Genomic DNA, 52,296 nt, shown 5'->3' on the forward strand with positions numbered 1-52,296 from the left:
CATAAAAACCCTATTATCGTGTGCATGAATCATCTCCTCTCTCTTTGTTTGGTCAAGAGCATACTCAATTAATAACTGTGCTATCTCTTTATTACCACTAGCACATGCACCCATAAAAACCCTATTATCGTGTGCATGAATCATCTCCTCTCTCTTTGTTTGGTCAGGAGTAAGATCCAACAACAGTTGCACTATTTCTTTATTACCACCAACACATGCCGCTATAAAAGCAAAATTTCCATGAGAGTAAATCATTTCTTCCTGAAATTCTTTGCTGGTTAAAGATAATAAATGGTTAACTACTTCGATGTTACCATCATTACAAGCGGATATAAAAGTTTTACTAAATAGTGTCTTGTCATAACCTTCTTTCACATTAAACTCTGAGTAATGATGTTTGATTGCTTCAATTCTTTGGTTATTACTTAAATTTGTTAGACCTTGCTTCATAATAATACTTTATAACTATTAACTAATAACAAATTTGTAATAAATCTATTGTTAGTTGTATAGTAAAATCAAGTTAATTGTATTAAGTCGCAATTACAAAAGCCTAAATACTAAATTTGTTTTATTAGTAGGATTATATAAAAAATCTCCTAAGAAATAATGCCTTAGGAGATTTAAATATTTAGTAATAACCTTTAAAGAGTATAAACTTATTTTCCGGCCTTTTGTGGTTGGCAAACTAAACACATTTCATTTACTGCATCAGATGCTCTTTTATTTAAAATATCAAAAACTTCAAGAGAAGCTTTTGAAGACATCTCCATCATTTCACGCATGTTGCTGCTGAAGTTATGTATCACATCATTCATACAATTTGAATGAGCTTGTTGCATTTCCTGCATATTTGGATTTACAGAGCAGTCTTTTAAGCATTCAAAGCTTTTTTGTGCAGAATTTTGAGCTATTTCCGCATTTCTTCTGGATGCAGCTTGCATTCCTTCCATCCACACTTGGTTAGCGGCAGTTAAAGCTTCCACATTTTTACTTATTGTTCCCTTGAATATGTTTAAATCCATCGGTTGGAAATTACCCATAAAATTTGTAAAATAGTTTTTAAAGTTATTAGCTACCATGATATACCCATTATTAATATTTATTTTATATTTTTATTATAACATGCTTTTTGTGCAATGCAACATGTGAGCTCTAAATATTTTAAATAAATACGTAAGTAGCTAATTTTTATACAATTAAGCCATAGAGACTATTTTGAGTAGCTTCTTCTATTTTAACATTTACGGTCGTTCCGATGATACTATCATCATTATACTCAACCAGAACCGTTTGTAGGTAAGGTGTTTTCCCGTGATACCTATTTTGCTGCCTACTCTTACCGTCAATCAACACAGGCATTATTGAACTTACTTTACTTTTGTTATATTCAAGATGTTGTTGGTTTAATAATTCTTGCAGTATATTTAGTCGTTCAGTTTTTACTTCTTCCGCAATCTGGTTCTCAAGTACCGCAGCAGCTGTTCCCGGGCGAGGGCTATATTTAAATGAGTAAGAAAGCGCAAAATTTACTTGCCTTATTAAATCCAAAGTATCTTCAAAATCTTGATCAGTTTCGCCTGGGTAACCAACGATAAAATCAGAAGAAAAAGCTATATCCGGACATATTTCTCTATATTTATTAATAACTTCAAAATAATATTTTCTGTCATGCTTTCTATTCATAGCTTTTAAGATTCTATCCGAGCCTGATTGCACGGGAAGATGTAAAAACGGCATTACTTTAGGATGATTAGCGTGCATCTCCATTAAATTCTCATCAAGCATATCATTAGGATGGGAGGTAGTGTATCTTATTCTTTCCAGTTTATCTATCTCAGCTAACCTTTTTATAAGTTTACCTAATCCCCAAGTTTCTCCGTTTTCTAATTCAGCATGATATGCACTTACGTTTTGTCCGAGCAAAGTAATTTCTTTAACTCCTAAGGAGACAAGTCTTAATGCTTCTCTATAAATTTCCGGTACCGGCCTGGAGTACTCGGCACCTCTGGTAAACGGCACGCAGCAGAAACTACAAAATTTATCGCAGCCTTCCTGTACGGTTAAAAATGCGGTTACTCCTCTCTCTCCTGATTCTTCTGGTAAAGAATCGAATTTAGAGTTAAGCGGAAACTCCAAATCTATTGCCCAGCCGGTTTTTCTCTTAGCTTTTTCGATTAACTCCGGCAGATTTTGATAAGATTGAGGGCCTACGACTATATCAACATACGGTGCGCGCTTAAAAATTTCCTCACCCTCAGCTTGAGCTACACAACCGGCAACCGCAATCATCATGTTTTCACCTTTTGCAGCCTTTTCTTCCTTGCCTTTTCTTATTCTTCCAAGCTCTGAATAAACTTTATCAGTTGCTTTTTCTCTAATATGGCAAGTGTTAAGAATAACTAAGTCGGCATTTTCCGGCTCTTCACTTAGCTCAAATCCATGGGGTTTCAACAAATCACCCATCTTCACTGAGTCATAAACATTCATCTGGCAACCGTAGGTTTTAATATAGAGCTTAGCCATTGGGATATTTTGAAAATTAGTTTATATAATGTTTTCGCATTTTAATTGAAACTAAGCTTTAAGACAACAGATTCCTTATTCAACTTGTCTATTGCTATTTATGGTGGTAAAGTTCAACTAAGATTTAATGATTTTCTATTTAGGAATTTATGGAGTTCGAGCTTGCAATTGTAAAAAGCAATATTGAGAAGTCTATCTCGCTTCTTAGGAGGTATCTTTGACTGGGACAATGCTGAAGCTCGCCTCATTAATTTAACTAAAGAATGTGAAGACCCTGAGTTATGGAATAATACTGCTAAAGCGCAAAAGTTGCTGCGAGAAAAAAGCTACTTGGAAAACTCAATAGCTACAGTTAAACATATCGAAAAAGAAACAGCTAACCTTATAGAGCTTTTTGTACTTAGTGAATTAGATAATGACCAAAGTACTATTAATGAAGTAAAAAAAGAGCTATTAGTATTAGAAAAATCAGCAAAGCAAAAAGAAATTGAATGCTTATTTTCAGGAGAAGCGGATCATAATGATGCATTTTTAGAAATTCACTCAGGTGCCGGAGGAACGGAAAGCCATGATTGGGCTTCAATACTTTATAGAATGTATACGAGATGGGCTGAGAAGCATAAGTTTAAAATTGAAATTGTAGATTATCTTGCCGGGGAAGAAGCCGGAATTAAAACCGTTACCATGAAAATTACGGGAGAAAATGTTTACGGCTGGCTAAAGACAGAGAGCGGAGTACATAGACTAGTTAGAATCTCTCCATTTAATGCAGCCGGCAAAAGGCACACCAGTTTTGCAAGCGCATGGGTCTTCCCGGTGATTGATGATTCTATTGAAATCAGCATAAATGAATCAGATTTAAGGATAGATACTTTTCGTTCTTCAGGCGCCGGCGGGCAACATGTAAATACCACGGATAGTGCGGTAAGAATTACTCATATACCGAGCGGAATCGTTGTTTCATCACAAACGAACAGATCGCAGCATAGAAATCGTGATGAATGTATGTCAATGTTAAAATCCAGGCTTTATGAGCGTGAACTTAAGAAGAAAGAAGAGAAGATCAACCAGATGAATGCAGCAAAAACCGATATCGGGTGGGGGCATCAAATTCGTTCATATGTACTGCAACCATACCAAATGGTTAAAGACTTAAGAACCGGCTATTCTTCTCCTGAACCTTCCGCGGTACTGGACGGTGAGCTTGATGAATTTATATTAAGGAGCCTTGAAGCTAAAATGTCCGGCCAAGGTTTGGAACCACAATTTGATACTGAATAAAACAAATGACTATTATCTCAGAATTACCAATTGTTAAAGGAAAATATAGAGAGCAGGCGGAATTAGCTAAAATGTGCTGGTTCGGGGTAGGAGGTAAAGCTGAAGTTTTATTCATCCCGGAAGATCTACAAGATTTAGAGCTGTTTTTAAAAAACAAACCTCTTGGTTTAGCAATCAATATAATAGGAGTCGGCTCTAATCTATTGGTGAGAGACGGAGGAATCGGAGGAGTAGTAATTAGGCTCGGCAGAGGCTTTAACTATATAGAACATAATACTGACTGTATAATTACGGCGGGTGCAGCGGTTCTGGATTTAAATCTCGCTTTATACACCAGAGAGGCAGCAATCACCGGACTGGAGTTCTTCTCTGGTATTCCAGGGACAGTCGGAGGAGCGCTTGCTATGAATGCAGGTGCTTACGGTAATGATACTGCATCGGTATTGATTGAGGCGACCGCAGTTAACCTAAAATCCGGCGAGATAAAAACCTTTAAAGCTGAAGAAATAGGTTATTATTATCGTGGCAAACATTTAAGCAATGATTGGATTTTTACGGAAGCTAAATTTCAGGGAAACCCGGGTGAAGTACAAAGAATCGCTGGAAAGATTGATGAGATTCAAAGCCAAAGGTCATCAACCCAACCTATAAAAACTAAAACCAGCGGTTCAACATTTAAAAACCCTATGCTAGGTGATAAAGCCTGGCAATTGGTAGATAAAGCAGGTTGTAGAGGTCTGCGCATCGGAGGTGCTCAAGTATCCGAAATGCATTGTAACTTTTTTATAAATATGGGCGATGCTACTGCACATGATTTGGAAAGCTTAATTAAAGAAGTGCAGTCAAGAGTACTAACTATTTGCGGTATTAAATTAGAAGAGGAAATAAAGATTATCGGTGAGGCTTAAACCTTGTTTCAGACTTGATTTTTCGCATATTTAATATAACCTACAAAAGTATATTTTAAATTTTTATAACGCATTTTGCATGGAAACTGTTAAGTTTTTCTTTAAATCATTTTTTCTAACTGAGATATTTAAAGGCCTTTACATAACTCTTACTTATATGTTTAAAAAAAAGGTAACCTTAAGTTATCCTTATGAAAAAGGGTATTTAAGTTCCAGATTTAGGGGGGAGCATGCTTTAAGAAGATATCCGAACGGGGAAGAGCGTTGCATTGCTTGCAAGCTTTGCGAGGCGATTTGTCCGGCACTTGCAATTACCATAGAAGCTGAGGAAAGAGAAGACCATAGTAGACGTACTACTCGTTATGATATTGATATGACTAAATGTATTTATTGCGGCTTATGCCAAGAGGCTTGCCCGGTTGATGCAATTGTTGAAGGGCCGAACTTTGAGTTTTCTACCGAGACTCATGAAGAGCTTTTATATAATAAAGATAAGCTTATAAATAACGGCGAAAAATGGGAACAGGCTATCGCTCATAATATTGAGAAGGAAGCTCAGTTTAAGTGAAATTTATATTAGCTGACAAACATAAAAAAATAATTATTTATTATGATTTAAGTAATTAGCTTATATATTATGCTTAAAAGTTAGAAAGTTAAAAACTAGGGAAGTTTATTTAGAATGCAAAGATTATTCGGAACCGACGGTATAAGAGGAACAGCAAATCAATACCCCATGACTGCTGAGATTGCAATGAAATTCGGTATGGCAGCGGGCACATATTATAAAAAACTGGGGCACCGCAATCGTGTAGTAATTGCGAAAGATACCAGGCTTTCGGGTTATTTAATTGAGCCGGCACTCACTTCAGGATTTATAAGCGTCGGTGTGGATGTAATTCTGGTCGGTCCTATGCCGACGCCTGCGGTTTCAATGCTAATTAGGTCACTAAGAGCTGATTTAGGTGTAATGATTTCGGCCTCGCATAACCCTTATTTTGATAATGGATTAAAGTTATTTGATAGCAAAGGATTTAAACTTTCCGACGAGTGTGAAGACAAAATTCAGGAGATGATTTTAAGTGCGGATATTAACCGATATCTTGTGCCCCCTATAGATTTGGGAAGGGCAAAGCGCCTTGATGATGCACCGGGAAGATATATTGAACATGTTAAAAATTCTTTTAATAAGGAAAATAATCTTACCGGATTAAGAATAGTCGTTGATGGCGCTAACGGCAGTGCATATCACTTAGCTCCTACCATATTATGGGAGCTTGGTGCTGAGGTGATATCAATCGGGACTGAGCCTAATGGGTTTAATATTAATGAGGCTTGCGGTTCTACGCACCCTGAAACTTTATCAAAGAAAGTAGTTGAAACAAGAGCGGATATAGGAATTGCGCTTGACGGGGATGCTGATAGGGTAGTTATTGTTGATGATAAAGGCCATATAATTTCCGGAGACCATGTTATCGGCTTAATAGCTCTTCATTTACACAATCGAAAAAGACTTAATAACGATATGGTGGTAGTCACCCAGATGTCTAACGGGGCTTTGGATGAATATTTGAAGAGTCATAATATAAACACTATCCGCACTAAGGTGGGAGATCGTTATGTATTTGATGCTATGCGTAAAAATAATTGCAACTTAGGGGGTGAACAATCAGGGCATGTCATATTAAGCAACTACTCAACTACGGGTGATGGGATAGTAGCAGCTTTACAAGTACTTTCTTTATTAGTTGAAAGCGGTAAAAAAATGAGTAAGCTAAGCCATATTTTTGAGCTTTACCCGCAAGTAGTTCGCAATATAAAATTTACTAAAAATAATCCTTTAGAAAATCCGAAATTGCAGGAAGAACTTGAGGAGATAAATAAATCTTATAATGCTGAAAGGATCTTTATCAGGAAATCAGGAACGGAGAAATTAGTAAGAGTTATGGTTGAGGGTAAACAGAAAAACATTATTACTGAAGCTGCTCAAACTATAGAAACGCTAATTTCCGAGTATTGCAGCTAGTCAATTTTGTTAGTTACCTTAAAAATCAGACTATAAAATTCATTTGGAAATATATATTCAATTTCTACCACTTCAATATAAGGATGATGGGGAAGCGGAATTTTAACTATATCTTTAGAAGTAGTAATTATCTTTAAATTGAGCTTTTTAGCTAAGCCAACTATAACCTCAATTTCCCCCCTGCTATAATTATGATGATCGCCGAAAATAAACTTTTCAGCAATAGTAATATTTAAAGATTTAAGAGTAGTAAGAAATTTTTCAGGTGAAGCAATCCCGTATAAAGCTATGAAAACTTTATCTTGTAATAGTTCTGCATTTTTAACTATGGTTTTAGCAATGAAAGTCGGGAGCTTGGAATTTATTATATTTGCTTTGCCTTCCCCTGTATAAACTATGCAATCAGTTTTTTTTAAAACTAAGCTTAAACTTTCCCTTAAAGGCCCGGCAGGTAATAATTGATGATTACCTAAGCCGTAATTGCTATCAATTACTAAAATAGAAAAATCTTTTTCCAAAGTATAATTTTGTAGCCCATCATCCATAATAATTACTTCCGCTCCATCTCTTTGCGCTCGCAATGCAGCAAGGAATCGATCTCTATTAATATAAACGGGTGCAATTTTTGATAAAACCAAAGCTTCATCTCCGACTTCATATGCAGAATGATCCTGAACTAATGTTGCCTCCTTATTTGTGCTTAAAGAGCCTTTATATCCTCTTGAAATGATAGCAACCTTTTTGCCTATACTTTGTAAGAATTCAGCTATGGTAATGACGGTCGGAGTTTTACCTGCACCTCCTACTACAATATTACCTACACAGATAACCGGTATGTTTATTTTGTTTGGCTTAGAAACTATATATTTCACATAAACAATAAAACGGTAAATAAAAGATAACGGCAGTAAACACAAGGTAAGCCAATTAAATTGCTGCCAAAATCTCGGTCTATTTAAGTTTTTCATCTTTCAAGTAGATATGTAAGGTTAGTATATATTTTATCTATTAGCCCTCGCTCTTTATTTACTAATTTATAAGCATTATCCGCATAACGTTCTATTTCGCTTTCATTTTTAAATAAGGATATTATTCTTAAAGCCAGCTCTTGGTTATCTTGAACTTCAATAACTGCCTCCGCATTTTTAAATTCCTGCATAACATCCGAAAAATTAGTGTAATGTTTACCCGTGAGAATACAACAATTTAAGTGCGCCGGTTCAATAATATTATGCCCACCCAATTTAACCAGTGATGCTCCGACAAACACTAATTTTGCTAATCGATAAAAAGCCCCAAGTTCTCCGAGCGTATCAATAATATATATATCAGGAGAATAATTTATTTTCGGTTGAAGAGTTTTCAATGCAACATCTTTTGATATTTTACACGCAAGCTTATAAACTTCCGCACCGCGGCTAGGGTGCCTAGGAATAATAATTAAGCAAATATCAGGTATTTCCTTTTTTATTATTGCATAAATATTTAATATTAATTCTTCTTCATTTTCATGGGTGCTTGCGCATAATAAAACTTTTTTATCAGCATAAATGGTTTGTAGGTGTTTTAGTAAGGTTTCATCATATGCAAGCGGTGGTGCATAGTATTTTAAATTAGTTATCTCACCTGCTACATTATTAGAAAATAACTTTAGTTTATTATGTGAGCTTAGGGAACAAGCAGCAATATAGGAAAACTTACTGAATATAAGCTTGGCAATACTTGGGATTTTGCTCCATATTTGAAATGATTTATCAGACATATTTGCATTTATAAGGGCAAGTTTAAAGCGCTTAGAAGACTCTATAATTAAATTCGGCCATATTTCGGATTCAATGAAAATGCCAAGCTGCGGTTGCCAATAGTTTAAGAATTTTTTTATGAATAAAGGGGAATCAAGAGGTGCAAATTGATGAATAATATTTTTAATTTTTATCGTTTCAAATATTTTTGCCGAAGTTAAAGTGCCTGAAGTAATCAGCAACTGATAATCTAATTCAGAAAACTTTTCCAATATGGGTGTTAATGCTTTCATCTCGCCTACACTTGCAACATGAAACCATATAACTTTGTTATCTTTTTTTAAACTTGCTTTACCAAATTTTTCTTTATAACGTTTTGGATCTTCCTTCTTTTTAAAAATACGATATTGTATAATACACCATAAGAATGGAGCAAGTATTACGGATAGAGCTTTGTAAATATGCAGCAACATATTAATAATCAACCTTAAGAGAAGCTTTTTTATCTAAAGTAATCATCTGGTTAAACATTTCTTCAGCTAATATTTCATCATTGCTAGCCGCTTCGGTTTCGAAGTAAATAGGCTTTCCGAGTTCGATATAAATTTTAGAGAAAGGTAAAGGAATTATAAATCTATCCCAAGTATTAAGTACTATTGCCGAAGAAGCGGAAAAACATAAAGGAATCACAGGTAATTTTAGTTTTGCAGCAAGTGCGGTAATGCTACCGTTAATTTTATGACGAGGTCCTTTTGGACCATCCGGAGTGATACAAATACTTCGTTTCTCTTCTTTTAAGGTCTTTAGTAACCCTCTCATCGCGCTAACTCCCTCTCTTCTGGAAGAACCTCGTGTAGTTTTGTGCCCGTAAGACTTAAGTAAATTAGCTATAAATTCCCCGTCACCATGCGCGGAAACCACTGCCGTCACTTTAGGTAAGTTGAGCTTAGGGAAAATAAGTATTCTACTATGCCAAATTGAAAAGATAAACTGATGATTCTTTAGTATGTTCTTAGTCTCAGGATCTTCTTTTCTGATAAGCTTACAAGTACAGAAAATTATACTGACATATAGCCTGATTATATAATTAGCCAATATTGCTATAATTTTACTTTTCTTAAGTTTTTTTAAAAACACGATTTATGAATACTTTTTAGAGGGAAAACTTCATAAGGTCGGGAGAAATTCCCAAACTTTTCATTTCTTCGCTTGCTTTAGTATCCGCATTTTGTTTAGCATTATTAAAAGCGGCAATAATCAAATCTTCCAATACTTCCCCTTCTTCAGGAACCAATAAGCTTTTATCAATATTAATTTTTTTAACTTCACCTTTACAGGTAGTGGTCACTTGCACCATGCCACCGCCGGCAGACCCTGTAACTTCTTGGGTATCAAGCTTTGCCTGCATGTCTTGCATTTTTTTCTGAAGGGTTTTAGCTTGTGTCATCATCTGCTGAATATTCATAGTACTTATCCTTAAAAGCTTTTTGTTGTTTTGATATCAAGAATTTCTGTTTCTGTAAAGGTGTTTAATATGTCTTGTACTAAATCACTATTTACAATTTTTTCTTTTAAATTCCTTTCCTTTTCTTGCCCGATTTCATTAATAGTAGGATTAGAGCATTCCTCATCAGTAATATTGACTGACCATTTTTGCCCGGTGTGTTCATTTAAAAAATTTTGTAAAGTAAGCGGGAAGCTCTTCGGTGCATGTTCTAATAATTTAACTTTTATATTGGGCGGAGAAAATTCCGCTATTCTTAAATCACTGATAAGGTGATGATAGATTAACATCTCCTTTTGTTCTAAACATAACTTGGTCATATCCTCAAAGCTTGTAATGGCGGTTTTTTGTGCTACTTCATTGGGATTATCAGTATCTTCTATAGTTGCTATAGTAGTCCCGCTTTTTATTAATTCTTCCGGGGTAGGTAGCTGGCTCATATATGCAATTCTAATCAATATCATTTCCAAATTAGAAAAGGGAAAGAGCGAGCTTTTCATTTCTTCCAAACCTTTTAGAAGTGTTTGCCAACACCTTGATAGAAAAGGTATTGAGAGCTTATCTGCATAATAAGAATATTTGCTCCATTCAAATTCCGGGAAATTAAATATATTTTTAAGGTCGGCAACTTTTGCTTTTGTAACACCATGGGTTATTTCCAGTAAATCTTGAATAACTAAGCTTGGGTCAGCACCAATATCATATAATTCTTTTAAATTATTAATTATCTCTAAAGTATTGCCGTTGATCAGATTATCAAATAACTTAAAAACTAAATTTAAATCCGCAAGCCCCAGCATTCTTCGCACACTTTGCTCATCAACCGCACCGCCGCTTAAAGAAAGCGCTTGATCAAGCATTGATAGCCCGTCTCTTACTGAACCTTGGGCAGCATTAGCAATTAAAGAAAGGGCAGCTTTATCACCCTTAAAACCCTCTTTAGCTAAGATATTTTCGTAATGTTGGGTGAGTTCTGCAATATCAATTCTTTTTAAATCAAAACGTTGGCATCTTGATAAAATAGTAATGGGGATTTTACGAATTTCCGTAGTTGCGAAAACAAATTTTACATGAGCAGGAGGTTCTTCTAAAGTTTTGAGCAAGGCATTAAATGCACTGTTTGAAAGCATGTGCACTTCATCAATAATATAAATTTTATATCTTGCTGAAAGAGGTCTATACTTTGCATTTTCAATGATCTCACGAATATCGTTTACTCCCGTATTACTGGCAGCATCAATTTCAATTACGTCTTGATGCCTATCGCCTGAAATCGCTACACAACTGTCACATACTCCGCAAGGTTGTGCAGTCTCGCTTCCCCTACCGTCTTTTCCTATGCAATTAAGTGCACGTGCGATTATTCTGGCCGAAGTCGTTTTACCTACTCCTCTAATCCCAGTTAAGATGATTGCATGCGGTATCCTTTTTGAACTAATTGCATTAGTTAATGTTTGTACTAACACTGGTTGCCCGATCATATCATCAAAAGTCTTTGGGCGATATTTCCTAGCCAATGCCAGGTATTCTTTAGGAATTAATTCTTCGTCGCTGAAAAAAATGTCTTGCATTAAATAACCGATTTATAGTTATTATGCGATAATAACAGGTTTGGCTGTAACTTCAATTGCTAAAGAAATTTATGATAACACAAGCACAACTCTCGGATTTGCAATTTAGATTAGACTGGATTCGCCTGATTAGAAGTACCAATGTCGGTTCCAGAACTTTTTGGGACTTAATAAAGATTTATGGTAACCCAAGCATTGCATTGGAAGAGATCCCTAAGTTAGCCAAGAAAGGGGGCGGAAAAAAAGAAATCATTATTCCGTCTAAATCTGCAATAAAAGAAGAAATTGCGCTTACCGAAAGCTTCGGAGCTAAAATTATTACCGCATATGATGAGGAATATCCTAGCTTGTTAAAACATATTTATGATGCGCCCCCGGTGATTACGGTAAAAGGAAATATTGCTCTGTTGAAAAGAGAGAAACAGGTTGCAATAGTAGGTTCAAGAAATGCTTCTTCAAACGGGTGCAGTTTTGCAAAAAATATAGCAAGAGAGTTAGGTGATAACGGATACATAATTGTATCCGGTTTAGCTAAAGGCATAGATTATTATGCTCATCAGGGAAGTTTAGATTCCGGCACCATTGGGGTAATAGCCGGTGGTATAAATAATATCTACCCCGGGGAAAATGCTAAATTATTTAATCTTTTGTATGAAAGGGGGCTTGTAATTACTGAATTTGCTTTTGGTACTTCTCCAATTGCAAAGCATTTCCCTCAACGCAATAGAATAATTTCAGGGCTTTCTTTAGGTGTGATCGTAGTCGAAGCTGCTTTAAAATCCGGTACGCTCATAACCTCAAGGTTTGCGATAGAGCAGGGGAGAGAGGTGTTCGCCGTACCCGGCTCTCCGCTTGATATGAGATGCCAGGGAACTAATAACCTAATTAAGCAAGGAGCATATTTGCTTGAGAACTATAATGACGTAATAGAAGTGCTCGAAATGAGGAAACCTATGCTTCAAACCTCATTATTTGATAGTTCAAGTAACTTTATTACTCCCTCTCATACTTCTAAAGAAGTAAGTGAAAAGGAATTGGAAATGTGGCGTAAAGCGGTACAAGGAAAGTTATCATATACCCCATGTTTAATCGAAGAATTAACCAAACAGATAAAAATCCCGCTGCCACTATTAAACAGGATTATAGTTGAAATGGAACTTGCAGGCAAAGTTGAAAGACTATACGGAAATAAAGTAGTGTTGCTTCATGATTAAAATAATAAAAATAGTAAGAAGCACGCGCCTTTCCGCCATTTATAGAGTGTGCGCTTTATAAATGAGATAGTCATTTATACGCAAACTTAGTTTAATTTTTACAGTTTAAATATTCTTCCTGTATGTAGGATATTTAACTTAATTTACTATATATAGCTTTATAGTATTAGTAATAAATTGCCATTATAGTCGAAGTTATTCCTTAGGAGCGGAGCACTGTCTTCCGGTTTGCGAGCCTATACTCGGTTTATTTCCTCCTTCAAGTTCATTAAGAACTTTAGTCATAAGCTCAGGAGTAAGATCTTCATAGTAATCATCGTTAATCTGCACCATAGGTGCGTTCACGCATGCTCCTAAGCATTCGACTTCTACAAGAGTAAACTTACCGTCTTTAGTGGTTTCCCCTATATCAATCCCAAGCTTGCTCTTGCAAGCTTCAGTAATTTCATCCGAGCCTCTAAGCCAGCAAGGAGTGGTTTTACATATTTGTACTAAGTTTTTACCGACCGGCTGTTTGTTATACATAGTATAGAAGCTAGCAACCTCGTAAACTTGCATAGCAGGAATATCAAGAAGACTTGCAATATAATCCATTGCAACTTTAGGAATCCAATTATTGTGCTGTTTTTGCACTAAATAAAGAAGAGGCATAATAGCACTTCTTTGTTGGTTTTTAGGATATTTATCGGCTATCTTATTAGCAAGCTTTAAATTCTCTTTGGTAAATTCAAAAAAGTTTGGCTGCTCAAATTCTATTTCTTTAAACATCGAAGACATCTAATTACCTATCAATTTCACCGAATACAATATCCATACTGCCTAAAATTGCAACCATATCTGCAAGCATATGACCCTGACTAATATAATCTAAAGCTTGGAGATGAGCGAATCCGGGGGCTTTAATATGGCATCTGTAAGGTTTATTAGTCCCGTCAGCTACCAGATAAACTCCGAATTCTCCTTTAGGTGCTTCAACCGCAGTATAGGTTTCACCTTCAGGAACATGATAGCCTTCAGTATAAAGTTTAAAATGGTGGATTAAAGCTTCCATCGAATCCTTCATTTCAGCCCGCGAAGGTGGGGCTATCTTGCGATCAAGGGTTTGTACTGCTCCCTTCGGCAGGTTAGTTAAACACTGCTTGATAATCCTGATCGATTGCCTGATTTCTTCCATTCTGACCAGATATCTATCATAACAATCACCATGTTTGCCGACAGGGATATCAAACTCAAGTTCTCCATAAATTTCATATGGCTGTGCTTTTCTTAAATCCCACGGAATCCCTGATGCTCTAAGCATAGGGCCGGAGAAGCCTAAGTCCAGCGCTTCTTTCACACTTACTACCCCGATATCAACCAACCTTTGTTTAAATATACGGTTTTCGGTAAGCAGTCCTTCCATATCATCTAAAGCTTTAGGAAAAGTTTCCAGGAAAGCTAAAATATCTTCAACTAATTTATTATCTATATCTTTTGCCACACCACCCGGCCTAATATATGCCGCATGAAACCTTGCACCACTGGCACGTTCATAAAATTCCATCATTTTTTCACGTTCTTCAAACATCCAAAGAAGTGGAGTCATAGCTCCTACATCCAGGGCAAGCGCCGGGATATTCAGTAAATGATTTAAAATCCTGGTGATTTCGCAAAACGCAACCCTTATGTACTTAGCGCGAATCGGTATCTCACATCCCAGTAATTTTTCGACTGCTAATGCAAAACAATGTTCCTGCGCCATCGGTGAAACATAATCTAACCTATCAAAATAAGGTAAAGCCTGTAAATAATTTTTATGTTCAATTAATTTTTCCGTCCCTCTATGAAGTAACCCGATATGAGGATCGGCACGCTCAACTACTTCACCGTCCATTTCAAGTATTAATCTTAATACTCCATGGGCAGCAGGGTGCTGAGGGCCGAAATTTATTGAAATATTTCTTTTTTCAATTTTAGTTTGCTTTGCTTCCATTAGACTCTGATATGCAATTACCGGTTTTACCAAGTTGTAGCATATGATTTAAAAGCAATAAAGTTTATTTTTACTTAGTTAACCTTATTAACCGCTAATTAATTTAACCAACCGAGTAAGTCCCTAAATACTGCAATCAATACCTCAATTAAAATTAAGTATATAATTATTAGTTCAAGGCGCGATGTATGTATATATTTAAGCTCGTTAGATAAAATCTCATATAGCTCATGGACTACATTAAGCCTTTTATTAAGTATTTCAATTCGAGTATGAATATCCATAAATTCAACCGCCATATCATAATAAGGCTGATATTTCGGTCTTCTCCAAAAAAACTCAGGGGTATCAAGAATTGTGCTGTGTAAATTTATAGAATTACGCTCGGCAAAAAGCTGACCTATTTTTATTGATAAGGTTTTTCTGGATAAAGATATTTTACCGGTTTTTATGATTTCATTCGGTATATGCTTGGTAGAATCAATGGTTCTATCTAAGGAGTTTTCAAATTGTACAAGTTTTGAAGCCTGGGATAAACCATAGGAAAGGGAAAGTTTTATATAAGGGTCATCAGTTTCTAAGCTAATTAAGTCGGATTCTTCATCAATAAAGGTTTCCTCATCGGAAACTTGGTATTTACAGGAATCAACGATAAGAGAGCTTGAGGGCTCTGATAAAAACGGAGAAATACTGGTTATAACTTGACGTTCACGGGAAAAATCCAAGCCCCATAAAGTTATACAGCCATAACTGAAGATAAAAATATCGTGAGTCATATTATCCGGAAAAACTAATTTTACATACAGCACTTCAGGCTCATGTAATTTTGTTATATATCCTTGGTTGGTAAAGAACTCGGAAATTTTATGTAAATCGTAGGATTCTCCGCAGCAGTAATAAGCGCATCGCATAATAATATTAAATTTAAGTTTAAATAAAATGGTTGCTTATATATACCATTATATAAGCGCCAAAACAACTTCCGTAAAATTTTTATTATCTAAGCTTAATGGTTAAGTTGATAATTCTTATCCGAAGTTATAGTATAAGTTCAAATTTACTGAGATATGGTATTAATATGATTAACTTACTAAATCAAGAACTGGATAAAATGCATCTTTTAAAACATCCCTTTTATCAGGCATGGAGTGAAGGTAAGCTTTCTGTAGAAGTCTTGGGGGAATATGCAAAGCAGTATTATAACCAAGTTAAAAACTTCCCACGATATATAAGTAAAATTCATTCCGAGTGTGATGATATATCTTCCAGGCAAGTGTTGCTCGGTAATTTAATTGAAGAGGAAAAGGGGGATGAAAATCATCCGGAGTTGTGGCTTAGGTTTGCGGAAGGTTTAGGAGTTAAACGCAGTGATGTGGAAAATGTCGAGTTAAAACAAGAGACGAGGAATTTAGTCGATGGATTTTTTAAATTAGCTGGTGAATCTTATGCTAAAGGACTAGGGGCTTTATATTCTTATGAAAGACAAGTGCCGGAAGTTGCTAAATCAAAAATTGAAGGCTTAGAGAAATTTTATGGTATAACAGGTGAACAAGCCTTGAAATTTTTTAATGTCCATATCGCAGCTGATGAATGGCATTCGGAAGAATGTGCAAGCTTGATTGAAAAATTATCCCCTGAAGAACAAGAAGAAGCTAAGAAAGGTGCGTTAGAAGGAGCTAGATTATTATGGCAATTCCTTGATGGTATGGTCAAGCACTGTTAATTAAGTTTTACTTCAACTCTTTCAAGAAACCGAATAAATTTATTTTTTTCTAACCCTTGAAAGAGTTGAGTTTTTACTCCCTGATTTATCTATACAGCTATTATGTTTTACTTATCTATACCTAGTTTTGGAATAGGGTAAATTGAAAACTGGGTTCTAAGCAGAATTAGCCGGTTTTTTTAGTGTATTAAGTTTTTTTAGAAGTTCCTTGCTGGGTCTAAATTGTAATGAGCCTTTGTTTCCGACCTCTAATTGCTGATTAGTTCTAGGGTTCCTTCCGACTTTAGCTGCTCTTTTCTTTACTGACATAGAACCGAACCCTCTTAATTCAATTCTATCTCCGCATATTAATGCTACAGAGATTTCTTGAAAAAATATATTAGCTATTTCTTCTAATTTAAATAAAGGTAAATCTCTATTAAACCTTTTTAACCACGTAACTACATCTTTTTTATATAAGACCTTATCCATAACCAGAATTTAACCTATTTGTTATTTGTCATAGGTTTAACAATACATAATATAGCTGAGGTATTAAAGTTATATGTTAGGATGTATTATTAAATAAATTAGATATTTTATAAATATAAAATAAATATCGTGCTATAGTCCAGTAATATTAACAATATTAAAATAATGGATTTATTAAACCAAATTAGTTAGAGAGCACTATATATAAAATAAGCATAAAAGCTGAGGTGAAAATTGATTTAGTTTAATGTAACTCAGGAAGGCAACTTGTGGTTTACTAAGGGCATACCATAAATAACAACATATCAAATAACGGAGGCTATCATGGCTACTACTAATGAAAATAACAAAAATAAAAATACAGAAAATTTAAGTGCAGAAGAAAAGCAAAAAATGCACGATAATTATGCTGCAATGGGTCAAAAAGGCGGTAATACTACCAAAGAAACTCATGGTAAAGAATTTTATCATGAAATTGGCCAACAAGGTGGTAATGCGCGTAAAGAGCAAATGGCTCATTCTTCTTCTTATACTAAGGAAGGTGAAGAAAATAAATAACACATTTAATTTAGTAGGGTTATCTCATATATAATTCTCTTAAATTATAAAATTTAAGTGTTAGGAAAAAGGAATTATATGTAAATGTAATTCCTTTTTTTAATTAAATGGTTGTTAACCGTAAAACTAAATTTAATAATATAATATGCTTTAATGAATGTTGTAAATCTCTCTACTTTCGCTTTTAGCGTAAATATTAATTATTCTCCGCCGCCAAGCTGATGCACATAAGTTGCAACCTGTCTAATTGAAGAGTCGGATAGCTTTCCTTCCCAGTAAGGCATTACACCTCCCCTCCCGTTAAAAATTACATCATATATAGTTTGTTTATCACTACCGTATAACCACACGGCATCATTAAGGGCGGGAGCCCCGAATTCTCTTCCGCCTTGACCTTGCGCTCCGTGGCAAGCTGCACAGTTATCCTGAAATAATTTATGAGCTTCTGAAGTTGTGTCCGCACCATTCCTTAGAGAAATCACATAATTAGCTAGCTTCCCTATTTCCTCCGGAGTCAGAATTTTATCGCGCCCGAATGCTGCCATTACCGATTCTCTGGTTTCAGGATCTTCCGATCTTATTCCATGTTTAAGGGTGGTATATATATCATCTATTTTTCCGCCCCACAGCCATGCACCTGCCGTTAAATTAGGATATCCGATGTTACCGCTTCCTCCGGCTCCGTGGCAAACTGCACAGTTGTTATTGAAAGTTGACTTACCCCCGGCTAAAGCGAATTTCTTCAGAGTAGGGTTTTTTAAAATTTCCTCAAATGAAGCTTTATCAAAATCAGTTTGGTAGGCAGCTCTGATTTTTTCTACTTCTTTAAGTTTTTCATCAAGCTCATTAATTGAAGACCAATTAAGTATATCAATATTATTCGGTGTCGGAGAAGAGGGGTATAGCATGCAATAAATTAAAGCAAATATTAATGCTGCATAAAATGTGTATCTTAACCATAGCGGGTCAGGATTATTATATTCCTTTATACCGTCCCACTCATGACCGGTATCTTGAACTTCAATTTTTCGGTTTTTGTTATTTTTCACCTTGTTTAGTCCCCTTCTCGTCTTTTAATGGTATTTGGCTATATTCTTCATATTTTTTCTTTGAATAAGGGCGAAAAACCCATGCTACTATTCCAATAAAGCTTAATAACATTGATATTAAAATAAGTATTTCCAAATTTATATATTTTACCATCACCAGTTTCTTCCTTGATTGGTTTTTAGGTCAACTTTGTTGCCGATCGCTTGAAGGTAAGCAACTAATGCATCTAATTCGGTAATATTGTCAGCTTCTTTATCAAATTTACGAACTGCTGCTTTATTATACCGGCTTTGAAAATCTATAATTTGCTTATCTTCAGTAATTATTCCGGTTTGAATTTTAATATCATTCTCATAATTTTTAATATCCTGATCCGTATAAGGAACCCCGATCATTTTCATAGTTTTCATTTCATGAGATATCTTTGAATAATCAAGCTTTGTCGTGTGTAAAAAAGGATAGCTAGGCATAATTGATTCCGGAACTAAGCTCCTTGGATCAATAAGGTGGGTAACATGCCAATCATCAGAATATCTTCCGCCTATCCGTGCAAGATCAGGACCTGTACGCTTAGATCCCCAAATAAAAGGATAATCATACATACTTTCAGCTGCTAAAGAATAATGTCCGTATCTTTCCACTTCGTCGCGTAAATAACGAATTTGTTGGCTATGGCAATTATAACAACCTTCACGCTTATAAATATTAAATCCTGCTAGCTCTAATGGAGTATGCGGGCGCATGCCTTCTACTCTCTCGATAGCAATTTCTTTTTTAAAAAGAGGTAAAATCTCAACCATACCCCCGATCATAGTAGTAATTAAAGCCAGAGATAAAAGTATAAAAACATTTTTTTCTATTTTGCTGTGTAAATTTGCCATATTATCAACTTTTTATATTGTTGCCGGTGTAAGCTTTTCTTGTCGTTGCTTAGAAGTAATAGTCATCCAGGCATTATAAACCATTACCACGGTTCCTAATAAGTAGAATATTCCTCCCAGCGCTCTAATTACATAATAAGGATGCAAAACGGAAACAACTTCAATAAATGAATATTTTAAAAAGCCCATTTCATCATAGCTTCTCCACATCAAACCTTGAGTAATTCCCGCTACCCACATAGAAGTTATGTATAAAATTATTCCGATACATGCGAGCCACAGATGGAGACTCATTAATTTAACCGAATACATTTCCTCTCTATTCCAAAGCACGGGAATAAGACAGTATAAAGCACCGAAACTAATTAGACCAACCCATCCTAAAGTTCCTGAGTGTACATGCCCGATCGTCCATTCGGTATAATGGCTAAGAGCATTTACTGTTTTTATTGCCATTAAAGGCCCTTCAAAAGTACTCATGCCGTAGAATGCTAATGCTATTACAAAAAACCTAAGTACGGGATCCTCTTTCAATTTATACCAAGCTCCCGATAGAGTCATCATACTGTTTACCATGCCTCCCCAAGACGGAAGCCATAAGATAATCGACATAGCCATTCCTAAAGTCTGCGCCCAATCAGGGAGCGCCGTAAAGTGTAAATGATGAGCACCCGCCCAAATATATAAAAATATCAATGCCCAAAAGTGCATAATAGAAAGACGATAAGAATAAATCGGGCGTCCTGCTCTTTTAGGAATAAAATAATAAACCATACCGATAATACCCGTAGTAAGTAAAAACCCTACCATACTATGACCATACCACCACTGTATCATAGCGGATTGCACCCCCGAAAACAGATATACACTTTCCGAACCGAATAATGATAACGGAATAGATAAGTTGTTCCCTATATGAAGCATTGCAACTACAATAATATAGGCCATGAAAAACCAGTTTGCTACATAGATATGAGGTTCTTTGCGTTTAACTACTGTTCCTATATATACATAAAGGTATATTATCCATACAAATAGAAGTAAAAGATCCGCATACCACTCAGGCTCTGCGTATTCACGACTTTGCGTAATCCCTACGCAATAGCCGTATAAAGCTATAATTATAAAGAATTGGTACCCGATAAACATTACATAGGCAAGCTTCTTGCCGACAAGCCTGGCTTGACAAGTTCTTTGTACAATGAATAAAGATGTTGCGAAAAGAACATTGCCCACAAATGCAAATAAAACACCTGTAGTATGAACTTGCCGTAATCTTCCGAAATTCAACCAGGGAATCCCGAAATTAAGACTTGGATATGCAAGCTCTAAAGCAACATAAACCCCTGCTGCTAAGCCTATTATTAGCCAAAAAAGCGTAGCTAGAGTGAACAGCTTTACAATTTGATTATCGTATTTAATATCTAAAGTTTTAATACTATTACTCATAATGAAATTTTACAATTATACTAAATTAAGCTAGCATGAAAATGTAATTTCTTCAACTTAAGAGAAGAACAAAGCTTCAATTTATTTTTTATACTAAGAAAATTGCCTTTGTATTATATAGAGAATCCAGATATTTTATAAAAAAATGAGCCATTAAGTATATTAATATTTTATAGGGCCCATTTTTAATAAATTCAAAAATTATTATTTGGATTTTGATTTAAGATTATCAATTAAATCTTTTATATTATTATTAGATAGGAAAGTTGAAAAATCTGCTCTTTGAGTTGCAAGTAAGCTAACTCCTTCAGCCACAATATCTCTAATTTTAAAAGTGTTCCCGTAATCTTTAAGCCTATATTCTATTTTTACAGCTTCCTTAGAGGAAGGAGAGGAAATATTCATTGAAACTTGATACTGCTCATTGCCTAGTGAAGTTGAAGCATAAATATTATAAGTTTGCTTATTATATTCTTCATATTTTGGAACATATATGGAAACTAAGTAGTTCTTATAGGCATCCGTATATTCTTTTTGTTCAGCTGCCGATAGTGTAGACCAATATCTGCCGAGGACGAATTTTGCCATCCACTCGTAATCGGTTACTTCTAAAAATAGTGCAATTAATTCAAGCTTTTTTGTATTTTTGTCAGTGTTACTAAGCACTCCGATAACTCTTTTGGCATTAGTATCTACAAATTCGGAAGCTTTTTTATTATTATTATCAGCTGCTGCATTTGCGATAAGGTTATGAGTCGAAATAATACCTACAATTATTATGAATATGAAATGTTTTATAATACGCATGGTCTACCTTTTATTGATTTTTTTGAAAATATAAACTTCTATAGGTGACATATTCATCCATAGAAGATTGTTCTAAGTAATCGGTCGTATCCAGTAAATAGCTTCTCTTATCGATCGTAACTATACCGGTTCTGACATAGGCTGCTTTTCTGTTTAGTACATAATTAAAAGGATCGGCTAATGTATCAGCTGCAAAACCGAAAGCATCTTTAATACTAGAGCTTCCGACTAGTGGTAACACCAAGTATGCTCCCGTTTTAGCCCCATAGGTACTTAAAGTTTCACCAAAGCCTGTTTTTAAATATTTCAAACCTGCTTCTCCTGCAACATCATGAATCCCGCCCAGTCCTAAAAAAGTATTAGTTATAAACCTTGCAACAGCGGTCGTACATTTTTTAGGGTTTAACTGTAATAAGCCATTAATAAAATTTACCGGCTCAGTTAAATTTTGAAGAAAATTATGTACTCTATCCCTTCCGAACTCAGGAACAAGTATTTTATAAGTATGGGAAACAGGTTTTAAAACTATATTATCCAAACCTTTATTAAACTTAAATATTACCCGATTAAATTTTTCAAAAGGATCTTGTGCAGCTATATTATTTGAGTTATTGATATATATATCTTCTTCGTTGCTGTCCTCTTCAAAATCATCGGAAGCATATGCATTAAAAGATAAAAAATTAAATATTAATAACAAAGCAAGACCAAAATGTGTTCTCATGATACTTATATATCCTAATTTATATTTAATAAATCTATATTAGAATACAAAGGTAAATAAATAGTTAATTTTTAGTTATTTACTAAAGATAATAACCTTACCCTGCTCGTTATTGGAAAAAGTTGTATTCTCTTCCTTAACTAGCTTCCAACTATACTTATCAGCAATAGTTTTAACATACTCCGAAGAAAAATAAAACTGCTCAAATAATGGTTTAAATTCAACATCTTTATTGCTTGTTGTTTTAAAGGTAATACCAAGTAAACCGTTTTCTTTAATAATAGGGTAAATATTTTGAAAGAAAAAGTCTAAGTTAGAATTATAAGTTATAAGATCAGAAGCAAATATAACATCGAAGTTAAAATTTAATGTATTAGGATCTTTTAAGTATAATTCATAATCAATAACCTTAACATTATTATAAACTTTCATATCATCCAGCATAAGATAAGATGAGCGCCCCGCCATAAGTGAGGAGATATCTACTCCCATTATAATATTGGCAATTTTTTGAACACGGCAAAATTTACCCATTATACCGGTGCCAGAGCCTATATCTAAAATATCATTTCCAAATGGTTTATTCTTCGCCATTAATAATTGTATAGTACCGGCGAATAAACTTTGCTGAGGAATGATATCCTGCTGTTGTATAATAATTTTGTTATTATCTAGTGCTTGAGCAATTATATCAAAGGTTGCTTTAATTATACTTTTAGGGATGGAGCTTATCTCAGCCCCTTTGTTATTAAGCAGGTTTATGCAATATTGAGTTTCTTCAATAAAATCCTGATGTTTCGAATTTAAATATTTTTCAAAGTATACTCTGGCTTTTTGGTGTTTAAAGCTTTCCAGGTAACAACGACCTATGTAGTAATCTGAAGCAACATAGTTAGGGTTAATAAATTTTGCTATATTAAAACGCAGGATTGCATCTGATCTATTGCCCAGCAGATAATGATACATCCCTAAGTCAAAATTAGTCTGAGCTATATTTTTGCTTTTGCTAATAATATCTTGAAAATTATTTTTAAAAATTGCTATAGCTTGGTTAGATAGCTCTTTAAAGTTAATTTGATTAAAAGTGCTTTTAATCAGCTCAAATTTTGTGTTAAGCATAGTTAAAATTTTCATTCCGTATCCCCCGTCAGGATTTGTTTTCCGTAATCTTGTTACTAATATTATTAAATATTGTTAAAGCTTGTGCGATCATACCGCTTGCATCATTGGTATTAGCGGGAATAATTACTGCATTTGATTCTTTAGCAAGTGAGCCGAAAGCATTTATATATTGCTCGGCAATCCGCAAAGCTACCGCTTCTTTACCACCGTTTGCCTGAATCGCCTGAGCAACTTTTTCAATACCTTGAGCAGTTGCATTTGCGATTGTTTGAATTGCCTCTCCTTCACCGTTCGCACGGTTGATTTGATCAATAGTTGCTGCTTCCGAAGCAAGCACTACTTCTTGTTTATTAGCTTCCGCTATATTTATCTGAGCCTGTTTTTTACCTTCGGATTCTAAAATATCCGCTCGCTTCTGTCTTTCAGCTGCCACTTGCATTTCCATAGCTTTTACCACATTAGTGGGCGGCTTTATATCTTTAATTTCATAACGCATACACTGTATGCCCCAGGTAGATGCTGCTTCATTAATTGCATGCACAATATGGGTGTTTAATGTTTCACGCTCTTCAAAGGTTTTATCCATATGTATTTTTCCGATTGCAGAACGCATGGAAGTCTGTGCTAATTGCACTACGGCATAATAAGGGTTTTCAACTCCATAAGAAGCATCTACCGGGTTAATGATTTTTAAGTAAACTACCCCGTCAAGCAGTAGGGTAACATTATCTTGGGTAATTGCTGCCTGCTCATGAACGTCAACGGCTCGCTCTTTTAAAGAGTGCTTATAAGCTACTTTATCAATAAAGGGTATTATTAACGTAAGCCCTGGTTCTAAAGTTTTATTATATTTACCCAAACGCTCAATTATCCATGCCTGTTGCTGCGGGACAATCTTCACTCCCATCCAGGCAATAAGAAACAGAGCAAATAAGAAGATTAAAAACCCATATTCCATATTAATAACTCATTGAAATTTATAATTCTTTTATTTAACAATAAAGATATTTTCTTTTACTGCAACAATTGTAACGTTTTTGCCGACTAAAATTTCTTTTTCCTCTGCATCTATTGCAAGCATGGCTTTAAAAATAGTGCCTGACCACTTAACATTCCCTACTTTACCGAATATTAAATTTTCCTCCGTTACTTCTGCAATACCGCCTATTATATTGCTATAAGAGTCTTTAGGCGCTTTTTTAACTAAGTTAACTAAAGGCTTGTAAGCGAGTATCGTCCATAAAAAGGTGAAACCGAAAAAGTAAGCTAATTGTTGAATAGTATTCGGGGCTGAACCAAAAGTAACCATTATTCCTACAGTAAAACATGACAGTGCCGCAAATAAGCAAACTATAGTAAAGCCTAAAACTACTTCTAATACTACAAATATTCCTGTTAATAAAAACCAAAACTCTTTAGTAAAATATTCCATCTTTTTTTGAGAGCCTATATATCATTTAAGAAGTTGAAATAGGAAGCGGCCTATCAGACATGATTCTTAAGTAAGCTATCAAATTAGCTCTATCACTATCATTCTTAATACCTGCAAACGCCATTTTTGTTCCGGGGATATATTGCTTTGGTGCATAGAGGTAACGATATAACTCTTCGAATCCCCATTTACCACCCTCTTTAGAATGGTTCTGCATTGCTGAAGAATAGCTGAATTCCGTATGCCTTGCAGTAGGAGCTCCGACGATACCCCATAAATTAGGCCCTATTTTATTAGGCTCATTTTTTGCAATAGTGTGACATACCGCACATTTTGTAAACACTTGCTTGCCTGCTTCATGGTTGGCAGTAGACATAATAGCAGCCATATCTATAACTGTAGGCAAACCTTGCGGTGCAGAAGTATTCGATGTAGTAGTTTCCGCCACATCCACTTTAAACCCTTTTTTTAAAGGGAAAGGGTGAGGGATATAAAACATACTTCCTATATTAGCGCTCATTATTATAGTGAACATTGCAATTGCAATCGCTATAATAATTTTATCAAACTCAAAACTTTCCCTCACAAAACCACTCGTCCATTAAAAAAATTATATTAAATATTATATTTATAAGACTAATATTTCAATAAAAAAAGGGCAACTACTAAGTTGCCCTCTCATCTAATTATAAAATTAGCACTATTCTCTTCTATCACCCATGAAACGGAGTAAATGAATAAATATATTGATAAAGTCCATATATAAATTTAATGCTCCGTAAATAGCAACTTTAGAAGCAATCTCTCCGCTACCGCCTACAGCATAATATGTATGCTTAATTTTTTGTACGTCATAAGCAGTAAGACCGATAAATATGAAAAGACCAATTAAAGATAGCATAAATTCCATCATAGAGCTTTTTAAAAATATATTTACAACTGATGCTATGATAACTCCAATCAAGCCCATAATTAAAAATGAACCAAAATTGGTAAGATCTTTTTTAGTTGTATAACCATAAATGCTCATAGCTCCGAACACTGAAGCAGTAATGAAAAATACTCTTGCTATACTGGTTCCGGTGTACATCATAAATATTGAAGACAATGATAAGCCTATAGTTGCAGCATAAACCCAAAAAGTTGTTTGCACAGCCTGCAAGCTTAATCTTTGAAAAGATGCGCTTAAAAAAAATGCAATCCCGACAGGCGCAAGCATTACCACCCATACGAGCGGGCTACCGAATATCGCTTGCATCATTGCTTCTGAAGTAGAGACCGTAAATGCAACTACCCCGGTTAAGATTAAAGCAAAAGCCATATATTTATATATAGCTACCATATAATCCCTTAGCCCCATATCGTATGTAGCTTGGGAGGGGGCATAGCCTGCCTGATTTAATTTTGTATAATCCATTTTTACCTCTTCGTTATCCAGTAAATCATTAAAACATTATTTCTAAATATAATACATTTTAATGAGTTTTCAAGATGTATGGTGTAATTAAACAATCTTTAATAATTTCGGATAAATTTAAAACATTAACCCGATGCTTATACCTACGATAAATATAGCTATAATTTTTAATGAGCTAAAAGGCATGGTTTTAGGTTCCGGGCGGTTATTTATCTTAAGACCTTGAGTATCAACATTTTTTTCCATTTTATCAAAAAAGCTTAGCATCTTATCAACAGCTTTAGGCAAGTCATGAGAAAATTTAATTATATTAGCTTTAGTATCTTTAATTCTAGCTTTTATCCCGAAATTTTGTCGAGCCCAATCTTTAATCCATGGTTCAGCTAATTGCCACATATTTACTTCCGGATATAAGGACTGACCTGTTCCTTCAACAGTCACCAACGTTTTTTGCAGGAGTAAAAACTTCGGCTGGATATTCATATCAAATTTTTTACTGATTTCAAATAATTGCTTTAATAATTTACCTATAGATATTTTATTTACCGGCATGCCTACTATTGGTTCGCCGACACTCCTGCAGGCTAAGGCGAAAATTTCACGGGATTGCATATGAGGAACATACCCCATTTCAAAATGTATATCGGAAACTGCTTTATAATCTCTGGTGATAAAGCCGTATAATATTTTTGCGACAAATACTCTATCTTCTTTTTCCAGACTTCCCATAATTCCGAAATCAATCAAAACAATTTTTCCTGCACTATTAATCATTACATTTCCGGGGTGGATATCTGCATGAAAAAATCCGTCTCTGTAAGCTTGGTTGAAGAAAGTAATTGCTAAGTTTTTAGCAATTTGTTGTAAGTTATGGCCTGCCTTAATTAATTTTTGGCGTTCATTAATCGGTATTCCATCTATCCATTCTTGGGTTAACACTCTTTTAGAAGTTAAATCCCACCGCATTTGTGGAATATATACGGAATCATCATTAGCAAAGTTTTCTCGGAGTTGGTCAGCGGCAGCTCCTTCGATCCTTAAATCCGTTTCAATGCTTACTGAATGCTCAAGGGTCTTTACTACCTGATCCAGTTTAAAACTTTTAAGGTGAGGGAAAAAAAATAATAGAAACTCGGTAATAAAATAAAAAAGTTTTAAATCATTATTGAACTTCTTCTCTATATTAGGTCGCAAAATTTTTACGGCAACAGGCTCATTATCAAATGTTACTGCTTTATGAACTTGTGCAATTGATGCTGCTGCCACGGGAGTTTTATCAAACTCTTTAAATAAGTTATCGAGAGAGGTTTTAAATTCTTTTTCTAAAGTTCTTTCTACGCCTGCAAAATTAAAAGGAGGAACTTTATCTTGCAGTTTTGACAAAGAGCTTGATAAACTTTCACCGATAATATCAGGCCTTGTCGATAGGGTCTGACCTAGTTTTACAAAGGAAGGGCCGCTTCTAAGGAGAAAATTATTAATTTGGTTACCCATCTCTCGTATAGTTCTTTCTCTACTTGAATTGTTTGATAAAACTAATTTTAACAGAGAATAAGGAACACCGCTAAGAAGCAATATTAGAAGAATTCTAAGTAATCTAAAAGTATTCGCTATAAAATTGATCATTTCCTATGGGTTTATTTAACTCTGCGCCATATGCGTTTTTTGGCATAATAAAACAATATAGTAAATACTAAAGTGAAGATGATAACTTTAATCCCTAGGCCTTTTCTCTCTTCCATTTCCGGCTCGGATGCCCATTGTAGAAAATTAACCACATCTTTGGTCATCTGCGCAGTAGTCGCAATCGTGCCGTCAGTATATTCTACCTGGTTATCGGTAGTTATGGGAGGCGGCATGGCAATCTGCCCACTACCGTTTACAAAATAAGGATTATAATACATGTTTTCACCAAGCTTAACTCCTTTAGGAGGAACTGATTGATAGCCGGTCAATAATGAATAGATGTAATCAGCACCGCCTTCTCTAGCCTTAACCATAAGAGACAGATCAGGAGGGAAAGCCCCGTTATTTACTGCCCTGGCAGCCTGCTCATTCGGATAGATGAGCGGGAAATAATCCGAAGGTCTGCCCGGTCTTTCAAACATTTCGCCTTCCTGGTTAGGTCCGTCTTGAATATTATAACCTGCAGCAATCGCTTTAACTTCTTCTTCCGTAAAGCCCAAGTCAGTTAGGTTTCTAAAAGCAATCCTTTTAAGAGAATGGCAAGCTGAGCACACTTCTTTATATACTTTTAATCCTCTCTGAATAGATTGCCGATCAAAAGTGCCTTGTACTCCGTCAAAAGACCAATTAACATTTTTTAATTCAGGCCCGTGTTCAGAGCTAGCAAACGCAGTATTGCCATAAAAAATAAACAAAATTAATAATAATTTTCTAAGCTGCATAGATAAAAATATAAATCCCCGAATATTAAATTCAAATAAACTTAACATATAATTAGCCCTTTGTAGAGCAAATTTTTCAATATCAATAGGTTATGAATTTTTATAAATTTTAAAATAAAAATAAGTTAAATTAGCAAAGTAAAGATGCATTTTATATTTTTTGGTATTTAAGTTTTGTTCTTTATCACTTATAAACGCATGTTACCGCTTGCTTGTAGCATAATAAATGTTATAAATTTTGAAAAATATAATATTAAAGTTTATGCATACATCTACAACTAAAAGAGTTTTTTCAGGATTGCAACCGACCGGTAATCTTACCCTCGGCAACTATTTAGGCGCAATTATGAATTGGGTGAAAATGCAAAATGAATATGAATGTATCTTTTGCTTAGTAGACCAGCATGCTATAACGCTACCTCATGATCCAAAACAGTTAAGACAAAATTTACTTACAAATCTTGCTGCATATCTTGCCTGTGGTCTTGACCCGGAGAAATCAATAATTTTTAATCAGGCAAGTGTTAGCGCTCATGCTGAGCTCGCATGGATTTTTAGCTGCATTACACCGCTTGGTTGGTTGAATCGTATGACTCAGTTTAAAGAAAAGGCCGGTAAAGACAGAGAAAATGCGTCGCTCGGTTTATATTCATATCCGGTGTTAATGGCCGCTGATATATTATTATATCATGCAACGCACATACCAGTTGGTGATGATCAAATTCAGCATATTGAACTTGCTCGGGATATTGCCGGCGCTTTTAATCGTAGGTTCGGGAGTGAGTATTTTAAGCTTCCTAATGCGATTACTCACAAAATTGCAACCCGTATTATGAGTTTGCAGGACGGAACTAAGAAAATGAGTAAATCCGACCCGTCGGATTGGGCGCGAATTAATTTAATAGATGATAATGATATTATTGCCAAAAAAATTAAGAAAGCGAAAACCGATGCAATAGGAGAGATTTATTATGATAAAGAAAACCGCCCTGAAATTTCTAATCTCTTAACCATATATGCCACTTTAGAAAATAAATCTATTGAGGAAGTTAGCGCTAAACTTTCCGGGTTTAACAATGCAAAATTTAAAGATGCACTAAGCGAACTTTTGATTGAGAAGCTTTCTCCGATTAGAACGAGTATTAACGACTTAGTTAAAAATGAAGATTATCTCTTAAGTGTATTTGAAAGCGGTAAAGAGAGGGCAAATGAAATCGCCTCAAAGACTATTAATCAAGTGAAAGAGATAGTCGGATTCATTTTATAAAGCAGTATAATCCTGCTTATTATATTGCTTGATTCTGAAGAATTGTAAAGCCGTTTGAACGAACATTTAATTTATTTTAATTACAAATTATAAAATCAGGCTATTTAATATAGCCTGATTTTATAAATAGTTATATTAGTTATATATATAATTTAATGAACAAATTTCTTTAGAGATTTTATACTATCATCAATTAAATCTAATTTAATGTTTTTATCTAAATCTTCAATCAGCATTTGTTGTACAATCGCAAGAGCAGAATCGACTGCTTCGGTTTTAATATCTCTGATGATTTGCTGTTCTTGTTGGGAAATTCGTTGCATAGTAAGCTCTAAGCGTTTCCGGGTAATTTTCTCAGCTTGCTTTTTTGATTCTTCTAATATGGATTTAGCTTCAAGGTGAGCTTTATCAAGAATATCTTTGGCATTTTGTTTGATATTATCATGCTCAATTTTGATCGCTTGAAGCATACTTAAAGCATTTTCTTTAATTTTAGCAGCTTCATTCAAATCATGTATAATTTTATCCGTTCTTTCATCTAAAGTTTTTAAAACAATTGCCTTTACCGGCTTAAATATGGCGCCAATAAATATTATAAAAGATGCTAAAACCCAAAAACCTTCATTGAACATACTATCTACCTTAATTTACTTTTTGTGAGCTATTATGAAACTCATCTAAAACAGTTTTAAAAATTTCTTCACTTAGATCTTTTACTACAGACGGCAACTCACTTTTTAACTGAAGCTTTATAACTTCTAACTTATTAAGGTCTTCAGCTGTTTTTTCGGCAAGGGCTGTTTCAAATTCTTTGATTTCCTTATCGCTCGCTTTTTTAGCTTCTAAAACTACGTCGGCTTTTAAGTTTAAAGCCTTAGTTCTAGCCTCACTTAACGTAACGGCAATTTCAGATTTTAAAGCCTTATGATTTGTAATCATTTTTTCAGCCTCAACTAAATCTATCTTCACTCTTAATGCTCTATTTTTCACTACTTCACTTATTGTCGGTAAGAAAAACTTAGCGATAAACAAGTAAAGCAATGGAAAGATTGTAGCCAGCCAAAATAATTGTAATGAAAATGAACTTATATCAAGCTGAGGCATAAAATTTTCCAAAAACCAAATTATACAAAATAATTACTGCTTTAGCAATAAATAAACTATCTTTTTATTGAAGAGTATTTTTATACTACAAAAAGCAGCATTAATGCGATCAAGAATGCAAATAGTCCCATAGCTTCAGATAAAGCAGCTCCGATAAATGCACTTCTGGTAAGTTTTGACTCTACGGAAGGATTTCTGGATATTCCGTTTAACAAGCCCACGAAGATATTACCAACACCAAGCGCCGCGCCTAACATTCCCAAAGCTGATAAGCCAACCCCTATATATTTTAATCCGATATTAATTCCTTCAGTCTCCATGGTTTACTCCTAAAAATTTATTAATGTAAGTTAATGGCATCGTTTAAGTACACGCAGCTTAAAATTGTAAAAATATATGCCTGTAGTACAGCGACGAATATTTCAAATCCTTGCATTATTGTCAAGAACGCAAATGGAAAAATTCCTAAAGTAAGCCCACCCATAATGGTAAATGAGGCAAGGAGCTTCATTACAATGTGTCCGGCGGTCATATTTGCTGCAAGCCTTACGGCTAAGCTAACAGGCCTTGAAAGGTAGGAGAAAAGTTCAATTAATATCATAAGCGGGGCAAGTAAAGAAGGGGTTCCTTCAGGTAGAAATAATGAAAAATAATGGAACCCATGTCTTACAAAGCCTAAGATAGTTATAGCTATGAATATGCCGGCAGCTATTGCAAAGGTTACGATAATGTGACTGGTAATTGTAAAGCTATAAGGAATCATCCCTAGTAAATTACAGAAGAGTACAAATATAAAAGTAGTAAAAATAATCGGCATATATTTTTTGCCTTCTGAGCCGGTAGTGCCTTCTATAATGCCGTCAACGAGCTCATATAGCATTTCTGCCGAAGTTTGTAAGCGGCCGGGAATGAGCGCTTTCTTTCTTATGCTTAAGCTTAAAAAGAGCACGCAAGTTATTAGGGTGATTAACATTAAAAGGGCTGAGTTATTAAATGATATGTCTATTCCAAAGAGTTCTAAGTGAAATAGTTCTTGAATTTTAAACTGTTCTAATGGGCTATGCATTATTTTCTCAATTATTTTTTATTAATTTCAAATTTTTTTAAATGCTTATAAAAATTATAGAAGCCGCCGGCAGTACCTAATATAGTAAATAAAAATAATGTTAGAGGCAAAGTTCCTAAGGATTTATCAATAAAATATCCTAGCGATGCTCCAACAATCAAGCCCGAAAAAAGGTCAACCAGTAATCTTGAATAATCAAATCTCTCAGGATTATTTGAGCTATCCTCTTTTTGTTTTATTTGCTTGATTTTGTCCTCTAATTCTTTCAATACCGGTACCGAGAGTATCTATAGCCGTATAACAATATTAAGTTATATTGAAAAGTCAACAATGATCATATTTTTAGTTATATATACCTCTTATATTTTAAGTTAGTTAAGATGAAAATATTCCTTTTGCTGCTTATATGCTAGGTTTGTCGGGTTTTAGGCAGCCTTTGTATTCTTTTGATCTTAGTTTTTATTTAATAAAACTTTAACTTATAAATAATTGATTTATCAGCATTTTGTTCGTAAAATTACTTCAATATAACATTAATTATTGAAAGTAAATAAGATGATCTCATGTTTAAATAAAAGCACTATAACCAGAGAATTTTTAGCCAGGGCTATAAAAAGGGAAAGCGGAATTAATATAACTAAATCTTCTGAGATGGTTGATCAGCTGATTAATTTTTTGATCTCCAGAATTTGTGAAGACTATGAAATTAAAATCAGGCTTTTCGGATCTTTTATTTCTAAATCTAAGAAAGAAAGATTAGGGCGTAATCCTAAAACTATGGAAGAGGCAACCATTCCGGCTAGAAAAGTTGTGAAATTTAAAGTTGCACCTAAGCTAAAAAAGAGGATAAATGATAATATACATTTAATCTCATAAAAAATATAAATGCTTATTGATACACATTGCCACCTGGATTTTGATGAATTTAAAGCTGATTTCGAAGATGTGATTAAACGCGCAAAATTAGCAGGTGTTATTGCAATGCAGACTATTTGTACAAACCTTGATGAATGGGAAAGAATTCATAAATTAACCAAAAATGACTTTCCTATTTTTTGCTCGGTCGGTACTCATCCTTTGAATATTAAGGATACCAGGATTTATAAAGCAAAGGAAATTGCAGCTATATGCAATAACAACAAAGTAATCGGAATCGGCGAAACCGGCCTTGATTACTATTATGATACCGAGCATAAAGTTTTGCAGCATGAATCATTTGTTGAGCATATAATAGCAGCACAAGAAACCGGCTTACCTCTTATTATACATACTAGAAATGCTGATTCGGATACTATAAATATTTTAAGAGAATACAAAAAGCAAAAAGATTTTAGTGCAGTTTTACATTGCTTTACTTCCTCAGAGAAGCTTGCCATGGAAAGTTTAGAACTAGGATTTTATATTTCTGCTTCAGGAATTGTCACTTTTAAAAATGCACACGATTTGCATTCATTGTTTAAAAAGATTCCGCTGGAGAAGCTTTTAATTGAAACCGATGCACCTTATCTCGCGCCGACACCTCTAAGGGGTAAAAGAAACGAGCCTAGCTTTGTTAAGCATACAGCAGAATTTTTAGCTGATTTAAGGGGGGAAAATTTTGAGCATTTCTGCCAAGAGACTACACAAAATTTTTTCAAGCTGTTTAACAAGGCGAAATTAAATTGAAGCTGAGGTGAGATATGAAGTGTACGATTTTAGGATGTGGTGGTTCAAATGGAGTGCCTGAAATCGGATGTGAATGCGTGGTCTGCAAATCAGAAAATCCTAAAAATCACCGAACGCGTGTATCAATATTAGTGGAATCGGACAATGCAAAAATCTTAGTAGATACTTCTACTGATTTAAGGCAACAAGCGCTAAATAACAAAATAAAGTATGTTGATGCTGTTTTATACACTCATGATCACGCCGATCATGTTGCAGGAATTGATGATATAAAATTATTAAGTAAAGATAAAAAGCCTATTCCCGCATATATGGATGAAAGGACGCATGCTTTTTTAATGCAGAGATTCCCTTATATATTTAAACAGTTCAGCCCGCTTTATCCTCCTCGTTTAACCTCGGTTATTATAAAAACAGACGAAAATTTTATGGTTGGAGATATAAGGGTGCAAAGCTTCCCTCAAATTCATGGTGGTATACATTCCTTAGGTTTTAAATTCGGGAATCTCACATATTCTACTGATCTTAACAAGATACCTGAATTGAGTTATAAGTTATTGGAAGGTACAGAGGTGTGGATTTTAGATTGTATGCGTTATTATTGGATGCCTTCACATGCTTATCTGGAGCTTATATTGAATTGGGTAGCAAGAGTAAAGCCGAAGCTTACCGTTCTGACGCATATGGCGCACACCATGGAATATGATGAACTGAAGCGAATATTACCCAAGCATATAATTCCTGCATACGACGGTATGGTAATTGATTTGTAAATATTTGTTGTTAGCAATGATTCTTTCTTTTATTATAAGCATTAATAAAAGCTTGCAAAAATAAATATTTCTCTTAATATGCACCTTCTAAGAATTATTTATAAAAAGCATATTTGCTCAAGGAGTACGAGATAAAAATGACAAAAATGGCGTTTTACGATTCAATTTTTATATTAAGGCAGGATATTTCCGAGGCTGATGTTCACAAAATTGCTGGCAAGTTTATTGATATTGCTACAAACTTAGGCGCTACTCTTATAAAGAAAGAATATTGGAGAGTAAGGCAGCTTGCATACATTGTGAAAAAAAATAAAAAGGGTCATTACGTTTATCTTGGGTTGTCAGCTTCTTCGGATGTAATTAAGGAATTAGAACGAAATTATAAAATTGATGAAAATGTTATAATGTTCTCTAATATTAAAGTTGATAAAATTGATGATGCACCGACGCCTATGATGCAAGCTCCTTCTGATATCGGTAGCTTTGGTGAAGCGGCCGAAGTATAAATTTAAATAAAAAAGGTTTGTATGTCTGAAAATAATATTATTTCAAATTCAGTGCTTTTTAATAGAAAGCAATATAGTAAAAAAGGTTCGCGTTGCCCATTAAGCGGTAAAGATGCACCAGAAATTGATTACAAAAACATTCAATTGCTTAAAAAATTTATTTCAGAAAAGGGTAGGATTTTACCAAGTAGGATTTCTTCAGTTTCTGCTAAAAAGCAAAGAGAATTAAAGAATGCGATTAAAAGAGCAAGAAATATCGCATTATTACCATTCACAACCATTTAAGTTCAGAGATAAAACATGCAAGTTATTTTAATTGAATCAGTAGATAAGCTTGGGAAAATAGGGGAAATAGTAAACGTTGCTGACGGTTTCGGCAGAAATTATCTCCTTCCACGCAAAAAAGCAATCAGAGCTACAAAAGATAATATTGCCTACGTTGAACAACAAAGAGCAACTATTGAAGCAGAGAACTTAAAGAAACAGGAAGCTGCTGAAGAATTATCTCAAAAGCTTGTCGGGGTTGGGGTAGTTATTGTTAGGCAAGCTGCGGAAGACGGAAGGCTATATGGTTCTGTTACTGCCAGAGACATAGTTAATGCAGTAAAAGTTGTATCGGAAATTGTGATTTCGCCGGATAGTGTGGTAATTACTTCTAAGTTTAAAGAAATCGGAGTTTATGAGGTTACCTTAAATCTTCATGCAGAAGTAAAAGCTAAAATTGCTCTTAGTATTGCAAGGACTGAGCAAGAAGGAAAAGCAAGTTTGCAAGCTTCTACTATTCAAGTCGCAAGTTAAGCTTACACTCTTATATAAAGCTTTTTACTAAAGCTATATAACAAGTCAATTTTAAAACCTCTTAAAGGCAAACTTTAGGAGGTTTTTTATTAAAAGAATATAGATAAGATTTTTGTGATAGCTAATATTGTATATTTTTATTTAATGTGAGCAAGACACCTATAGTCGTAATAAAAATATTCATTTATGAATTTTTGCGTGAATATAAAATGTAGGATAGTTTTCGATTGCAGTTTAAATGAGACAACTAGAGGTCGCAACATTTATTTCAAACTTCCGACCTTTTTTCAAAAAAGTTAAAGATTTTAAAAAATTGTAGTTATTGGAAAATTATTTTTCTAAAGTGAAAATGACAAGTACTGTTATAAATAAACAAACAATAACTGATCAGATATATAATGTCATTTCAAATATCATCCCACCAGATACACTTAGGCAAACTCATATTGAGAGTACCTTCACGCGAATTAAAAACGGAGTGCTAATATTTCAAAGCTTAGAACCTTAGAACCTGATATACCTAAAAAGCATCTTGTTTCTTATTTTGTTTTATTTGATGAGAAAAATTCTAAACTTTATCTTATTAATCATAAGTAAAGCACAACTTCGGCTTCTGCCCGGAGGGCATTTTGAAATCAATGAAGACTACCAAAGAAATTGTCAAGCGTGGGTGGTTTAGAAGAATTAAATTCAAGATGAGTTTAGTGGAGTTCAAATGGTTTGAGTTTAGTGAAATCCCCTATGCATAATCTGATCCTAACCTACAGAGGTTTATTAATGAGTTATAAAAAATCATGTGAATAGTTGCTTTTTAAACTATAACCAACCTTTCTTTTTAAAATAATAATAAGGGGCAATAGCAGAAATGATTATAAATAAAATTGCTATCGGGTAACCGTAGGTCCAATCCAATTCAGGCATATTATGAAAATTCATACCATAAATACTTGCAATTAAGGTTGGCGGCATAAATACGGCAGCCGCAACCGTAAATACTTTAATTATCGAGTTTTGTTCAACGCTTAGCATTCCGAGTGTAGCATCCAGTAAAAAGCTTATTCTTTGCGAAAGGAAATTAGCATACTCGGTTAGGGATATAACCTCTCTGGTAATAGTTTTAAACTTAGCACGCGTTTCTTTCCGGCTCGGGTTCTTTAAAGTATCAATTTGACTATAAAAAATAAGCATACGGTTAATACTAAGTAAGCTTTCACGATTCTTAGAAATTACGTTACCGGTACGCCCGACTTTCTTTATAACATTGTTATAATAAAATTTAGAATTATCTTTGATTTGATTATTACCCTTTACCACTTTCTTTTCAAAAATACTTTTTAAAATACTATCAAGCTCATTTCCGGATTTTTCAAGCGCATCTGCTATTCTATCAATTAATGAATCAATTAATCCTTCAAGAACAATTTCAGGAGAAGAACAAATTTCAGGTTGCCTCATTGCGCGTGCGGCAAAGTTATTAAATGGTCGTGGTCTATGATATCTTAGAGTAACTAAATAATTCGGAGTTATAATAAATGTGATAGCCGTAGCATCGGGATATTCGGATTCAGCTTTATGAAGAGCGGTAACGGTCATATAATAAGCATCTCCCTCTTTATAAAAAGGACTCATTACCTCAAATTTATTCATCTCCTCACGAGTCGGAGCATCAATATTTAATGATTTTTCAATAAATTTTTCTTCTTCAATAGTAGGTTCTAAAAGATCAAGCCAAACACAACCTACAGGTATAGTGTTGCCCGGTTCTAATTCTACTTTATTCAATGTGTTGTTAATATTTATATATGCGATAATCATGACTACACTCTTGACAACTATGCTTGTTTAGTAAAGTCTTAAATAAGAATATATTTTTAAATGAAAAAACGAGCAAAGCAACATTTTTAAATAGTAAATGTGTTTGGGGGGAGAAAAAAATGCTTTTAATAGTAGGAATAATAATCATACTCGGAGCGGTATTCGGCGGATATGCTCTGCATGGCGGTAGTATAGGAGTTATTCTTGAGGCATTACCGTTTGAGATGTTAGTAATCGGCGGTGCCGCAGTCGGTGCAACAATTGTAGGTAATAAAACCAGCACTTTAAAAAAATGTTTATCCGATGTTGTTAAGTGTTTTAAAGGAACGAAATGGTCTAAGAAAGATTACCAGGATCTTTTATGTTTACTCTTTTTAATTACAAAAACAATTAAAACTAAAGGAATATTAGTAATTGAAGAGCATATTGAAAAGCCTAGTGAAAGCTCTATATTTAGCCAATTTCCAAAAATACTAGCTGATCAGTTTGTTATCAGTTTTATATGTGATACTTTAAGGATAGTTACCATGAGTCTTGAAGATCCCTACCAAATTGAAGATAATATGCAAAGGCAATTGGATAAATATGCTCATGAAGTTACGGCCGGTTCCGATGCATTGCAAACCATGTCAGACGGGTTGCCGGCGATCGGGATCGTAGCTGCGGTTCTTGGGGTTATAAAAACTATGGCTTCTATTGATCAGCCGCCTTCTGTACTCGGTATGATGATCGGTAGCGCATTGGTCGGGACATTCTTAGGAGTATTTTTAGCTTATTGTATTGTCGGCCCTATGTCGAATAAAGCTAAGGCAATTCATATGCAGGATTTGCAATTTTTATTTATTATCAGAGATACAATTATTGCGCATCTAAAGGGGAATGCCCCCCAAATTTCGGTAGAGATCGGTAGAGGTAACGTACCGGGGGTTTATCAGCCGACATTTTTTGAACTTGAAGAAGCAATGAAAGATTTAAAAGTTGAAAATAAAGAAGCTGCGCCTCAATCAGATTGATATAATAGTTTAATTGGTGTACAAAAAGTATTAGGTTATAAAATCATACATTTACAAATGTTACACGAAAAAGATCGCATATTTACCAACCTTTACGGAGAGTCCTCTTTTACTTTAAAAGAAGCTAAAAAAAGAGGCGATTGGGATAATACCAAGAAAATTTTACAGAGTACGCCGGAGCAAATTATTGATGAAGTTAAACTCTCAGGGCTCAGAGGAAGAGGGGGTGCAGGTTTTTCCACAGGAGTAAAATGGTCTTTTATGCCTAAGTCTACTCCGGACGGCAGGCCGTCTTATCTTGTAGTTAATGCTGATGAAAGTGAGCCGGGAACCTGCAAGGATAGGGATATTATACGTAATGAACCTCATAAGTTGATTGAGGGTTGTTTAATATCAGGTTTTGCAATTAGAGCTAAAGCTGCATTTATCTATATCCGCGGTGAGTATTATAATGAAGCGGTCGTTTTGCAACAAGCCATAGATGAGGCATATGAAGCCGGGTTAATCGGCAAAAATGCTTGCGGTATAGGGTATGACTTCGAGGTTATTTTACATAGAGGAGCAGGAGCTTATATATGCGGTGAGGAAACTGCATTACTTAATAGCTTAGAAGGAAGAAAGGGGATGCCGAGGCTTAAGCCTCCTTCATTCCCGGCAGCGGTCGGTTTATACGGGTGTCCGAGCACGGTAAATAATGTTGAAACCATTGCTGTAGTTCCAACAATTATGAGAAGAGGTGCTTCATGGTTTACTTCGATAGGGAAGCCTAATAATGCAGGTACTAAAGTATTTTGTATTTCAGGCCATATAAATAAGCCGTGTAATGTTGAAGAAGCTATGTCAATACCGCTTAAAGAGCTTATAGAGAAGCATGCCGGTGGAGTAAGAGGCGGATGGGATAACCTGCTTGCAGTTATTCCCGGCGGGTCTTCGGTTCCGCTGCTGCCAAAGAGTATTTGTGATGAAGTGTTAATGGATTTTGATAGTTTGAGAGCGGTAAATAGCGGGCTTGGGACTGCAGCCGTAATCGTAATGGATAAATCAACCGATATAATCGCGGCAATTGCCAGGTTGTCGAAATTTTATATGCATGAATCATGCGGGCAATGTACGCCTTGTCGCGAAGGAACCGGATGGCTTTATAGAATTATGAAAAGGTTTGTTAAGGGTGAAGCTGATATTGAAGAAATAGATAAATTATTTGATTTAACCAAGCAGATAGAAGGTCATACGATTTGCGCTCTCGGAGATGCGGCAGCGTGGCCGATTCAAGGATTGATCAGACATTTTAGAGGTGAAATCGAGGACAGGATTAATAAGTATAAAAGAACACATAAAAAAGTAGCATAGATTCCCAATAAAAATGACCAAAAAGAAAAAGCCGTATAAAAAGAAGGCGAGTAGTAAAAAAAGCTTTAAAAAAAGAGTAATAATTCTTTTTTTTAAAGTAGGCTTTGTTATTTCCTTAATATGTGTTTCCTTGATTCTTTTAATAATTGCCTACTATTCTTCGGATTTACCTAATATAGCGCAAGTTTATGAATTTAAAAAACAACCGAGTTTTACCGTATTGGACAGAAACGGCCGGATTTTGGCTAACTATGGAGATTTGCAGGGAAGGGATTTAAAATTCGAGCAAATCCCAAAAACATTGATCCAAGCTGTGGTAGCAATTGAAGACAGAAGGTTTTTTGAGCATCAAGGTGTAGATGTTTGGGGAATAATACGTGCAATATATAGAAATAAAAAAGCCGGAAAAGTTGTTCAAGGAGGAAGCACTATTACCCAACAGTTAGCGAAAATTGCTTTTCTAACTCCTGAAAAAACTTTTAAGCGCAAAATCCAGGAAGCATTGATTGCAATCAAGCTGGAAAAAAAATATAGCAAAAAGGAGATAATGCGACTTTACTTAAATAGAGTTTATCTAGGCAAAGGAAACTTTGGGGTTGATGCGGCAGCAAAATTTTATTTCGGGAAATATATAGAAAAAGTCAGTTTGTATGAAGCTGCGATATTGGCCGGTATGCTTAAAGCGCCGAGCAAATACGCGCCTGCTAATAACCATGAGCTATCAATAAAACGTGCAAAGCAAGTGTTATCCGCTATGGAAGAAGAAAATTATATTACTCATACAGATATAAAGAAAGCTATTCCTCCCTTAATTATGGAGCGGGGTAATGCCAGAGGCGCTTTGCAAAATCCTTATTTCTCCGATTATGTGATTGAACAGTTACCTCTCTATCTTACTGCTAATAATCAGGATGTAAAAATTTATACAACTTTAGATTTAAATTTACAAAAAAGACTGGAAGAAGCGATATTAGAGAATATGAAAAATGCTAAAAGCAAATCCAATGCTTCCGAAGCGGCGGCAGTAGCCATAAATAGGCGAGGGGAGATTGTTGCCTTGGTTGGCGGAGTCTCATATAACAAGAGCCAGTTCAACCGAGCTACAAGTGCTAAAAGACAACCCGGTTCGGCATTTAAACTTTTTGTTTACCTTACGGCTTTAGAAAACGGGTATAGTAAAGAAAGCATAGTAATTGACTCACCAATTAAAATAAACAAATGGTCCCCGAGAAATTTTAGCCGCCAATATTTAGGAGAAGTTATTTTAGAAGAAGCTTTTGCTAAATCTATTAACACGGTTGCGGTAAAATTATCGGAAAGCTTGGGAAGAGAAAAAGTTATAAATACAGCAGGTAAGCTTGGTATAAAAGATAAGATGAAAAACCTACCGAGTATAGCTTTGGGCTCGGAAGTAACTTCTTTGCTTGATTTGTCTGGTTCATATTCGATAGTAGCAAACGGAGGATATAACATTAGACCTTATGCAGTACTAAAGATTACCGATAGAAGCGGAAAAGTTTTATATTTAAATAAAAACAATTCCTATAAAAAAGTTATATCAGACTCAGCTAATCAGCAAATTAAACATATGCTTGCCAAAGTAATTCAAAACGGAACCGGTAAAAAAGCTCATATAGCAGGAGCTGAAGTATTTGGTAAAACCGGTACTACGCAAGATTATCGAGACGCATGCTTTATCGGATTTACCGATTATCTGACGGTTGGCGTATGGGTAGGTAATGATGATAATACCTCTATGAAGAGAGTGATGGGCGGAGGACTGCCTGCTGAGATCTGGAAAGATTTTATGAAGAAGAATGTAGAAAAAAATCATGGAACTATATGGAAAAAAGTTGAGAATATCGGTAATGAAAAGAAATCAAATTCTATAATGAACTTCCTATCTTCAGTATTTAATAAAAAGGAGAAGGGAGAAACTATAGATAGTATAATTGAAAAAAATACGAAAAAATAATGCAGATTATAATAAATAGTTTAGTAGAGCTGGATAAATTTGCTGCAAATATTGCTCAAAAATTGGAAGCTGGAATGGTGGTTTGTTTAAGGGGTGATTTGGGAGCCGGAAAAACTACTCTATCAAGAAGTTTAATAAGGCATATTACCAAAAATCATAATTTAGAAATTACCAGCCCTACTTTTAATTTAGTACACTTATATAACGCCCCAAGGTTTAAAATTTGGCATTTTGACTTATATAGATTGAAAACGGCGGAAGAAGTATATGAACTTGGTATCGACGATGCTTTTAATGAGCTGGCAATTATTGAATGGCCGGAAATTATAGAAAATATATTACCAAGCAATAAAATAGATATATTAATAGAAATCGGTGAAAATGAAAATTCACGAATAATTACCATGAATAATTACCATGATTAATTAATTTTTTTGCCTGCTTCTGAGCTTGCCTGTTTTTATAATCTTCATAAAAGAGGAAACTTATTATATAATATAGCACTGCAACATGTATTGCCTGCCTTGTAAAGATGATAAAAACCCCGTATATTCAAATATATAGATAAATTAAACCATAAGAGAATGGACAATAACAAAATTGCTATTTATCCGGGAACATTTGACCCTGTAACTTTAGGACATTTGGATATTATTACAAGGTCAGCCAAAGTTTTTGAAGGTGTAATAGTCGCCGTTGCACAGGATAGCAAAAAAATTACTCATTTCTCATTTGAAGAAAGGGTGGATATGTTGAATTATGAGCTAAAGAGGCTGAAACTTGAGAATGTCAAGGCTAAAGCATTTAAAGGTTTACTAGTTGATTTTATTAAGACTGAGGGAGCAAGGATTATAGTTCGCGGGCTAAGAGCCTTGGCTGATTTTGAGTATGAGTTTCAAATGTCCTATATAAACCATAAATTATCGCCTGATATTGAAACCGTTTTCTTACCTGCTACCGAAAACGGCCATTTTATTTCATCAAGCTTTGTAAATGAGATAGCAAGACTGGGAGGCAACCTTAAGGGTTTCGTATCAGAGGAAATAGCAGCTAAAATTAAAGAACGTTACAGTAAGAAATGAAAAGACTTTTAATTATTTGCTTATTAGCCGGTTTGCTGCCCCTGAATGCGTTGGCAAGAGAGGTCGGAAAGGAGACCGGTTTACCGCTGCCGCGTTTTGTGGTTTTGAAGTCAAATAAATCTAATTTAAGAAACGGTGCAGGGATAAAGAATGCCATCAAATGGACATATTTGAAAAAAGGGTATCCGATGGAAGTGGTGGCGGAGTTTGAAAATTGGAGAAAACTAAAAGATATTGATGGAACAGAAGGTTGGATTAACGAGAATTTAATTACCGGTCGCAGAAATGTGGTCATTATAGGAAATAAATTTGAATTAAATTTGGATAAATATAAGTTAAAGCAACAAGAAATGGTTCTACTTAGGTATCCGGATGAGAACTCACATCCTATTGTAAAAGTTGAGTTTGGGGTAATTGGAAATATTAAGAAATGTGATAGAGAATGGTGTAAAATTAAAATTGAAGAATATACAGGCTGGATTAAAAAAATTAATCTTTGGGGAGTTTATCAAGAAGAAGTTATAGGATGATTGTTATGCAAAAAATATATTTGGGTTCAGATCACGCAGGGTTTAGCTTAAAAGAGAAGATAGCTGAACATCTTCGTGATAAAATATATAAGGTAATTGATTTGGGTACTAATAGTAATCAATCCGTAGATTACCCTGACTTTGCCGAAAAGTTGAGTGATAATGTTGCCGCCTGTGAGGGGGGAATCGGAATATTAATTTGTGGAAGCGGAATAGGTATGTCGATTGCTGCCAATCGACATCCGAAAATTAGAGCGGCACTATGCCATAATGCTTCATATGTAAAACTTGCTCGTGAGCACAACGATGCTAATGTTTTGGTGCTTGGAGCTAGGTTCTTACAGGAAAAAGACGCACTTGAAATGGTAGATGTTTTTCTTTCTACAGAATTTTTACAGGGCAGGCATAAAGAAAGAGTACAAAAACTAACAGATCTTTGATTGTCTTTTAAAGAAATATTATTAAACTCACAAAAAATAATTTAGTGAGGCTGATATGCCTAAAGATTTATCCCCTAATTTTCTTAATAATTTTTTCAAACAACCATTAGAGAGTTGCGATCCTGAGATTGCTTCATTTATTAATAAAGAGCTTAAAAGGCAACAAGATTCAATTGAACTTATTGCTTCGGAAAATATTGTTAGCCGAGCAGTATTAGAGGCGCAAGGTTCAATACTTACAAATAAATATGCCGAAGGCTATCCGGGAAGACGTTACTATGGCGGCTGTGAATTTGTTGATGAGATTGAAAAGTTAGCTATTGAAAGAGCTAAAAAATTATTCGATGTAGAGTTTGCAAATGTGCAACCGCATTCAGGTTCTCAAGCTAACCAGGCAGTGTTTTGTGCACTATTGGAACCAAAAGATAAAATATTAGGGCTATCCTTAGATTCCGGGGGGCATTTGACGCATGGATCAAAAGTAAATATTTCCGGAAAATGGTTTGAATCTTATTTTTATGGTGTAGTGAAAGAGACGGGCTACATAGATTATGACGAGATGTTAGACCTGGCAAAGGAGCATAAACCCAAATTAATTATTGCCGGTTGCTCCGCTTATCCGAGGTTTATTGATTTTAAAAAATGTCGAGAGATTGCGGATAAAGTAAATGCATACTTATTAGTCGATATGGCGCATTTTGCCGGTCAAGTAGCAGCAGGTCTCTATACAAATCCGGCAGAATTTGCCCATATTGTAACCACCACAACCCATAAAACTTTAAGAGGACCTAGAGGCGGGCTAATCTTAACTAATTATGAAGAAATCGCTAAAAAAATTAATTCGGCTGTTTTTCCCGGAATTCAAGGAGGGCCTCTTATGCATGTAATTGCTGCGAAAGCAGTGGCTTTCGGGGAAGCATTAAAACCTGAGTATAAGAATTATATGCAAAACGTTATAGATAATGCAAAAACACTTGCAGAAATATTAGTTGAAAGAGAATATTCTATTTTTACCGGGGGTACTGATTGCCACCTGTTATTAGTTGATTTGAGACCGCAAAAACTTACCGGTAAAGCGGCAGATGCTAGTTTGGAACGAGCACATCTTACCTGCAATAAAAACTCAATCCCTTTTGATACTGAAAAGCCTACCATTACTTCCGGAATAAGGCTAGGTACCCCTGCAGGCACTACCAGAGGATTTGGTAAAATTGAATTTAAAGAGATAGGTAATCTGATTGCAGACGTGCTTGACGGGCTAAAAAGCAACCTTGAAGATAATTCTGATATAGAGCAAAAAACAAGTATCCGAGTTAAAAGTTTATGTGAAAGATTCCCGATTTACTAAAATATTAAATAAATAAATTTAATATTAGTCGGGATTTTGTTATAAATAGATTTATTTGAGATTGAGGCAGCAATTAATGGAATATTTTTTATTAGAGAATAGAGAAGTAATTGCTATTTCAGGTACTGACAGGGGAAAGTTTTTACAAGGTATTATTTCCAATGATATCGGTAAGATTAACCTTGATTCTTATATTTATGCTTTGATGCTAACACCGCAAGGTAAGCTTCTATATGATTTTTTTATAATTGAAAGAGATAATAGCTATTTGCTTGATTGCCCGAAACCTTTTGTTGAAGAAATTGTAAAAAAATTTAATGTTTATAAATTGCGGTCGGATATTAGTATAGATCGGCTAACTGATCATAAAATTTTTGCGAGTTTTTCTAAGCTTAATAATCTTTTTTTACCCGATCCAAGGAATGCAGAATTAGGTTTTAGAGCAATAATTGATCCTTCTATTTCGCTTATCGGTGCTCCTCTGGATATTAGAAAGTATGACTTAAAAAGAATGGAGCTACTAATCCCGGACATGGTTAGTGATCTTGAGTCAGGTACTTATTTCCCTTTGGAGTTACATTTAGACGAATTAAATGCAATTGATTATAAAAAAGGCTGCTATGTCGGGCAGGAAGTGACAGCTAGGACTCATTATAGGGGAGTAGTAAGAAAGAACATATATAGAATTGAGGTTATTGACGGGGAGCAATTGGAGCCTAAAACAAATATATATTTAGGAGAGAAAAAAGTTGGCCAAACTTTAGGCTTTGTTGGAAGCCAAGGATTAGGGCTACTTAGAACTGAAGAAATTGAAACAGCAAAAGATCTATTATTCACGGCTCATCAATCATATATTAGGATTATATTTTAATAATCTATCAGTGAAAGATGATTATTATTAATGCTGCCGGCAATTTTTGTTAATTACTAAAATCTTTATGGTTTAAAGGCTGCCGGTATAGGTGGTATGTTTTTTATATATCACCTTTTTTATTTATTAAATTTATATAACTGCTTTTATTGTTGCTTTAATACTATGATATTAGAGTTATGCTTGGGTTACAAACTTTACATATTTTACTTAATTTTTTTATAGTTAAATAATAACAAATAAATATTTTAATCCGGAAGAGCCATTAGTTGCCGTTATTAAAGATTTATTATTAGTAAATTAATGCAAATAACTCTTAAGTATTTTAAAAATAAAGAAAAAAGATTGCTTAATTTTATTACTATTGACTATTTCACTTGTTCAACCTAAAGTTTGGTTAGTGTATTTGGAGGTTTGTATATGGATAAAGTAAGTATAAGAACTATTAAGATCTATGGTAAAGATGAGAAAGAGTTCATTACTGATTGGTTGGAAGGCCTCGAAGATATAAAAGCTAGAATTAAAATTTTAAGAAAATTGGATCGGGTAAAATTTAAAAAGTGTAAAGATCTTAAAGATTTGGGTAACGGGCTATTCGAGCTTAAAATAAATTATGGAGAAGGGTATTATATTTATTATACCAATTTAGAAAATGATACTATTTTACTACTTTACGGCGGAGAGTTATCCAGCAAAGAAAGTATTATTGAGCAAGCTAAGGAATATATGGCTGAGCACACTAAAAGGAAAGGTTATAGTTATTATCGCGAATATGATGAGCTTTTATTGGAAAGGCTCATGTTGGAAAAGGAAGCACAGCAGCATCTAGAGACTGCACTTGAGGAATTTATTGAAGATAGGGATAAGGCAATTTTTCTGCGCGCTTTGAGGGAAGTAGCCGTGGTGCAGGGAGGAATAGCAGAATTATCCGAGAAAACTAAACTTAATAGGCAAAGCTTACATAAAGCATTATGTCCCACTGCAAATCCAAAGCTGGATATTATTGGAGCTATAATAAAAGGTTTAGGATTTAAAATTAGAATAGAAGCTGATACTTAAGCTTATAAGTAGGAAGATAATTAATTTATATATAAAAAATTTAGACTTATACTTTATAACCATTTACTTCTTTTAATACCTTAAAAAATTGTTAAGTTGAAAAAATAATGTAGCTTAACAATTTTTAAGGTCAAAGAAATAGCAATAATTATATTTTAAAAATTTTATAACTTTTATAACTTAACAAAACTCTTTAAGTTTTACTAAAATATTATCTACTATATAATGCGCATCTGCGTTTCCGCTATTTATTTTAATATCTGCTTGCTCAAGAAGAGGGTATTGTTGTTCAATAAGGCTTTCAAGCACTTCCAGTTTATTCTCGCCATTTAATCCGGGTCTAGTATTCCTTCGCGAAATTCTTTCGTAGATGGTATCGATATCTGAATAAAGCCAAATAGAAATTGCCTTCTCTTTAATTAAATTTCTTACTTCTTCATTGGCGAAGCTTCCTCCTCCGGTAGAAAGAATGATAGTTCCGTACCTCAATACTTCCTTTATTATACTTTCTTCCTGTTTTTTAAAGTATTCTTCGCCGCGATAATCATAAATATCAACTATTTTTAATCCTTCGCGTTCTTCAATTACTTGATCACTATCGTAAAATTGCATATGTAGCTTTTTAGCTAACTTTTTACCGATAGTACTTTTGCCGCTTCCCATTATGCCGACTAATACAATAGGTTTTGTCACTTTTATTCTCATGTGCTTCCAATGCCCCTTGAATTTCTATTAAAATTTTTAAGCACAACTATAATTGCTTAAAACTTTATACATAAATTTCTATTTAATAGCCTATTACAAATTCAGGCTTTAGAAAAGATGTGTGAATTAAATAATTATAAATAATATTTGTTTATAATCAAGTTTTAGAATTTTGTTCTTTAATTACCAAAAGAATAAATATGTTTAAAGAATTGATTATACCGCAACTTGACCTGATTTTATTATTTTAATGGCTGTAATGATTTCATTTACCAATTCCTTAATCTCTTTAGCAGCCGGTGAGTTCGGTTGGGTTTCCGTAATACATTTGCCGTCTAAAAATGAGGAGGAGAATGCCACTCTATTTCCAATGGTGGTTTTTAGAATATTTTCTAAATTTTTAGTTAAAGTCGGTAAAATCTTAGAATTGGGTGGAACACGATTTAATAATATTTGATAAGGAATATTATTCTGCTTACAAAACGAAGTGGTGTTATCCGTTGCCCATAAATCGGTCGGGCTTGGTTGCATAGGTATAATAACTAAGTCTGAAGTGCGTATTGCTGTTTTTGCATCTGTTTCATTGTGAGGAGGGCTATCTATTATAATATAATCGTATTTCGTTTTAAGAGAAAAAATTTCATTTTGAACTTTCCACCCGGCTTTGGAGATAAGATTAATACCTGTAAACCCGTTGCCGTATCTTTCTTGTCTAATGCCATGCCAGCGGCTTAAGCTTCCCTGCGGGTCGATATCAATCGCCGCAACCCTTTTATTCATTTGGCTTAAGCTTACTGCAAGATGTGCTGCTATAGTAGTTTTGCCGCTACCGCCTTTTTGTTGTGAAATTGTAATCGTGCAGCAATCATCCATAAGATTCTCTATAAGTAATAATATCTTATAAGAGATTATAAACATTATACTAAAATTGCAATAACTCACTTTAGGTTGGAATAGTTGTTAAATAATTTGTAAACATTCAAAAAAGTCTTGACTCTAAGCATGGTTATAAATATTATCCGTCAACTAACTTATATATTTAAGTAGTATAATCAGATTATATTGTGCATGGAGATGATGTAAGATGCCAACAATAAACCAATTGATTAGGAAACCAAGGGCTGATAAGTCAGTTAAAACAAAGGTTCCTGCTTTAGAGAGATGTCCGCAAAGGAGAGGTGTGTGTACAAGGGTGTATACAACTACTCCTAAAAAACCAAACTCAGCGCTTAGAAAAGTGTGCAGGGTAAGACTAACAAATGGTTTTGAAGTTACTAGCTATATTCCGGGAGAGGGGCATAACCTTCAAGAGCACTCGGTAATATTGATTCGTGGTGGAAGGGTTAAAGATTTACCAGGTGTTAGATATCATACGCTTCGTGGAGTTCTTGATACTCAAGGTGTTAAGAATCGTAAGCAAGCTAGGTCAAAATATGGTGCGAAGAGACCAAAATAGTTAGAGGAAAATATGTCGCGTAGAAGAACAGCAGAGCAAAGAGTAGTAAATCCGGATGCAAAATATGGTAGTGTTGTTATTACTAAATTTATAAACAACATGATGTGTGATGGTAAAAGATCTGTAGCAGAAAAAATATTTTATGAAGCGGTGGAGTCGATAGCGGGAAAGTTAAGTCTTGAGCCTGCGGAAGCTTTCGAGAAAGGGTTGGAAAATGTAAAGCCTTTACTTGAAGTTAGGTCTAGAAGGGTTGGGGGTGCAACTTACCAAGTTCCTGTCGAAGTAAGAAAGAATAGGCAGTCAGCTTTAGCAATGAGATGGATCATCAATGCTGCAAGGCAGAGAAAAAGCGAAAGAACGATGGCTACAAGACTTGCAGCCGAGCTTCTGGATGCGATAAACCAGCGCGGTGCTGCTTATAAAAAGAGAGAAGATACGCATAGAATGGCTGAAGCAAACAGGGCGTTTGCTCATTATAGATGGTAATTAGGAAGGGGCGGAGTATATGAGTTCGAATACTGAAATTAAGAATTACAGAAATATTGGGATAATGGCTCATATTGACGCCGGAAAAACCACTACTACTGAGAGAGTGTTATATTATACCGGTAAGTCGCATAAAATTGGCGAGGTGCACGAGGGTGCGGCTACGATGGATTGGATGGAGCAGGAGCAGGAAAGAGGTATTACAATCACTTCAGCGGCTACTACTTGTTTTTGGCAAAAAGATGATGAGCAAGATAAAACCAAATATAGAATTAATATTATTGATACACCCGGTCACGTAGATTTTACTATTGAAGTAGAGAGATCTTTGAGGGTTCTTGACGGGGCGGTAGCAGTATTTGACGGCGTAGCCGGAGTTGAGCCTCAATCTGAAACGGTATGGCGTCAGGCGGATAAATATAGTGTCCCGCGTATGTGTTTTGTTAACAAAATGGATAGAACCGGTGCAAATTTTTATCGTTGTGTTGATATGATGGTTGACAGGCTAGGGGCTTCTCCTGTAGTTGTTCAGCTTCCTATCGGTGCGGAGGATGTATTTGCCGGTGTAATTGATTTGGTTAAAATGAGGGCGATTATCTGGGAAGATGAGTCTTTGGGTGCTAAATATAATTATACCGAAATTCCAGCTGATCTAAAAGAGCAAGCTGAAGAATATCGTGTTAAGCTTGTTGAGGCTGCGGTAGAGATGGATGATGCGGCTATGGAAGCTTACCTGGGCGGAGAGGAAATTTCCGTTGATACAATTAAGAAATGTTTAAGGAAAGGTACGGTAACCGGTAAGTTTGTGCCCGTTCTTTGCGGTAGTGCGTTTAAAAATAAAGGTGTACAGCCACTGCTTGATGCAGTTGTTGATTACCTTCCGAGTCCGATTGATATTCCTCCCGTTAGTGCTATTAATGATAATACTGGTGAAGAAATAAAAATTGCAGCTGATACTAAAGGTAAGTTTGCAGCCCTCGCATTTAAGATTATGAACGATCCGTATGTCGGTACGCTTACATTTATCCGTATATATTCCGGCGTTTTAAAGGCCGGTACCAGTGTAATTAATACAGTTAAAGATAGTAAAGAAAGGGTTGGTAGGATGCTGTTGATGCATGCTAATGATCGTGAAGATATTAAAGAAGCTCAAGCAGGTGATATTGTTGCGCTTGCGGGGCTTAAAAATACAACAACTGGAGATACCTTGACTGAAGAAGGTAGTGCTATTGTTTTAGAAAGAATGGAATTCCCCGAGCCGGTTATTGAAGTTGCGGTTGAGCCGAAAACTCAAGCTGACCAAGAGAAGATGGGGGTAGCGTTATCACGTTTAGCAGCTGAAGATCCTTCACTTAGAATGAAAGTCGATCATGAATCGGGTCAAACCGTTCTCGCCGGAATGGGTGAACTTCACTTGGAAATCATTGTTGATAGAATGAAGCGTGAGTTTAAAGTTGAAGCAAACGTAGGTGCTCCGCAAGTTGCATATAGAGAAACTATCAATAAAGCTTACGAGATAGATTATACTCATAAAAAGCAGTCAGGCGGTGCCGGTCAATTTGCTAAGGTTAAAATCTTATTTGAACCATTACAGCCGGGTGAGAACTTTGTGTTTGAAAGTAAGGTTGTCGGCGGAAACGTGCCGAGAGAATATATACCTGCGGTTCAAAAAGGTATCGACCAAATTAGGCAAAGCGGGATACTTGCCGGATATCCGGTTATAGATTTTAAAGCAACTCTTCTTGACGGTGCTTACCATGATGTTGATTCAAGTGCGCTTGCATTTGAAATTGCAGCAAAAGCAGCATTTAGAGAAGGGGCGGCAAAAGCAAGTCCTGTTATACTTGAGCCGGTGATGAAAGTAGAAGTCATTACTCCGGATGAATTTATGGGTGATGTAATAGGGCATTTAAATAGTATCCGCGGCAGGATATTGGGTATGGATGCTAGGGGGAACGCACAAGTTATTAATGCTGAAGTGCCTCTTGCTACTATGTTCGGATATGTTAATACCTTAAGATCTATGACTCAAGGTAGAGCACAATATACTATGCAATTTGCACACTATGAACATGTGCCGCAACACGTTGCAACTGAAATAATTGCTAAGTCAGCTTAGTTTGATATTGAGAAAGGAGTTATAAAAAGATGGCCAAACAGAAGTATGAAAGGAATAAGCCGCACGTTAACATAGGTACGAT

At 34.9% G+C, this 52,296-nt stretch carries 61 protein-coding genes; 28 read left to right on the top strand and 33 right to left on the bottom strand.

Annotated elements, in window-relative coordinates; translation table 11 throughout:
- From NF27_RS08170 to miaB, 3 genes are all read right to left on the bottom strand, one after another.
- Positions 1–450 (bottom strand): ankyrin repeat domain-containing protein (locus NF27_RS08170; protein WP_039458159.1); only part of this gene is annotated, 450 nt, incomplete at its 3' end.
- Between the two features lie 209 nt (positions 451–659).
- On the bottom strand, positions 660–1,082 hold the full coding sequence (locus NF27_RS08175) for a phasin family protein (protein WP_039458162.1): 423 nt from the start codon (positions 1,080–1,082) through the stop codon (positions 660–662).
- 109 nt (positions 1,083–1,191) lie between these two features.
- Complete coding sequence (gene miaB / locus NF27_RS08180) at positions 1,192–2,526, bottom strand: tRNA (N6-isopentenyl adenosine(37)-C2)-methylthiotransferase MiaB (RefSeq protein ID WP_039458164.1); 1,335 nt, start codon at positions 2,524–2,526, stop codon at positions 1,192–1,194.
- A gap of 149 nt (positions 2,527–2,675) precedes the next feature.
- Here miaB and prfB point away from each other — a divergent pair.
- From prfB to glmM, 4 genes are all read left to right on the top strand, one after another.
- Positions 2,676–3,807, top strand: a protein-coding gene (gene prfB / locus NF27_RS08185; RefSeq protein ID WP_152606884.1) for a peptide chain release factor 2 whose coding sequence is annotated in 2 segments (ribosomal slippage) — positions 2,676–2,744 and positions 2,746–3,807 — 1,131 coding nt in all. Because the reading frame shifts where the segments join, the coding sequence is not laid out codon by codon here.
- 5 nt (positions 3,808–3,812) lie between these two features.
- Complete coding sequence (murB, locus tag NF27_RS08190) at positions 3,813–4,715, top strand: UDP-N-acetylmuramate dehydrogenase (RefSeq protein WP_039458166.1); 903 nt, start codon at positions 3,813–3,815, stop codon at positions 4,713–4,715.
- Positions 4,716–4,794: 79 nt separating this feature from the next.
- Positions 4,795–5,283: an NADH-quinone oxidoreductase subunit NuoI gene (nuoI, locus tag NF27_RS08195; protein ID WP_039458168.1), complete on the top strand. Its 489-nt coding sequence runs from the start codon at positions 4,795–4,797 to the stop codon at positions 5,281–5,283.
- Between the two features lie 114 nt (positions 5,284–5,397).
- On the top strand, positions 5,398–6,741 hold the full coding sequence (gene glmM / locus NF27_RS08200; RefSeq protein WP_039458170.1) for a phosphoglucosamine mutase: 1,344 nt from the start codon (positions 5,398–5,400) through the stop codon (positions 6,739–6,741).
- Here the strand turns inward: glmM and lpxK are convergent.
- From lpxK to NF27_RS08225, 5 genes are read right to left on the bottom strand one after another with little or no spacing between them, the layout of a single operon-like run.
- Positions 6,738–7,709 carry a tetraacyldisaccharide 4'-kinase gene (gene lpxK, locus NF27_RS08205; RefSeq protein WP_053332705.1) on the bottom strand — a complete coding sequence of 324 codons (972 nt, stop codon included), beginning with the start codon at positions 7,707–7,709 and terminating at the stop codon, positions 6,738–6,740. The genes glmM and lpxK overlap by 4 nt on opposite strands.
- Positions 7,706–8,956 (bottom strand): 3-deoxy-D-manno-octulosonic acid transferase, encoded by a 1,251-nt coding sequence (locus tag NF27_RS08210; RefSeq protein ID WP_039458171.1) that lies wholly within the window; start codon positions 8,954–8,956, stop codon positions 7,706–7,708. The genes lpxK and NF27_RS08210 overlap by 4 nt, the downstream gene beginning before the upstream one ends.
- A 1-nt stretch (position 8,957) precedes the next feature.
- Positions 8,958–9,620, bottom strand: a complete 663-nt coding sequence (locus NF27_RS08215) for a lysophospholipid acyltransferase family protein (protein WP_039458173.1) — start codon at positions 9,618–9,620, stop codon at positions 8,958–8,960.
- Positions 9,621–9,636: 16 nt separating this feature from the next.
- Positions 9,637–9,948: a YbaB/EbfC family nucleoid-associated protein gene (locus NF27_RS08220; protein WP_039458175.1), complete on the bottom strand. Its 312-nt coding sequence runs from the start codon at positions 9,946–9,948 to the stop codon at positions 9,637–9,639.
- An 11-nt stretch (positions 9,949–9,959) separates the two neighbouring features.
- Positions 9,960–11,558 carry a DNA polymerase III subunit gamma/tau gene (locus NF27_RS08225; protein ID WP_053332706.1) on the bottom strand — a complete coding sequence of 533 codons (1,599 nt, stop codon included), beginning with the start codon at positions 11,556–11,558 and terminating at the stop codon, positions 9,960–9,962.
- 71 nt (positions 11,559–11,629) lie between these two features.
- On the opposite strand from NF27_RS08225, the gene dprA reads away from it, so the two are divergent.
- Positions 11,630–12,772: a DNA-processing protein DprA gene (gene dprA, locus NF27_RS08230; protein ID WP_039458177.1), complete on the top strand. Its 1,143-nt coding sequence runs from the start codon at positions 11,630–11,632 to the stop codon at positions 12,770–12,772.
- A gap of 195 nt (positions 12,773–12,967) precedes the next feature.
- Here the strand turns inward: dprA and nuoE are convergent, their stop codons facing one another.
- From nuoE to NF27_RS08245, 3 genes are all read right to left on the bottom strand, one after another.
- Positions 12,968–13,549 (bottom strand): NADH-quinone oxidoreductase subunit NuoE, encoded by a 582-nt coding sequence (gene nuoE, locus NF27_RS08235; RefSeq protein WP_039458179.1) that lies wholly within the window; start codon positions 13,547–13,549, stop codon positions 12,968–12,970.
- A 4-nt stretch (positions 13,550–13,553) separates the two neighbouring features.
- On the bottom strand, positions 13,554–14,744 hold the full coding sequence (locus tag NF27_RS08240; protein WP_039458182.1) for an NADH-quinone oxidoreductase subunit D: 1,191 nt from the start codon (positions 14,742–14,744) through the stop codon (positions 13,554–13,556).
- A 98-nt stretch (positions 14,745–14,842) separates the two neighbouring features.
- On the bottom strand, positions 14,843–15,655 hold the full coding sequence (locus NF27_RS08245; RefSeq protein WP_039458185.1) for an RMD1 family protein: 813 nt from the start codon (positions 15,653–15,655) through the stop codon (positions 14,843–14,845).
- A gap of 161 nt (positions 15,656–15,816) precedes the next feature.
- Between NF27_RS08245 and NF27_RS08250 the strand changes: the two genes are divergently transcribed.
- Positions 15,817–16,467: a CADD family putative folate metabolism protein gene (locus tag NF27_RS08250; RefSeq protein ID WP_152606886.1), complete on the top strand. Its 651-nt coding sequence runs from the start codon at positions 15,817–15,819 to the stop codon at positions 16,465–16,467.
- Between the two features lie 156 nt (positions 16,468–16,623).
- Here the strand turns inward: NF27_RS08250 and NF27_RS08255 are convergent, their stop codons facing one another.
- Positions 16,624–16,938 carry an HU family DNA-binding protein gene (locus tag NF27_RS08255; RefSeq protein ID WP_039458190.1) on the bottom strand — a complete coding sequence of 105 codons (315 nt, stop codon included), beginning with the start codon at positions 16,936–16,938 and terminating at the stop codon, positions 16,624–16,626.
- A 324-nt stretch (positions 16,939–17,262) separates the two neighbouring features.
- Between NF27_RS08255 and NF27_RS08260 the strand changes: the two genes are divergently transcribed.
- The gene (locus tag NF27_RS08260) at positions 17,263–17,496 is read left to right on the top strand and encodes a hypothetical protein (RefSeq protein WP_039458193.1); all 234 of its coding nucleotides are present in this window, start codon (positions 17,263–17,265) and stop codon (positions 17,494–17,496) included.
- 200 nt (positions 17,497–17,696) lie between these two features.
- On the opposite strand, the gene ccoP is transcribed toward NF27_RS08260, so the two are convergent.
- From ccoP to NF27_RS08320, 13 genes are all read right to left on the bottom strand, one after another.
- Complete coding sequence (gene ccoP / locus NF27_RS08265) at positions 17,697–18,545, bottom strand: cytochrome-c oxidase, cbb3-type subunit III (protein ID WP_053332707.1); 849 nt, start codon at positions 18,543–18,545, stop codon at positions 17,697–17,699.
- Positions 18,535–18,699 carry a cbb3-type cytochrome oxidase subunit 3 gene (locus NF27_RS11915; protein WP_084212897.1) on the bottom strand — a complete coding sequence of 55 codons (165 nt, stop codon included), beginning with the start codon at positions 18,697–18,699 and terminating at the stop codon, positions 18,535–18,537. The genes ccoP and NF27_RS11915 overlap by 11 nt, the downstream gene beginning before the upstream one ends.
- Positions 18,699–19,427, bottom strand: a complete 729-nt coding sequence (ccoO, locus tag NF27_RS08270) for a cytochrome-c oxidase, cbb3-type subunit II (RefSeq protein WP_039458196.1) — start codon at positions 19,425–19,427, stop codon at positions 18,699–18,701. Before ccoO ends, NF27_RS11915 begins: the two co-directional genes overlap by 1 nt.
- 12 nt (positions 19,428–19,439) lie before the next feature.
- Complete coding sequence (ccoN, locus tag NF27_RS08275; protein ID WP_039458199.1) at positions 19,440–20,876, bottom strand: cytochrome-c oxidase, cbb3-type subunit I; 1,437 nt, start codon at positions 20,874–20,876, stop codon at positions 19,440–19,442.
- 204 nt (positions 20,877–21,080) lie between these two features.
- Positions 21,081–21,683, bottom strand: coding sequence for an MlaC/ttg2D family ABC transporter substrate-binding protein (locus tag NF27_RS08280; protein ID WP_039458202.1), 603 nt, complete (start codon positions 21,681–21,683; stop codon positions 21,081–21,083).
- 10 nt (positions 21,684–21,693) lie between these two features.
- The gene (locus NF27_RS08285) at positions 21,694–22,407 is read right to left on the bottom strand and encodes an MlaA family lipoprotein (RefSeq protein WP_053332708.1); all 714 of its coding nucleotides are present in this window, start codon (positions 22,405–22,407) and stop codon (positions 21,694–21,696) included.
- A 75-nt stretch (positions 22,408–22,482) separates the two neighbouring features.
- Entirely contained in the window at positions 22,483–23,541 is a 1,059-nt protein-coding gene (locus NF27_RS08290) for a methyltransferase (protein WP_039458206.1), read from the bottom strand.
- Positions 23,542–23,554: 13 nt separating this feature from the next.
- Positions 23,555–24,487: an SPFH domain-containing protein gene (locus NF27_RS08295; protein ID WP_039458209.1), complete on the bottom strand. Its 933-nt coding sequence runs from the start codon at positions 24,485–24,487 to the stop codon at positions 23,555–23,557.
- A 30-nt stretch (positions 24,488–24,517) separates the two neighbouring features.
- Positions 24,518–24,961 (bottom strand): NfeD family protein, encoded by a 444-nt coding sequence (locus tag NF27_RS11370; protein ID WP_053332709.1) that lies wholly within the window; start codon positions 24,959–24,961, stop codon positions 24,518–24,520.
- A gap of 25 nt (positions 24,962–24,986) precedes the next feature.
- A complete protein-coding gene (locus tag NF27_RS13065) occupies positions 24,987–25,547 on the bottom strand; it encodes a c-type cytochrome (protein ID WP_039458212.1) in 561 nt (186 codons plus the stop codon).
- 114 nt (positions 25,548–25,661) lie between these two features.
- A complete protein-coding gene (locus tag NF27_RS08310) occupies positions 25,662–26,378 on the bottom strand; it encodes a Bax inhibitor-1/YccA family protein (protein WP_039458215.1) in 717 nt (238 codons plus the stop codon).
- Between the two features lie 117 nt (positions 26,379–26,495).
- Entirely contained in the window at positions 26,496–28,004 is a 1,509-nt protein-coding gene (gene ubiB / locus NF27_RS08315; protein WP_053332710.1) for a 2-polyprenylphenol 6-hydroxylase, read from the bottom strand.
- Between the two features lie 11 nt (positions 28,005–28,015).
- Complete coding sequence (locus NF27_RS08320; RefSeq protein WP_039458282.1) at positions 28,016–28,786, bottom strand: cytochrome c1; 771 nt, start codon at positions 28,784–28,786, stop codon at positions 28,016–28,018.
- 262 nt (positions 28,787–29,048) lie between these two features.
- Here NF27_RS08320 and trpS point away from each other — a divergent pair, with 262 nt between their 5' ends.
- On the top strand, positions 29,049–30,053 hold the full coding sequence (gene trpS / locus NF27_RS08325) for a tryptophan--tRNA ligase (protein WP_039458284.1): 1,005 nt from the start codon (positions 29,049–29,051) through the stop codon (positions 30,051–30,053).
- Positions 30,054–30,205: 152 nt separating this feature from the next.
- Here the strand turns inward: trpS and NF27_RS08330 are convergent, their stop codons facing one another.
- The 5 genes from NF27_RS08330 to NF27_RS08350 form a co-directional block, all read right to left on the bottom strand.
- Complete coding sequence (locus NF27_RS08330) at positions 30,206–30,685, bottom strand: F0F1 ATP synthase subunit B family protein (protein ID WP_039458218.1); 480 nt, start codon at positions 30,683–30,685, stop codon at positions 30,206–30,208.
- A 10-nt stretch (positions 30,686–30,695) separates the two neighbouring features.
- Complete coding sequence (locus NF27_RS08335) at positions 30,696–31,157, bottom strand: F0F1 ATP synthase subunit B family protein (protein ID WP_039458219.1); 462 nt, start codon at positions 31,155–31,157, stop codon at positions 30,696–30,698.
- A gap of 80 nt (positions 31,158–31,237) precedes the next feature.
- Positions 31,238–31,477, bottom strand: coding sequence for a F0F1 ATP synthase subunit C (locus NF27_RS08340; protein WP_038540108.1), 240 nt, complete (start codon positions 31,475–31,477; stop codon positions 31,238–31,240).
- 20 nt (positions 31,478–31,497) lie between these two features.
- Positions 31,498–32,226 (bottom strand): F0F1 ATP synthase subunit A, encoded by a 729-nt coding sequence (locus NF27_RS08345; protein ID WP_039458224.1) that lies wholly within the window; start codon positions 32,224–32,226, stop codon positions 31,498–31,500.
- 8 nt (positions 32,227–32,234) lie between these two features.
- Positions 32,235–32,492, bottom strand: a complete 258-nt coding sequence (locus NF27_RS08350) for an AtpZ/AtpI family protein (protein WP_053332711.1) — start codon at positions 32,490–32,492, stop codon at positions 32,235–32,237.
- Positions 32,493–32,778: 286 nt separating this feature from the next.
- On the opposite strand from NF27_RS08350, the gene NF27_RS08355 reads away from it, so the two are divergent.
- The 7 genes from NF27_RS08355 to NF27_RS12590 all read left to right on the top strand — a co-directional run bounded on the left by NF27_RS08355 (position 32,779) and on the right by NF27_RS12590 (position 36,473).
- Entirely contained in the window at positions 32,779–33,099 is a 321-nt protein-coding gene (locus tag NF27_RS08355) for an HU family DNA-binding protein (RefSeq protein ID WP_038540102.1), read from the top strand.
- A 9-nt stretch (positions 33,100–33,108) separates the two neighbouring features.
- On the top strand, positions 33,109–33,888 hold the full coding sequence (locus NF27_RS08360; RefSeq protein ID WP_039458227.1) for a TatD family hydrolase: 780 nt from the start codon (positions 33,109–33,111) through the stop codon (positions 33,886–33,888).
- A gap of 14 nt (positions 33,889–33,902) precedes the next feature.
- Positions 33,903–34,661: an MBL fold metallo-hydrolase gene (locus NF27_RS08365; protein ID WP_039458230.1), complete on the top strand. Its 759-nt coding sequence runs from the start codon at positions 33,903–33,905 to the stop codon at positions 34,659–34,661.
- A gap of 137 nt (positions 34,662–34,798) precedes the next feature.
- Positions 34,799–35,167 (top strand): 30S ribosomal protein S6, encoded by a 369-nt coding sequence (rpsF, locus tag NF27_RS08370; RefSeq protein WP_052646505.1) that lies wholly within the window; start codon positions 34,799–34,801, stop codon positions 35,165–35,167.
- A 21-nt stretch (positions 35,168–35,188) separates the two neighbouring features.
- The gene (rpsR, locus tag NF27_RS08375) at positions 35,189–35,452 is read left to right on the top strand and encodes a 30S ribosomal protein S18 (RefSeq protein ID WP_052646504.1); all 264 of its coding nucleotides are present in this window, start codon (positions 35,189–35,191) and stop codon (positions 35,450–35,452) included.
- Between the two features lie 15 nt (positions 35,453–35,467).
- Positions 35,468–35,965, top strand: coding sequence for a 50S ribosomal protein L9 (gene rplI / locus NF27_RS08380; protein WP_038540092.1), 498 nt, complete (start codon positions 35,468–35,470; stop codon positions 35,963–35,965).
- Positions 35,966–36,314: 349 nt separating this feature from the next.
- Positions 36,315–36,473 carry a hypothetical protein gene (locus tag NF27_RS12590; RefSeq protein WP_161791844.1) on the top strand — a complete coding sequence of 53 codons (159 nt, stop codon included), beginning with the start codon at positions 36,315–36,317 and terminating at the stop codon, positions 36,471–36,473.
- 308 nt (positions 36,474–36,781) lie between these two features.
- Here the strand turns inward: NF27_RS12590 and NF27_RS08385 are convergent, their stop codons facing one another.
- The gene (locus tag NF27_RS08385) at positions 36,782–37,780 is read right to left on the bottom strand and encodes a magnesium transporter CorA family protein (RefSeq protein ID WP_038540089.1); all 999 of its coding nucleotides are present in this window, start codon (positions 37,778–37,780) and stop codon (positions 36,782–36,784) included.
- A 119-nt stretch (positions 37,781–37,899) separates the two neighbouring features.
- On the opposite strand from NF27_RS08385, the gene motA reads away from it, so the two are divergent.
- From motA to NF27_RS11380, 10 genes are all read left to right on the top strand, one after another.
- The gene (motA, locus tag NF27_RS08390) at positions 37,900–38,793 is read left to right on the top strand and encodes a flagellar motor stator protein MotA (protein WP_039458291.1); all 894 of its coding nucleotides are present in this window, start codon (positions 37,900–37,902) and stop codon (positions 38,791–38,793) included.
- Between the two features lie 57 nt (positions 38,794–38,850).
- Entirely contained in the window at positions 38,851–40,143 is a 1,293-nt protein-coding gene (nuoF, locus tag NF27_RS08395; protein WP_039458234.1) for an NADH-quinone oxidoreductase subunit NuoF, read from the top strand.
- A gap of 13 nt (positions 40,144–40,156) precedes the next feature.
- Complete coding sequence (locus tag NF27_RS08400) at positions 40,157–42,118, top strand: transglycosylase domain-containing protein (protein WP_053332712.1); 1,962 nt, start codon at positions 40,157–40,159, stop codon at positions 42,116–42,118.
- Entirely contained in the window at positions 42,118–42,543 is a 426-nt protein-coding gene (tsaE, locus tag NF27_RS08405) for a tRNA (adenosine(37)-N6)-threonylcarbamoyltransferase complex ATPase subunit type 1 TsaE (RefSeq protein WP_039458238.1), read from the top strand. The genes NF27_RS08400 and tsaE overlap by 1 nt, the downstream gene beginning before the upstream one ends.
- 159 nt (positions 42,544–42,702) lie before the next feature.
- Positions 42,703–43,200 (top strand): pantetheine-phosphate adenylyltransferase, encoded by a 498-nt coding sequence (gene coaD / locus NF27_RS08410; protein WP_039458241.1) that lies wholly within the window; start codon positions 42,703–42,705, stop codon positions 43,198–43,200.
- Positions 43,197–43,730 carry an SH3 domain-containing protein gene (locus NF27_RS08415; RefSeq protein ID WP_053332713.1) on the top strand — a complete coding sequence of 178 codons (534 nt, stop codon included), beginning with the start codon at positions 43,197–43,199 and terminating at the stop codon, positions 43,728–43,730. The genes coaD and NF27_RS08415 overlap by 4 nt, the downstream gene beginning before the upstream one ends.
- Before the next feature lie 5 nt (positions 43,731–43,735).
- Positions 43,736–44,170: a ribose 5-phosphate isomerase B gene (rpiB, locus tag NF27_RS08420; protein ID WP_239647838.1), complete on the top strand. Its 435-nt coding sequence runs from the start codon at positions 43,736–43,738 to the stop codon at positions 44,168–44,170.
- A 55-nt stretch (positions 44,171–44,225) separates the two neighbouring features.
- Positions 44,226–45,518, top strand: coding sequence for a serine hydroxymethyltransferase (glyA, locus tag NF27_RS08425; RefSeq protein ID WP_039458243.1), 1,293 nt, complete (start codon positions 44,226–44,228; stop codon positions 45,516–45,518).
- A gap of 76 nt (positions 45,519–45,594) precedes the next feature.
- A complete protein-coding gene (gene ygfZ / locus NF27_RS08430; protein ID WP_039458247.1) occupies positions 45,595–46,389 on the top strand; it encodes a CAF17-like 4Fe-4S cluster assembly/insertion protein YgfZ in 795 nt (264 codons plus the stop codon).
- Positions 46,390–46,809: 420 nt separating this feature from the next.
- Positions 46,810–47,448 (top strand): type II toxin-antitoxin system RelE/ParE family toxin, encoded by a 639-nt coding sequence (locus NF27_RS11380; RefSeq protein ID WP_053332714.1) that lies wholly within the window; start codon positions 46,810–46,812, stop codon positions 47,446–47,448.
- 180 nt (positions 47,449–47,628) lie between these two features.
- Here the strand turns inward: NF27_RS11380 and NF27_RS08440 are convergent, their stop codons facing one another.
- Both NF27_RS08440 and parA read right to left on the bottom strand, forming a co-directional pair.
- On the bottom strand, positions 47,629–48,153 hold the full coding sequence (locus NF27_RS08440) for a shikimate kinase (protein ID WP_039458251.1): 525 nt from the start codon (positions 48,151–48,153) through the stop codon (positions 47,629–47,631).
- A gap of 216 nt (positions 48,154–48,369) precedes the next feature.
- The gene (gene parA / locus NF27_RS08445) at positions 48,370–49,026 is read right to left on the bottom strand and encodes a ParA family partition ATPase (protein ID WP_039458306.1); all 657 of its coding nucleotides are present in this window, start codon (positions 49,024–49,026) and stop codon (positions 48,370–48,372) included.
- 211 nt (positions 49,027–49,237) lie between these two features.
- Here parA and rpsL point away from each other — a divergent pair, with 211 nt between their 5' ends.
- Genes rpsL through fusA form a run of 3 tightly spaced genes read left to right on the top strand, consistent with a single transcriptional unit; the run spans position 49,238 to position 52,214 of the window.
- Positions 49,238–49,609 (top strand): 30S ribosomal protein S12, encoded by a 372-nt coding sequence (rpsL, locus tag NF27_RS08450; RefSeq protein WP_039458254.1) that lies wholly within the window; start codon positions 49,238–49,240, stop codon positions 49,607–49,609.
- Positions 49,610–49,621: 12 nt separating this feature from the next.
- A complete protein-coding gene (gene rpsG, locus NF27_RS08455) occupies positions 49,622–50,095 on the top strand; it encodes a 30S ribosomal protein S7 (protein WP_038540065.1) in 474 nt (157 codons plus the stop codon).
- A 19-nt stretch (positions 50,096–50,114) separates the two neighbouring features.
- Positions 50,115–52,214, top strand: coding sequence for an elongation factor G (fusA, locus tag NF27_RS08460; RefSeq protein ID WP_039458258.1), 2,100 nt, complete (start codon positions 50,115–50,117; stop codon positions 52,212–52,214).
- The last annotated feature ends 82 nt before the right edge of the window (positions 52,215–52,296 follow it).

The sequence above is a fragment of the Candidatus Jidaibacter acanthamoeba genome, from assembly GCF_000815465.1.
Taxonomy (GTDB): Bacteria; Pseudomonadota; Alphaproteobacteria; order Rickettsiales; family Midichloriaceae; genus Jidaibacter; species Jidaibacter acanthamoebae.

Excerpts from the sequence above, each read along its gene's own strand:
- NF27_RS08355 (WP_038540102.1), top strand. The coding sequence starts at position 32,779 with ATGATCTCATGTTTAAATAAAAGCACTATAACCAGAGAATTTTTAGCC.
- NF27_RS08255 (WP_039458190.1), bottom strand. The coding sequence starts at position 16,938 with ATGGATAAGGTCTTATATAAAAAAGATGTAGTTACGTGGTTAAAAAGG.
- ccoN (WP_039458199.1), bottom strand. The coding sequence starts at position 20,876 with ATGAGTAATAGTATTAAAACTTTAGATATTAAATACGATAATCAAATT.
- NF27_RS08220 (WP_039458175.1), bottom strand. The coding sequence starts at position 9,948 with ATGAATATTCAGCAGATGATGACACAAGCTAAAACCCTTCAGAAAAAA.
- ccoO (WP_039458196.1), bottom strand. The coding sequence starts at position 19,427 with ATGGCAAATTTACACAGCAAAATAGAAAAAAATGTTTTTATACTTTTA.
- NF27_RS12590 (WP_161791844.1), top strand. The coding sequence starts at position 36,315 with ATGACAAGTACTGTTATAAATAAACAAACAATAACTGATCAGATATAT.
- NF27_RS08295 (WP_039458209.1), bottom strand. The coding sequence starts at position 24,487 with ATGGAATATGGGTTTTTAATCTTCTTATTTGCTCTGTTTCTTATTGCC.
- NF27_RS08385 (WP_038540089.1), bottom strand. The coding sequence starts at position 37,780 with ATGATTATCGCATATATAAATATTAACAACACATTGAATAAAGTAGAA.
- NF27_RS08310 (WP_039458215.1), bottom strand. The coding sequence starts at position 26,378 with ATGGATTATACAAAATTAAATCAGGCAGGCTATGCCCCCTCCCAAGCT.
- NF27_RS08330 (WP_039458218.1), bottom strand. The coding sequence starts at position 30,685 with ATGTTCAATGAAGGTTTTTGGGTTTTAGCATCTTTTATAATATTTATT.
- ubiB (WP_053332710.1), bottom strand. The coding sequence starts at position 28,004 with ATGATCAATTTTATAGCGAATACTTTTAGATTACTTAGAATTCTTCTA.
- NF27_RS08340 (WP_038540108.1), bottom strand. The coding sequence starts at position 31,477 with ATGGAGACTGAAGGAATTAATATCGGATTAAAATATATAGGGGTTGGC.
- motA (WP_039458291.1), top strand. The coding sequence starts at position 37,900 with ATGCTTTTAATAGTAGGAATAATAATCATACTCGGAGCGGTATTCGGC.
- NF27_RS08415 (WP_053332713.1), top strand. The coding sequence starts at position 43,197 with ATGAAAAGACTTTTAATTATTTGCTTATTAGCCGGTTTGCTGCCCCTG.
- miaB (WP_039458164.1), bottom strand. The coding sequence starts at position 2,526 with ATGGCTAAGCTCTATATTAAAACCTACGGTTGCCAGATGAATGTTTAT.
- fusA (WP_039458258.1), top strand. The coding sequence starts at position 50,115 with ATGAGTTCGAATACTGAAATTAAGAATTACAGAAATATTGGGATAATG.
- NF27_RS11370 (WP_053332709.1), bottom strand. The coding sequence starts at position 24,961 with ATGGAATATTTTACTAAAGAGTTTTGGTTTTTATTAACAGGAATATTT.
- tsaE (WP_039458238.1), top strand. The coding sequence starts at position 42,118 with ATGCAGATTATAATAAATAGTTTAGTAGAGCTGGATAAATTTGCTGCA.
- rpsR (WP_052646504.1), top strand. The coding sequence starts at position 35,189 with ATGTCTGAAAATAATATTATTTCAAATTCAGTGCTTTTTAATAGAAAG.
- rplI (WP_038540092.1), top strand. The coding sequence starts at position 35,468 with ATGCAAGTTATTTTAATTGAATCAGTAGATAAGCTTGGGAAAATAGGG.
- NF27_RS08335 (WP_039458219.1), bottom strand. The coding sequence starts at position 31,157 with ATGCCTCAGCTTGATATAAGTTCATTTTCATTACAATTATTTTGGCTG.
- trpS (WP_039458284.1), top strand. The coding sequence starts at position 29,049 with ATGCATACATCTACAACTAAAAGAGTTTTTTCAGGATTGCAACCGACC.
- NF27_RS11915 (WP_084212897.1), bottom strand. The coding sequence starts at position 18,699 with ATGGTAAAATATATAAATTTGGAAATACTTATTTTAATATCAATGTTA.
- NF27_RS08440 (WP_039458251.1), bottom strand. The coding sequence starts at position 48,153 with ATGAGAATAAAAGTGACAAAACCTATTGTATTAGTCGGCATAATGGGA.
- NF27_RS08260 (WP_039458193.1), top strand. The coding sequence starts at position 17,263 with ATGGCTACTACTAATGAAAATAACAAAAATAAAAATACAGAAAATTTA.
- NF27_RS08285 (WP_053332708.1), bottom strand. The coding sequence starts at position 22,407 with ATGAGAACACATTTTGGTCTTGCTTTGTTATTAATATTTAATTTTTTA.
- NF27_RS08320 (WP_039458282.1), bottom strand. The coding sequence starts at position 28,786 with ATGCAGCTTAGAAAATTATTATTAATTTTGTTTATTTTTTATGGCAAT.
- glmM (WP_039458170.1), top strand. The coding sequence starts at position 5,398 with ATGCAAAGATTATTCGGAACCGACGGTATAAGAGGAACAGCAAATCAA.
- NF27_RS08240 (WP_039458182.1), bottom strand. The coding sequence starts at position 14,744 with ATGGAAGCAAAGCAAACTAAAATTGAAAAAAGAAATATTTCAATAAAT.
- nuoE (WP_039458179.1), bottom strand. The coding sequence starts at position 13,549 with ATGTCTTCGATGTTTAAAGAAATAGAATTTGAGCAGCCAAACTTTTTT.
- nuoF (WP_039458234.1), top strand. The coding sequence starts at position 38,851 with ATGTTACACGAAAAAGATCGCATATTTACCAACCTTTACGGAGAGTCC.
- NF27_RS08400 (WP_053332712.1), top strand. The coding sequence starts at position 40,157 with ATGACCAAAAAGAAAAAGCCGTATAAAAAGAAGGCGAGTAGTAAAAAA.
- NF27_RS08280 (WP_039458202.1), bottom strand. The coding sequence starts at position 21,683 with ATGCGTATTATAAAACATTTCATATTCATAATAATTGTAGGTATTATT.
- NF27_RS08365 (WP_039458230.1), top strand. The coding sequence starts at position 33,903 with ATGAAGTGTACGATTTTAGGATGTGGTGGTTCAAATGGAGTGCCTGAA.
- ygfZ (WP_039458247.1), top strand. The coding sequence starts at position 45,595 with ATGGAATATTTTTTATTAGAGAATAGAGAAGTAATTGCTATTTCAGGT.
- NF27_RS08245 (WP_039458185.1), bottom strand. The coding sequence starts at position 15,655 with ATGCGATGCGCTTATTACTGCTGCGGAGAATCCTACGATTTACATAAA.
- dprA (WP_039458177.1), top strand. The coding sequence starts at position 11,630 with ATGATAACACAAGCACAACTCTCGGATTTGCAATTTAGATTAGACTGG.
- murB (WP_039458166.1), top strand. The coding sequence starts at position 3,813 with ATGACTATTATCTCAGAATTACCAATTGTTAAAGGAAAATATAGAGAG.
- NF27_RS08290 (WP_039458206.1), bottom strand. The coding sequence starts at position 23,541 with ATGAAAATTTTAACTATGCTTAACACAAAATTTGAGCTGATTAAAAGC.
- rpiB (WP_239647838.1), top strand. The coding sequence starts at position 43,736 with ATGCAAAAAATATATTTGGGTTCAGATCACGCAGGGTTTAGCTTAAAA.
- rpsG (WP_038540065.1), top strand. The coding sequence starts at position 49,622 with ATGTCGCGTAGAAGAACAGCAGAGCAAAGAGTAGTAAATCCGGATGCA.
- rpsF (WP_052646505.1), top strand. The coding sequence starts at position 34,799 with ATGACAAAAATGGCGTTTTACGATTCAATTTTTATATTAAGGCAGGAT.
- rpsL (WP_039458254.1), top strand. The coding sequence starts at position 49,238 with ATGCCAACAATAAACCAATTGATTAGGAAACCAAGGGCTGATAAGTCA.
- NF27_RS08210 (WP_039458171.1), bottom strand. The coding sequence starts at position 8,956 with ATGTTGCTGCATATTTACAAAGCTCTATCCGTAATACTTGCTCCATTC.
- glyA (WP_039458243.1), top strand. The coding sequence starts at position 44,226 with ATGCCTAAAGATTTATCCCCTAATTTTCTTAATAATTTTTTCAAACAA.
- parA (WP_039458306.1), bottom strand. The coding sequence starts at position 49,026 with ATGGATGATTGCTGCACGATTACAATTTCACAACAAAAAGGCGGTAGC.
- nuoI (WP_039458168.1), top strand. The coding sequence starts at position 4,795 with ATGGAAACTGTTAAGTTTTTCTTTAAATCATTTTTTCTAACTGAGATA.
- NF27_RS08175 (WP_039458162.1), bottom strand. The coding sequence starts at position 1,082 with ATGGTAGCTAATAACTTTAAAAACTATTTTACAAATTTTATGGGTAAT.
- NF27_RS08360 (WP_039458227.1), top strand. The coding sequence starts at position 33,109 with ATGCTTATTGATACACATTGCCACCTGGATTTTGATGAATTTAAAGCT.
- coaD (WP_039458241.1), top strand. The coding sequence starts at position 42,703 with ATGGACAATAACAAAATTGCTATTTATCCGGGAACATTTGACCCTGTA.
- lpxK (WP_053332705.1), bottom strand. The coding sequence starts at position 7,709 with ATGAAAAACTTAAATAGACCGAGATTTTGGCAGCAATTTAATTGGCTT.
- NF27_RS08225 (WP_053332706.1), bottom strand. The coding sequence starts at position 11,558 with ATGCAAGACATTTTTTTCAGCGACGAAGAATTAATTCCTAAAGAATAC.
- NF27_RS11380 (WP_053332714.1), top strand. The coding sequence starts at position 46,810 with ATGGATAAAGTAAGTATAAGAACTATTAAGATCTATGGTAAAGATGAG.